General features: G+C 39.5%; 48 protein-coding genes and 3 tRNA genes (1 of these 51 cut by a window edge). 34 read left to right on the plus strand and 17 right to left on the minus strand.

Features of this window, described 5'->3' with window-relative positions; genetic code table 11:
* Positions 1–543 precede the first annotated feature (543 nt).
* Positions 544–1,386, plus strand: a complete 843-nt coding sequence (locus RT138_RS00290; protein WP_313188996.1) for a LytTR family DNA-binding domain-containing protein — start codon at positions 544–546, stop codon at positions 1,384–1,386.
* An 82-nt stretch (positions 1,387–1,468) separates the two neighbouring features.
* Complete coding sequence (locus RT138_RS00295) at positions 1,469–2,095, plus strand: intradiol ring-cleavage dioxygenase (RefSeq protein ID WP_313188997.1); 627 nt, start codon at positions 1,469–1,471, stop codon at positions 2,093–2,095.
* A 36-nt stretch (positions 2,096–2,131) separates the two neighbouring features.
* Here the strand turns inward: RT138_RS00295 and RT138_RS00300 are convergent.
* Positions 2,132–2,205: transfer RNA gene (locus RT138_RS00300), tRNA-Arg, on the minus strand.
* A gap of 286 nt (positions 2,206–2,491) precedes the next feature.
* On the opposite strand from RT138_RS00300, the gene RT138_RS00305 reads away from it, so the two are divergent.
* The 15 genes from RT138_RS00305 (at position 2,492) to RT138_RS00375 (ending at position 16,637) form a co-directional block, all read left to right on the plus strand.
* Positions 2,492–2,576: transfer RNA gene (locus RT138_RS00305), tRNA-Ser, on the plus strand.
* 786 nt (positions 2,577–3,362) lie between these two features.
* Positions 3,363–3,866 carry a DUF6922 domain-containing protein gene (locus tag RT138_RS00310; protein WP_313188998.1) on the plus strand — a complete coding sequence of 168 codons (504 nt, stop codon included), beginning with the start codon at positions 3,363–3,365 and terminating at the stop codon, positions 3,864–3,866.
* A gap of 56 nt (positions 3,867–3,922) precedes the next feature.
* Positions 3,923–4,111: a nucleotidyl transferase AbiEii/AbiGii toxin family protein gene (locus tag RT138_RS00315; protein WP_313189426.1), complete on the plus strand. Its 189-nt coding sequence runs from the start codon at positions 3,923–3,925 to the stop codon at positions 4,109–4,111.
* Positions 4,059–4,517: a nucleotidyl transferase AbiEii/AbiGii toxin family protein gene (locus tag RT138_RS00320; RefSeq protein ID WP_313188999.1), complete on the plus strand. Its 459-nt coding sequence runs from the start codon at positions 4,059–4,061 to the stop codon at positions 4,515–4,517. The genes RT138_RS00315 and RT138_RS00320 overlap by 53 nt, the downstream gene beginning before the upstream one ends.
* Positions 4,518–4,897: 380 nt before the next feature.
* On the plus strand, positions 4,898–6,796 hold the full coding sequence (locus RT138_RS00325; protein WP_313189000.1) for a P-loop NTPase fold protein: 1,899 nt from the start codon (positions 4,898–4,900) through the stop codon (positions 6,794–6,796).
* A gap of 2 nt (positions 6,797–6,798) precedes the next feature.
* Positions 6,799–7,539, plus strand: coding sequence for a hypothetical protein (locus tag RT138_RS00330; protein WP_313189001.1), 741 nt, complete (start codon positions 6,799–6,801; stop codon positions 7,537–7,539).
* A 2-nt stretch (positions 7,540–7,541) separates the two neighbouring features.
* Positions 7,542–8,900 (plus strand): Qat anti-phage system QueC-like protein QatC, encoded by a 1,359-nt coding sequence (qatC, locus tag RT138_RS00335; protein ID WP_313189002.1) that lies wholly within the window; start codon positions 7,542–7,544, stop codon positions 8,898–8,900.
* Positions 8,897–9,628 carry a Qat anti-phage system TatD family nuclease QatD gene (gene qatD / locus RT138_RS00340; protein WP_313189003.1) on the plus strand — a complete coding sequence of 244 codons (732 nt, stop codon included), beginning with the start codon at positions 8,897–8,899 and terminating at the stop codon, positions 9,626–9,628. The genes qatC and qatD overlap by 4 nt, the downstream gene beginning before the upstream one ends.
* Positions 9,629–10,001: 373 nt before the next feature.
* On the plus strand, positions 10,002–10,454 hold the full coding sequence (locus tag RT138_RS00345; protein ID WP_313189004.1) for a GNAT family N-acetyltransferase: 453 nt from the start codon (positions 10,002–10,004) through the stop codon (positions 10,452–10,454).
* An 89-nt stretch (positions 10,455–10,543) separates the two neighbouring features.
* Positions 10,544–11,482, plus strand: coding sequence for an alpha/beta hydrolase (locus tag RT138_RS00350; protein WP_313189005.1), 939 nt, complete (start codon positions 10,544–10,546; stop codon positions 11,480–11,482).
* A gap of 70 nt (positions 11,483–11,552) precedes the next feature.
* Positions 11,553–12,011 (plus strand): GyrI-like domain-containing protein, encoded by a 459-nt coding sequence (locus RT138_RS00355; RefSeq protein ID WP_313189006.1) that lies wholly within the window; start codon positions 11,553–11,555, stop codon positions 12,009–12,011.
* 191 nt (positions 12,012–12,202) lie between these two features.
* Positions 12,203–13,198 carry an NAD(P)H-dependent glycerol-3-phosphate dehydrogenase gene (locus tag RT138_RS00360; RefSeq protein ID WP_313189007.1) on the plus strand — a complete coding sequence of 332 codons (996 nt, stop codon included), beginning with the start codon at positions 12,203–12,205 and terminating at the stop codon, positions 13,196–13,198.
* Positions 13,198–14,094, plus strand: a complete 897-nt coding sequence (gene hemF, locus RT138_RS00365; protein WP_185212626.1) for an oxygen-dependent coproporphyrinogen oxidase — start codon at positions 13,198–13,200, stop codon at positions 14,092–14,094. The genes RT138_RS00360 and hemF overlap by 1 nt, the downstream gene beginning before the upstream one ends.
* A gap of 22 nt (positions 14,095–14,116) precedes the next feature.
* Positions 14,117–15,376 carry a pitrilysin family protein gene (locus RT138_RS00370; protein WP_313189008.1) on the plus strand — a complete coding sequence of 420 codons (1,260 nt, stop codon included), beginning with the start codon at positions 14,117–14,119 and terminating at the stop codon, positions 15,374–15,376.
* Complete coding sequence (locus tag RT138_RS00375) at positions 15,366–16,637, plus strand: pitrilysin family protein (protein WP_313189009.1); 1,272 nt, start codon at positions 15,366–15,368, stop codon at positions 16,635–16,637. The genes RT138_RS00370 and RT138_RS00375 overlap by 11 nt, the downstream gene beginning before the upstream one ends.
* 112 nt (positions 16,638–16,749) lie before the next feature.
* Here RT138_RS00375 and RT138_RS00380 read toward each other — a convergent pair whose 3' ends face one another.
* From RT138_RS00380 to RT138_RS00390, 3 genes are read right to left on the minus strand one after another with little or no spacing between them, the layout of a single operon-like run.
* Complete coding sequence (locus tag RT138_RS00380) at positions 16,750–17,469, minus strand: ThiF family adenylyltransferase (RefSeq protein ID WP_185212623.1); 720 nt, start codon at positions 17,467–17,469, stop codon at positions 16,750–16,752.
* 3 nt (positions 17,470–17,472) lie between these two features.
* A complete protein-coding gene (locus RT138_RS00385) occupies positions 17,473–18,123 on the minus strand; it encodes a TatD family hydrolase (protein WP_313189010.1) in 651 nt (216 codons plus the stop codon).
* Positions 18,124–18,163: 40 nt separating this feature from the next.
* Positions 18,164–18,490, minus strand: coding sequence for a hypothetical protein (locus tag RT138_RS00390; RefSeq protein ID WP_313189011.1), 327 nt, complete (start codon positions 18,488–18,490; stop codon positions 18,164–18,166).
* Between the two features lie 411 nt (positions 18,491–18,901).
* Between RT138_RS00390 and RT138_RS00395 the strand changes: the two genes are divergently transcribed.
* The 3 genes from RT138_RS00395 to RT138_RS00405 are packed head-to-tail and all read left to right on the plus strand — an operon-like array spanning position 18,902 to position 21,948.
* Positions 18,902–19,813, plus strand: a complete 912-nt coding sequence (locus RT138_RS00395; protein ID WP_313189012.1) for a histone deacetylase — start codon at positions 18,902–18,904, stop codon at positions 19,811–19,813.
* 6 nt (positions 19,814–19,819) lie between these two features.
* A complete protein-coding gene (locus tag RT138_RS00400; RefSeq protein ID WP_313189013.1) occupies positions 19,820–20,875 on the plus strand; it encodes a nucleoid-associated protein in 1,056 nt (351 codons plus the stop codon).
* 2 nt (positions 20,876–20,877) lie between these two features.
* The gene (locus RT138_RS00405) at positions 20,878–21,948 is read left to right on the plus strand and encodes a DUF3810 domain-containing protein (protein ID WP_313189014.1); all 1,071 of its coding nucleotides are present in this window, start codon (positions 20,878–20,880) and stop codon (positions 21,946–21,948) included.
* 32 nt (positions 21,949–21,980) lie between these two features.
* Here RT138_RS00405 and RT138_RS00410 read toward each other — a convergent pair whose 3' ends face one another.
* Both RT138_RS00410 and RT138_RS00415 read right to left on the minus strand, forming a co-directional pair.
* Positions 21,981–22,307 (minus strand): HesB/IscA family protein, encoded by a 327-nt coding sequence (locus RT138_RS00410; protein WP_185212618.1) that lies wholly within the window; start codon positions 22,305–22,307, stop codon positions 21,981–21,983.
* Positions 22,308–22,381: 74 nt separating this feature from the next.
* On the minus strand, positions 22,382–23,554 hold the full coding sequence (locus RT138_RS00415) for a cysteine desulfurase family protein (RefSeq protein ID WP_313189015.1): 1,173 nt from the start codon (positions 23,552–23,554) through the stop codon (positions 22,382–22,384).
* A gap of 85 nt (positions 23,555–23,639) precedes the next feature.
* Between RT138_RS00415 and RT138_RS00420 the strand changes: the two genes are divergently transcribed.
* On the plus strand, positions 23,640–24,494 hold the full coding sequence (locus tag RT138_RS00420; protein ID WP_313189016.1) for a mechanosensitive ion channel domain-containing protein: 855 nt from the start codon (positions 23,640–23,642) through the stop codon (positions 24,492–24,494).
* A gap of 149 nt (positions 24,495–24,643) precedes the next feature.
* Here RT138_RS00420 and RT138_RS00425 read toward each other — a convergent pair whose 3' ends face one another.
* From RT138_RS00425 to RT138_RS00435, 3 genes are read right to left on the minus strand one after another with little or no spacing between them, the layout of a single operon-like run.
* Entirely contained in the window at positions 24,644–25,369 is a 726-nt protein-coding gene (locus tag RT138_RS00425; protein ID WP_313189017.1) for an MIP/aquaporin family protein, read from the minus strand.
* Positions 25,370–25,415: 46 nt separating this feature from the next.
* On the minus strand, positions 25,416–26,909 hold the full coding sequence (glpK, locus tag RT138_RS00430) for a glycerol kinase GlpK (protein WP_313189018.1): 1,494 nt from the start codon (positions 26,907–26,909) through the stop codon (positions 25,416–25,418).
* A 25-nt stretch (positions 26,910–26,934) separates the two neighbouring features.
* Positions 26,935–28,503 (minus strand): glycerol-3-phosphate dehydrogenase/oxidase, encoded by a 1,569-nt coding sequence (locus tag RT138_RS00435; protein ID WP_313189019.1) that lies wholly within the window; start codon positions 28,501–28,503, stop codon positions 26,935–26,937.
* 512 nt (positions 28,504–29,015) lie between these two features.
* On the opposite strand from RT138_RS00435, the gene RT138_RS00440 reads away from it, so the two are divergent.
* The 5 genes from RT138_RS00440 (at position 29,016) to RT138_RS00460 (ending at position 37,346) form a co-directional block, all read left to right on the plus strand.
* Positions 29,016–30,284 (plus strand): Gfo/Idh/MocA family oxidoreductase, encoded by a 1,269-nt coding sequence (locus RT138_RS00440; protein ID WP_185212612.1) that lies wholly within the window; start codon positions 29,016–29,018, stop codon positions 30,282–30,284.
* Between the two features lie 11 nt (positions 30,285–30,295).
* Positions 30,296–33,694, plus strand: a complete 3,399-nt coding sequence (locus tag RT138_RS00445) for a DUF1080 domain-containing protein (RefSeq protein ID WP_313189020.1) — start codon at positions 30,296–30,298, stop codon at positions 33,692–33,694.
* A gap of 152 nt (positions 33,695–33,846) precedes the next feature.
* Positions 33,847–36,177 (plus strand): prolyl oligopeptidase family serine peptidase, encoded by a 2,331-nt coding sequence (locus tag RT138_RS00450; RefSeq protein ID WP_313189021.1) that lies wholly within the window; start codon positions 33,847–33,849, stop codon positions 36,175–36,177.
* Positions 36,178–36,725: 548 nt separating this feature from the next.
* Positions 36,726–37,031: a hypothetical protein gene (locus RT138_RS00455; protein ID WP_313189022.1), complete on the plus strand. Its 306-nt coding sequence runs from the start codon at positions 36,726–36,728 to the stop codon at positions 37,029–37,031.
* A gap of 129 nt (positions 37,032–37,160) precedes the next feature.
* Positions 37,161–37,346 (plus strand): hypothetical protein, encoded by a 186-nt coding sequence (locus RT138_RS00460; RefSeq protein WP_313189023.1) that lies wholly within the window; start codon positions 37,161–37,163, stop codon positions 37,344–37,346.
* Positions 37,347–37,567: 221 nt separating this feature from the next.
* Here the strand turns inward: RT138_RS00460 and smc are convergent, their stop codons facing one another.
* The 4 genes from smc to RT138_RS00480 form a co-directional block, all read right to left on the minus strand.
* A complete protein-coding gene (gene smc / locus RT138_RS00465; protein WP_313189024.1) occupies positions 37,568–41,113 on the minus strand; it encodes a chromosome segregation protein SMC in 3,546 nt (1,181 codons plus the stop codon).
* Positions 41,114–41,212: 99 nt separating this feature from the next.
* The gene (locus tag RT138_RS00470) at positions 41,213–41,686 is read right to left on the minus strand and encodes a DUF6882 domain-containing protein (RefSeq protein ID WP_313189025.1); all 474 of its coding nucleotides are present in this window, start codon (positions 41,684–41,686) and stop codon (positions 41,213–41,215) included.
* Between the two features lie 100 nt (positions 41,687–41,786).
* A complete protein-coding gene (locus tag RT138_RS00475; protein ID WP_313189026.1) occupies positions 41,787–42,488 on the minus strand; it encodes a DUF4397 domain-containing protein in 702 nt (233 codons plus the stop codon).
* A 145-nt stretch (positions 42,489–42,633) separates the two neighbouring features.
* Positions 42,634–43,197 carry a suppressor of fused domain protein gene (locus tag RT138_RS00480; RefSeq protein WP_313189027.1) on the minus strand — a complete coding sequence of 188 codons (564 nt, stop codon included), beginning with the start codon at positions 43,195–43,197 and terminating at the stop codon, positions 42,634–42,636.
* A gap of 146 nt (positions 43,198–43,343) precedes the next feature.
* Between RT138_RS00480 and htpG the strand changes: the two genes are divergently transcribed.
* Positions 43,344–45,233: a molecular chaperone HtpG gene (gene htpG, locus RT138_RS00485; RefSeq protein ID WP_313189028.1), complete on the plus strand. Its 1,890-nt coding sequence runs from the start codon at positions 43,344–43,346 to the stop codon at positions 45,231–45,233.
* A gap of 833 nt (positions 45,234–46,066) precedes the next feature.
* Here htpG and RT138_RS00490 read toward each other — a convergent pair.
* Together RT138_RS00490 and RT138_RS00495 are read right to left on the minus strand one after the other, a co-directional pair.
* Positions 46,067–46,684 (minus strand): hypothetical protein, encoded by a 618-nt coding sequence (locus tag RT138_RS00490; protein WP_313189029.1) that lies wholly within the window; start codon positions 46,682–46,684, stop codon positions 46,067–46,069.
* 295 nt (positions 46,685–46,979) lie between these two features.
* The gene (locus RT138_RS00495; RefSeq protein WP_185212602.1) at positions 46,980–47,228 is read right to left on the minus strand and encodes a hypothetical protein; all 249 of its coding nucleotides are present in this window, start codon (positions 47,226–47,228) and stop codon (positions 46,980–46,982) included.
* A gap of 391 nt (positions 47,229–47,619) precedes the next feature.
* On the opposite strand from RT138_RS00495, the gene RT138_RS00500 reads away from it, so the two are divergent.
* The 5 genes from RT138_RS00500 (at position 47,620) to RT138_RS00520 (ending at position 54,736) form a co-directional block, all read left to right on the plus strand.
* A complete protein-coding gene (locus RT138_RS00500) occupies positions 47,620–48,594 on the plus strand; it encodes a D-glycerate dehydrogenase (protein WP_313189030.1) in 975 nt (324 codons plus the stop codon).
* A complete protein-coding gene (locus RT138_RS00505) occupies positions 48,594–49,730 on the plus strand; it encodes a glycerate kinase (protein WP_313189031.1) in 1,137 nt (378 codons plus the stop codon). The genes RT138_RS00500 and RT138_RS00505 overlap by 1 nt, the downstream gene beginning before the upstream one ends.
* A 27-nt stretch (positions 49,731–49,757) precedes the next feature.
* Positions 49,758–52,058, plus strand: coding sequence for a GH92 family glycosyl hydrolase (locus RT138_RS00510; RefSeq protein ID WP_313189032.1), 2,301 nt, complete (start codon positions 49,758–49,760; stop codon positions 52,056–52,058).
* Between the two features lie 372 nt (positions 52,059–52,430).
* On the plus strand, positions 52,431–52,628 hold the full coding sequence (locus tag RT138_RS18835; protein WP_409529443.1) for a hypothetical protein: 198 nt from the start codon (positions 52,431–52,433) through the stop codon (positions 52,626–52,628).
* Positions 52,629–54,013: 1,385 nt separating this feature from the next.
* Positions 54,014–54,736, plus strand: coding sequence for a WbqC family protein (locus RT138_RS00520; protein WP_313189034.1), 723 nt, complete (start codon positions 54,014–54,016; stop codon positions 54,734–54,736).
* Between the two features lie 118 nt (positions 54,737–54,854).
* Here RT138_RS00520 and RT138_RS00525 read toward each other — a convergent pair.
* Both RT138_RS00525 and RT138_RS00530 read right to left on the minus strand, forming a co-directional pair.
* Positions 54,855–54,928: transfer RNA gene (locus RT138_RS00525), tRNA-His, on the minus strand.
* A gap of 157 nt (positions 54,929–55,085) precedes the next feature.
* On the minus strand, positions 55,086–56,645 hold the full coding sequence (locus tag RT138_RS00530) for a serine hydrolase (RefSeq protein ID WP_313189035.1): 1,560 nt from the start codon (positions 56,643–56,645) through the stop codon (positions 55,086–55,088).
* 410 nt (positions 56,646–57,055) lie between these two features.
* Here RT138_RS00530 and RT138_RS00535 point away from each other — a divergent pair, with 410 nt between their 5' ends.
* On the plus strand, positions 57,056–57,397 hold the full coding sequence (locus tag RT138_RS00535; RefSeq protein WP_313189036.1) for a four-helix bundle copper-binding protein: 342 nt from the start codon (positions 57,056–57,058) through the stop codon (positions 57,395–57,397).
* Between the two features lie 188 nt (positions 57,398–57,585).
* Positions 57,586–57,671: the 5' end (the start) of a hypothetical protein gene (locus tag RT138_RS00540; protein ID WP_313189037.1), read on the plus strand. The gene runs 331 nt beyond the window's last position; only the first 86 of its 417 coding nucleotides appear in the window; it begins with the start codon at positions 57,586–57,588; its stop codon lies beyond the right edge, outside the window.

A 57,671-nucleotide genomic window follows, 5' to 3' on the forward strand; every position in this document is an offset into this window, starting at 1 on the left:
CCTTCGGTAAAGGATGACAGGGTCTGGGGGAGGGAACCGTACAGATTCCTCACTGTTCGTCCAGAATCGCAAATGGGCAATGTTCTTTTCCTCTGTCAACCTGAGGCACGAAGGTTCTCGGGACCATGCAAACAATAGTTGCATTGGCGTACAGTTCCTTTACCTTCGGTAAAGGATGACAGGGTCTGGGGGAAGGTGAACCGTACAGATTCCTCACTGATCGTTCAGAATCGAAAATGGGTAAAGTTTTTTTTACTGTCAACCTTAGGCAAGAAGGTTTTCGGGACCATGCAAACAATAATTTCATTTGCGTACAGTTCCTTTACCGTCGGTAAAGGATGACAGGGTTTGGGGAAGGAGAACCGTACAGATTCCTCACTGATCGTTCAGAATCGCAAATGGGAAATGTTCCTTGATTATTTCTGTATTAAGTACAGGTTTAAGTATTTCATAATCAGTAGGATTTGTTTACATTAGCTCTGTGGATAACCATCCGTTCCCTAGGTCGTTATCTAGATTCCAATAAGATTAAATTGATAGGTTATGTTGTTCCCAATTTCAAAAGAGAGGCACTTCAGTAGGTTCCAAATGCCCAACAAGTGGTTTGTCTATCTATCCATCGGTATTATCTTCATTATGTTGTTGACGGTGTTTCAGGATTTTTTGGAGTCTAGAAGGAGTGGTTATGTGTTCATTTGGTCGGAGTCCTTATTGTTCAATTTATTTTGGGTTCTATGTATCCCAATCCTGATGGCTCTGCAGCAATATTTGAGAAGATATCCAGTTCAGCATTTAACGGTTTTGGTATTATGTGTTGCGGGAGCTATGGCTGTGCATTTAATCTTGTTGCCAATTATTGCCTCAATTATTTCTGTCTTATTCTACAATGGGCAGTATAGCTTTTATAAGTTCCTGACTTATTCCATTAGTCATGATCTATATAAATTGTTCATTATATACACCGGTTTTGTGTTGGGACATTGGTTTATTAGCAAATCCCCACAACAGCTGAATGAGGAGATTCCCTCCGAAATAAAAACAATAGGATCCATTCTTGTCCTTAACGGCAAGGAGAAGGTTTTGGTAAAGATTGAGGATATCTATGCGATAAGTTCAGCCAGTCCTTATGTTTGCCTTCATGTGGAGGACAAAGATTATCTCCATAATGCTACCCTAAAGAGCATGAGCGAAACCCTAAATGACAATCAATTTGTGCGTATCCATAAAGGCGCGCTTATCAATATTTCGAAACTGAGTTCATTTAAATCTAGGCTGAACGGAGATTATGATGTATTTATGTCTAATGGAAAATGCCTTCGTTTGAGCAGGACTTATGCGGCAAATTTTAAGAATCGCTTACACCTGCTTAATCGGGTTGAGCAATAAAGTCCTCAGCTTAGCCTATTTCATTTTAATGCGATTCCAATAGGTTCTAACTTGACGTAAAATTCACAAAACATACGCTGTTATGAACTTAAAGAACAATCTATCAATTTTATTGATGTTGCTGATGTGCACAATATACACATCATGCAAAGGGCAGAATTTACGCATGGTAGGAGGACCATGTGAAGGCTGTGAGGCAATCTATGAGTATGGAAACAAACTGTTGACTTCCGTGGATACCCTTCCCGAATTTGAGAACAATGAGCCTAAGATGAAAGTAACCGGAATTGTTTACAAGAAAGGCACAAGGACCCCAGCGGAGAACGTTATTGTCTATATCTACCATACCAATCGACAGGGAGTCTATCAGACCAAAGGCGATGAAAAGGGCTGGGCGAAAAGGCATGGCTACATCCGTGGCTGGGTTAAGACCGGTAAGGACGGAAAATATACCTTTTATTCCTTCCGCCCTGGATCGTATCCCGACCGAGGCGAACCTGAGCATATACATATTACCATCAAGGAACCAACTACCAACGAATATTATCTGGATGAGTATTTCTTTGCAGATGATCCATTGTTGAAGCAGTCATTTGTTGAAAAATTGCCTAAGCGAGGTGGATCTGGGATTGTTACACCCGTTATGGAAGGAGGGATGTTGGTAATAAAAAGAGATCTATTGTTGGGTGAAAATATTCCAGACTATTAGAAAACAGAAAAGCTCTCTAAGAAGAGAGCTTTTAAGTACGCCAATTAGGGTTCGAACCTAAGACCTACGGTTTAGAAAACCGTTGCTCTATCCAGCTGAGCTATTGGCGCCTGATTTTGTGAAGCAAAAGTAGGTATTTGCTTGATAAAAGCAAAATAAAATCGCTTTTTTTACTGGATTAATCATTAACTAATTGCCTTCCAAGTACATATTTTTAATATTTCGCCGGCCTTTCTTCGATATTATTAATGTGCAATAAAAAATACGGCATTGGATAAAATAATTTCCTGCTCTAATGGGTTAAAAATCAGCTTAATTAGGCTATAAAGGGGATTTTAAACCATATTATTTTCATTTTTTATTTGGAGATCAAGTCAGAATTTGTACTTTTGTCGCGGAGAGTTGGCAGAGTGGTCGAATGCGGCGGTCTTGAAAACCGTTAACTGTCACAGGTTCGGGGGTTCGAATCCCTCACTCTCCGCACAAAAAGCCTTCATCGAAAGATGAGGGCTTTTTTGCGTGAGTGAGGGATCGAACCTTGTGATGGCCGGGGTTCGACCCACAGGGGGTTCAGGGTTTGCGTTGGGGGCATGTGGGGCTGAACCAATCCCTCACGGGTGCTGGTCGAAAATGTTCCTGGAAAACGAAATACAAAAAGCCTTCATCGAAAAGATGAAGGCTTTTTTGCGTAGGTGAGGGATCGAACCTTGTGCCGGGCGGGGTTCGACCCGAAGGGGGTTCAGGGTTTGCGTTGGGGGTACGTGGGGCTGAACCAATCCCTCACGGATGCTGTTCGAAAATGTTCCAGGAAAACGAAATACAAAAAGCCTTCATCGAAAAGATGAAAGCTTTTTTGCGTGAGTGAGTGATCGGACCTTGTGATGGCCGGGGTTCGACCCGCAGGGGGTTCAGGGTTTGCGTTGGGGGCATGTGGGGCTGAACCAATCCCTCACGGGTGCTGGTCGAAAATGTTCCTGGAAAACGATATACAAAAAGCCTTCATCGAAAAGATGAAGGCTTTTTTGCGTGAGTGAGGGATCGAACCTTGTGATGGCCGGGGTTCGACCCGCAGGGGGTTCAGGGTTTGCGTTGGGGGCATGTGGGGCTGAACCAATCCCTCACGGGTGCTGGTCGAAAATGTTCCTGGAAAACGAAATACAAAAAGCCTTCATCGAAAAGATGAAGGCTTTTTTGCGTAGGTGAGGGATCGAACCTTACCATGGTTGATATCTGTTGTTGTGTAAACAAAAATGTTTATATTTGTTTTGTGAATGCAGATTATGAAAAATATAAGGGCATCCATCCAGGGATTGTACTTGATAGGGAATTAAAAAAACGTTCTATCAAGCAACGTCCTTTTGCATTGTCCTTAGAGGAACATCCACAAACGTTTAATGCAATTACCAAAGGTAAAAGAGGTATAAGCACCGCATTGGCATTGAAGATTGAACGAGAACTTGGGTTGGAAGAAGGTACTTTGGTGATATTGCAGGCATATTACGATATTCAAAAAATTAAAGAAAAAGAAACCCAACAAACTCCTGATCTTAATGTCCTGAGTAAGTCTTTGTTTTGGGATACAGATTTTCAAAAAATTAATTGGGAAGAGCAGTATAAAGCCGTTATTCAAAGGGTTTTTGAAAGGGGGGATGAAGAAGAAAAGAACGAAATAATACGTTTTTATGGTATTGAAAAAACTGAAAAAGCCCTGAAAGAATCCAAAATCAGAAAACCTTATACTATAAATAATTTCAAAAATAGCGCTGATTAAGTAAAATGTTTTACTCAACCATCAATGAACATTTAAGAAATGCCTTAATCACAGTTATGAATTCTACTGTGTTTAACTCTTTTCGGTTAGTTGGTGGTACTGCATTAAGTCTTCAATTAGGACATCGAGAGTCTGTAGATATTGATCTGTTCTGTGATGATTCATACGGTTCGATTGATTTTAAGAGTATTGATGAGTTTTGTAGAAAATTCATTTCCTTATCACGTTCATTTTTCAAATCTTAACCCAACTATAGGTAAATCTTACAGCGTAGGCTTAGATAAGCATGATGCTATTAAATTAGATGTGTTTTATACGGATACTTTCATTCAACCTCCATTGATTGAGGATGGAATAAGAATGGCTACTATAGAAGAAATCATTTCAATGAAGGTTGATGTTGTACAGCGAGGAGGTCGTAAAAAGGATTTCTGGGATTTACATGAATTGCTTACGCAATACAATCTTTCCGAAATGATTTCCCTTCATCTGCAACGGTATCCCTATACACATGATGAAGAACTTATTTTGAACAACTTTATCAAGTTTGATCTTGCTGACGATGATTTTGATCCAATCTGTTTGAGGGGCAAATATTGGGAGTTTATTAAAGAGGATATTGTTGATGTAGTAGATGAATATAAAAACTAATCCGTATAATCTGAAAATCATTACTTAATGAGTTATCGAATAAAGTGGTGTAGGATTTCATAATTAATTAATCTTCCTGTTAAGAGATATCTAATCATTCTTTTTGTAGCATTTTCATTTCTTCCTCAATTGAGATTTTCTTTGCTTCCTTTTTAATAATTTTTGGATTTTTAAGATAGTTCAAATTACGGTTTGCCGTAATTAAAAGAGCTTTTATTTGGTTATATTTGTGAAGAAGCGGTTGTTTTAATTAATTGTTGCCCATGTTCTTAGATCATAAAAATAAAGATTTACCAAATCATTTCAACATATTACAGATTTAGTAATAGAAGTTAACAACCATAAAATTATTAAAACAATAAAAAATAGATAGCAAAAATATGTGGGCAGATAACGAAACGTCAGAAGACCTATTGGGATTTAAAGTACACGCAGATTTGTTAATCAATATAATCAATGACGAGTCCGTTTTGCCAATTACAATAGGAGTTTTTGGCGATTGGGGGAGTGGAAAATCCAGTATCTTACAAATAGTAAAAGAAGAATTTGACAAAGAGGATGATAAAGATTCGCTTTGTATATACTTTAATGGATGGACTTTCGAGGGATATGATGATGCTAAAGCAGCATTACTAAATTCAATTCTTAATGAATTGGAGGGCAACAAAAAGATTTCGGAAGAAATAAAGGATACGATAAAAGAAAAGGTAAAGAAACTTTGGAAATCTATTGATTGGATACGTGGAGCAGGTATGGTTATGAAGAATGTTGCCTTACCCGCTGTTTCTGCATACTTTACAGGAGGTATTAGTTTACTTCCTTTTGCCGTTCAAAAGCTAACAGAATGGGGAGATAATCCAGAAAAAATAATAGAAAAACTTAAATCTAAAGAGGGTCAAGAAACATTTAAGGCTTTTATAAAAGAAAGTAATGAAGAAGATAAAAGTTCCACGAATGCAGTAGCAGAATTTAGAAAAGATTTTGCTGAACTCTTAGAAGCTACGAACTTTAAAAGATTGGTTGTAATTATTGATGATTTAGACAGATGTAGCCCCGAAAGAATTATTGAGAACCTTGAAGCAATTAAACTTTTTTTAAATGTACCCAAAACTGCATTCATTATTGGAGCAGACCCTCGAATAGTAAAATATGCCATTGAACATAAATACAAAAGCAATAAAGAAATTGAAGAAGACAACAACCGAATTGTTATTGATTACTTAGAAAAATTAATCCAGCTTCCTTATTCTTTGCCAAGACTTTCGGAATTAGAAGTTGAAACTTATATATCAATGCTCATTTGTAAAAAAGAGATTGGTGAGACCCAATTTAAAAACGTGCTTGCTGAATTTCAAAAATATAGGTTAACGAATAAATATTCTGCATTTGGATTATCAAATTTTGAAAAGATTTTGGAAGCTGAGGAATTTGGAAAAGTTAAAGACAATGTAATTACGATTCCTGCATTAGTACCGTTAATTACAAATAGTTTGTATGGAAATCCCAGACAGATTAAACGATTTTTAAATACTTATACGATTAGAAAAAGACTGGCAGAAGTTGCCTCGTTACAAAGTTTTAATGACGCTGTGCTTGCAAAAATGATGATACTTGAATATTCTGAACCCAAGTTATTTAAAAAATTATTTGAATGGCAAATTTCCCAAGATGGAATGTCAAAAGAAATAGCAGAAATAGAATCCATATGTAAGGATAAACGAATTGAGGATGTTATTTCAGAAATAAAAGATTCTGATTTCAAAGAGTGGAGTAAACCCAAAATTATAAAATGGTTTCAAATAGAACCTTTATTAGCGGGAGTTGATTTACGTGATTATTATTGGATTGCTCGTGATAAGTTAGAAAATTCTATCACTGCAACAAGTATGATTCCACCAATAGTAAGAGCATTGTTTAATGAATTATTACCCGATAATATGACGGCAACAGTTACAAAATCTTTACTTACTCAAAAGTTTCAGCCATTTAGCGATATTGAAAAAGATGCATTTTTCAATCTTCTGTCTTCAAATTTGAAGAGGAATCCTCATCAAAAACGGTTATATGATATTTTCAATGCAATGACAGAAGATAAAATAGAAAATACAGTTTATCACTATATAGAAACTCTTAAAATAGTCAGCGTATCAGATATTGAACCTGCGGTTGCGACAAGATTAGCAGATTTTAAATCAGAGACTGAATTTGGAGATTTCTTGAATGATTATTTCAAAGACGGCAAATCGAAAGCAAGTAAAGCATTTAATATAAAAAAATAGAAATGGGAACATCTAAATCATTTTCTGATGTAAAACACTCAATGGTTCCGAATTGGGGTAAGCTTAGTTCTTCGCTTACCTCAAATTGTGATTCTTCTGTTCTTCCAGCTCAGAAGCTGCAAAACATTATGGGAAATTTTGTTTCTGCATTGGGCGGAGCATCAACAGGAGGACGTGGCGGTTCAAAAGCAGGAGGAAGAAGCAGTATTAGAACTGCAAAGAAAATCGGAGGAGTCTTTTCAAAGTTTATCAGTTCGGGTTACAATATTAGACAAACGCTTGAATCCACAGGTTTAACTAATATTGATAATAAAACGCTTGGCGATGTAATTAATCATTTGATTGAGTATTGTTCTGGTAATGCAACTTCAATTGATGACAATGCGGCAAAAGAAGCTACAAGATTATTATTAGAAGAACTAATGGGACAAGCTGAATCCATTGATGAAGTACAAACTTTATTACAGGAGACTTTTACCATAAATACATTGGAAGATGTAATAGTAAAATATTTTGGATATTACATTAATGAGCTTCTATCAAAGTGGTTCTATGAAAATTTAATAAAAAACAAGAATGAAACTGAATGTAATAATCTTTTCAGTCAGATAAAAAATTTCATAGTTGAAAGAGTTGGCGATATGCACAAAAGAAATCCTTTGCAAAACATTGATTGGAGTTCTGACGAAGCTGATAGGCTTGTAAAAAATATTCAACAAGATGTATTAACCGTATTTGAATAGTTATGAGAGTAGGTATAGTTATTGATAACGCAGATTATGGAAAATTTTCAGACTTACAGCTTTGTTATGCAGATAACGGAGTGAATAGACAAGTTCCGTTATCTTTTTTAGGTTACGAAAGAGTTTTTGATTTTATAACTGATTTTACTTCTGTAAAATTTGATTTCTTTCTTGTATCTGCAATAGTTTACGGTGTGGATAATTTGCTTAGTCGGGCTATTTATTCAAATGATGGTTGGACAAGAGATATAGAAGTAGAGTTTCCAGTGAATAATTTAGATGTTTGGAGTGGTAAAGAAGAAAAATTAAAACAAATTTTAGATTTTCTAACAGGAGATAATTGGCAAATTTCTTTTAGAAAAATTGAGGAAGTTGATTTATTTCAACCACGCACAAATAGAAGGAAAATTCCAAGCTACAACAAAGATTCCATCAAATCTGTAAGTTTGTTTTCGGGTGGTTTAGATTCTTTAATAGGAGTTATAGATGAATTAGAAAAACTTAACAATGATGAAAGAATACTTTTGGTATCTCATTTTGATTCAAAATCCCCAGGTCCGAATGGAGACCAAAGAACATTATTGAGGCGTTTAACGATTCAATATCCCAATAAAATATATTGGGTACAATCAAAATTAGCACTATCAAGAAAAGATACTGATGGAAATAGAGTAACTATAGAAAACAATTACCGTAGTCGATCTCTATTTTTCATTGGCTTAGGTTGCTATCTATCTCCAATTGATGAATTAATAATACCTGAAAATGGTACAATTTCAATCAATTATCCCCTTACACCGTCAAGAGTAAGTTCTTTAAGTACACGAACCACTCATCCTTATGTTTTAAAAAACACTCAGGAACTACTTGCAGATTTAGGGTTGTCAACAAGAATACATAATCCTTATACATTTAAAACTAAAGGAGAAATGTTTGTTGAATGTACAAATCAACCATTTCTGAGGAATATTTATCAAGATTCTGTTTCCTGCGGAAAAAGAGGGAGAAGACAGTTTCATTTTGACAACTCTAATGAGAAACATAATTGTGGAAGATGTATGCCTTGTATTTACAGACGAGCAGCACTGAATAAGGCAGGTTTGGATAATGAAAATCATTATGGAAACTTCATAACAAAAGTATCTTCTTTAGGTAATAATGATTTGCCTGCATTATTCAGCTACTTGAAAAGAAATATTCCTTTGGAAAAAATGAAAAGAGATTTACTTGTGAATGGCAACATTGATATTAACAATCTTACAGATTATGCCGAAATGGTATTAAGAAGTAAAGCAGAAGTTCTAAAATTATTTAGCGACAAAGGAAATAGATTTGTAAAATCCGAGCTGGGTATAAGATGATTATTGATACACATTGCCATATAGATTTATATCAAAATCCAAAAAAGGTTTTGCAAGATTGTGTAAACGCTGATATGACAGTATTAGCAATGACCAACCTGCCAAGCCATTTTGAAATGGGATATATTCATTTTATATCATTGAAAAAAATAAGATTGGCTTTAGGGATGCATCCCTTAATGGCGGATTTCCATAAAAAAGAGTTTGATTTATTTCTAAAGAACTTTAGTAAAACATCATACATAGGAGAAGTCGGATTGGACTTTTCCAAAGAAGGTATCTCTACAAAAGATATTCAGATAGACACTTTTTCTAAAATACTTACAATTATTTCAGGACAGAAAAAAATATTGAGTATTCATTCCCGAAAAGCAGAGAAAGAAGTTTTAGACCTCTTATTAAAAAACAATATACAATCTGCAATTTTTCATTGGTATTCAGGAGGATTAAATTTGATTGATTCCATTGTAGAAGCAGGATATTATTTTTCTGTTAATCCAGCAATGGTGAAATCTATGTCAGGTAGAAAGATAATTTCTAAAATACCAAGACATCTTATTTTGACTGAAACGGATGGTCCTTTCATTGATGAAAAAAATCATCCAATTAAACCAGGACAAATACAGGCTGTCATTACTTTTTTAGCCAATGAATGGCACTTGTCGACTTGGGAAGTTGAAAGAGTCATTTCATTTAACTTTCTGAAATTAATAAATAATTTAAAATAGGAATACATATATCGAGGTTTTCGTCCTTAATTTACTTTATACCATTCAAAAACGTCAAAAACGGTATCAAGTGTTCGACTGTAATCCCTGTCAGCCCGCAAAAAAGCCTTCATCGAAAAGATGAAGGTTTTTTTACGTAGGTGAGGGATCGAACCTTGTGATGGCCGGGGTTTGCCTTGAGGATATCTAATTTTCAGTTTCATTTTTGAAAATACCGTGAAAATGGTGTTGGAGTTTTCCATGGTTCAATTAGAAATTGCATTTGGCTCTCAGGTTTCACAACGTTTTTTGATCCTTTCCTAAAGCGATCTTATCATTAAATACAGTTGATATTTTATTTAATTTTGCAACAGCAATCAATAAATAAATTAGCATGATGCCTTCTGAGAGCTTTGAAATTATTAAATATACCGATACACATAAACAACAAGTTTTGACTGTTTGGGAAAATTCAGTTCTTGCGACACACGATTTCTTGACCTCAAATGATTTTAAAGAAATTAAGGAATTAGTCAATACAACTAATTTCAATGATTTTGAGGTTTTTTGTTTAGTAAATGGAAAAGTAATTTTAGGTTTTATTGGAGTTGCAGAAAAGAAAGTTGAAATGCTCTTTTTAGACCCTAAATATTTCGGACAAGGGCTGGGACAGAAATTATTAAATTTCGCAGTCAAAAAACTAAATGCAGACAAAGTAGATGTAAATGAGCAGAACTCAAAAGCACTGAAATTTTATCAAAAATTTGGATTTGAAATATTTGAAAGAACTGATAAAGATGACCAAGGAAGAAACTACCCTTTGTTGAGACTGAAGTTGGTTGATTAACAAGTTAATACCCATTAAATCAACAGGCAATCTGGTTAAATTATAACCTTCCCATTTCCTTTCCTCTCTCCAAATCTTTAACTTTATACATGGCTATTAAAAAATCCGGAACTCATTCCATTTCTTTTGAAGGCACACAGCTCGACGTCTTCTACAACTCATACCTTCCAAGCTCCGACAAAATATACGGCAGCATCATTGTCCTGCACGGTATGCAGGAACACAGCGGTCGATATGATGAATTTGCTACCTTTCTTTCGAAAAACGGATTTGCAGTCCTATCCTATGACCATCCTGGGCATGGACAAACTGCTAAGGATAAAAAAGACTTAGGTTTCTTCCATGAAAGCAAACCTGGGGAATTTTTGATTCAGGTAGCTATTGGCATGTCGCAGTTTTTGAATTCGCAGTACAAAGATCAGCCTCATTTCATCATAGGACATTCATTAGGTTCCTTTATATCGAGGAATGTCATTCAGGAGATAGGAGAAGAATTTCGGGGAGCTGTCCTGATCGGTTCGGGACATGCGATGAAGGGTAGCTCCCTGGGTACAAAGTTTTTGGGGGTTCTTAACCGAGTAGCTCCAAATTCCAGGTCCAGTTTTATGAACGATAAGTTTGCCCAGATCAATAACAGGAAGTTTAAGGATGAGCCCAACCATGAGGATCTAAATTGGTTGAGCCTAAACTTGGAGAATCGTGATAATTACCTGTCGGATGAGTACTGTGGTATAGACTTTACGGATAATGCTTTTTATGGAGCGGCGCAGGTGACTTTATGGGGCAGTGGGAACGGATGGGGCAAAAAGATTCCAAAAGAGCTATCAGTTCTGTTTTTAAGTGGCGAGGACGATCCGATTGGCGACTTTGGGAAAGGGGTGAAAAAATCTGCTGAGGAGTTGGTCGAACATGGGAACAAGGATGTCAAGTATCAGCTTTATCCAAAAATGAGGCATGAACTGCTGAATGAGGATGTAAAGAAGGAAGTTTATCAGAAAATATTGGACTGGTTATTAATCAAGATTTGATTTTGGGTATGTTGTTGACAGGCTGTTGTCAAGACAATAGTTTTCTTTGTCCTAAATAAATACGAAAAAGATGAGTAGAGAACATATTGAAAGATTTTATGTGATAGGCATTGCTGTCACAACCTGTAATACCGATGGGTCGGCGGCACAGGATATTCCTGCACTTTGGGCAAAATTTGCAGGGGAACGATTGGATTCTAAGATTCCTAATCGAATCGATGACACTGTTTATTGTATCTACACAGATTATGAGAGCGACTATCAACATCCCTATCTAACCTTATTGGGTTGCCGGGTGAGCTCCTTAGATGAAGTTCCTGAGGATATGGTCGGGAAGGAGATTCCGGCCTCGAATTATGAAAAGACCGTTGTGGAAGGTGATATTTCAGGACCTGCCATTTATGGAGCTTGGGAAAAAATTTGGGCTTCTGATCTGGACAGAGCATATAGAGCGGACTTTGAAGTCTATTCAGCTGAAACTTGCCAAGCGGAGGTGCCATCCCTTGAAATCTTTGTTTCGGTGCGTTAATTGTAGATTAGTTAAAGAAATTCTTAATAGGAAAGCTGCCATTGGTGGCTTTTTTTGATTTCTGCTTCATTTTATTTCAGGGTTGATTGTCCTGCCCTTAGGGGATAAGCGGTAAAATCAAGCTTTATTTTACATTAGCAACGGGCTTTTATTGGTATCTTTGTTTTTCATACAAATAAAGGAGGGAACTTTTGGCAAAAATTGGAGTTATAGGTAGTGGAAGTTGGGCTACTGCAATGATCAAAATGTTGACAGATAACCAGCAGACTAAACATATCAATTGGTGGGTTCGCAAGCAGGAAGATATTGATTATATAGAGCAATACCATCATAATCCATCTTACTTAAGTGCTGTTGAAGTTAAATTGGACCATATCAGTCTGTTTTCTGATCCAAAGGAAGTATTCCAAAATTCGGATATCACTATTCTGAATACTCCGGCAGCTTATCTGGAAGACGCCTTGCAGGATCTTCAACCTGATGATTTCAAGGATAAACTTCTGGTATCCGCCATCAAAGGTATTGTGCCATCCATCAAAATGATCGTCGGCGAGTTTTTGAATAAGAAATTCGAGGTGCCATTGGAGGATACGGTTGTCGTAGGTGGTCCATGCCATGCGGAGGAGGTATCGCTTGAAAAACTATCTTACCTGACCTTTGCTTCTAAGAACACTGCAAATGCTGCTGTTGTTGCTCAATTTTTTCAGAACCATTATATAAAAACAGTGGTGTCCAATGATATGTTGGGCGTAGAATATGGCGCTGTCCTTAAAAATATATATGCATTGGCCTGTGGTATCTGCCATGGTCTGGGTTATGGCGATAACTTTCAGGCGGTATTGATATCCAATGCTATCCGCGAAATGGAGTATTTTGTCAATGCCATCGATCCACAGAAACGGGAGATCAATCAATCGGCCTATTTAGGGGATCTATTGGTGACAGCCTATTCGCAATTCAGCCGCAACAGGACCTTCGGGACCATGATCGGCAAGGGCTACAGTGTGAAATCTGCACAGATGGAAATGAATATGGTGGCTGAGGGATATTTTGCTTCTGATTGTATCCAAGATATTATCTTGAACCATCAATTGGATATGCCAATCTGCAACACTGTTTACAATATTTTATATAAAAATCAACCAGCTACATTAGCTGTGAAAGCATTATCGGATAAACTGACGTAATGATTAATAAAGATCAAATCGCTGAAAAATATAAAGAGATCCAAGACGAGATCACCCAAGCGCTAGAGGCATTGGATGGAAAGGCTCGTTTTGAGGAAGAACTGTGGGAACGTGAAGGTGGAGGTGGTGGAAGGACCCGTATCATCCAACATGGAAATATATTGGAAAAAGGTGGGGTAAACTTCTCTGCAGTCCATGGAAAACTTCCTGAGCAGATCAAGAAAGCATTTGGCGTAGATGAAGATGAATTCTTTGCAACAGGTGTTTCCATCGTGATCCACCCCAATAATCCGTGGGTACCGATTATCCATATGAACATTCGGTATTTCGAATTGAATGAAAATATACGTTGGTTTGGTGGTGGTATTGACCTGACTCCGCATTATGTGGATGAAACGGATGCTACTTATTTTCATCAGGAACTGAAGAAAGTCTGTGATCAGTATTCTTCGGAATTCTATCCTAAGTTCAAGGATTGGGCTGACCAGTATTTCTTTATCAAGCATAGGGATGAAACCAGAGGGATCGGTGGTATATTCTACGATAAATTGACTCCTGAAAAGGCGGGCATCTCGGATCAAGAGATCTTTGACTTTTCATGTGATCTTGGCCATCTTTTCCCGAAAGTATACAGTGAATTAGTAAACAGAAGCCGAAATAAACAATTTACAGAAGCTGAAAAGAACTGGCAGTTACTGAGAAGAGGCCGTTATGTGGAATTTAACTTGGTATATGATGCGGGTACTAAATTTGGCTTAGAGACCAATGGAAGGATTGAATCCATATTGATGAGCTTGCCAGAACAAGCGAATTGGTTCTATAATTTCCAAACCGAACAAGATTCTAAAGAAGAAAAAACTTTATCCCTATTGAAAAAGGGGATTAACTGGGTTTAGTGTTTATTGAAATTCAGATTCAATGATAAAATTTGAAAGATTCATTCTTGAGAATGGATTGAAAGTGCTTGTCCATGAGGACCCTCATAGTCCGATGGCTTGCATGAACATTTTGTATAATGTAGGGGCACGGGATGAGCAGGAAGACAAAACTGGCTTCGCCCATCTGTTTGAGCACCTTATGTTCAGTGGTTCGGTAAACATTCCGAACTACGATCAACCTTTACAGAGAGTTGGCGGTGAAAATAATGCGTTTACCTCAAACGATATCACTAATTACTATATCACCTTACCCGCAAACAATATTGAAACTGCCTTTTGGTTGGAATCGGACCGTATGATGGGCTTGGCTTTTAACGAGCAGGGCTTGGAGGTTCAGCGCAATGTGGTGATCGAAGAGTTCAAGCAGCGTTATCTGAATCAACCTTATGGTGATGTTTGGCTGAAGCTGAGGGATTTGGCCTATAAGGTGCACCCTTATAAATGGGCTACCATCGGTAAGGAAGTCAAGCATATCGAGGATGCCAAAATGGAGGATGTAAAGGCTTTCTTTAAGAATTTCTACACCCCTAATAATGCCATAGTAGCCATTACCGGTAACGTAAAGTTAGAGGACATCAAGGCATTGGCTAAAAAATGGTTCGCTGATATTCCGGTTGGGGAAACCAATGACAGAAACCTTCCGCAAGAGCCTAAACAAACTGCAGCCCGTGTGGAAGAGGTGACCGCGGATGTACCGGTGAGCAGTATTTACATTGCTTTCCATTCGGTAGATCGGTTGAATCCAGACTATCAGGTTGTTGACCTGATCACGGATGTGCTGGCAAGGGGAAGCTCCTCGAGACTCTACAGGAGATTGGTAAAGGACCGTAAATTATTCAGCGAGATCAATGCTTATGTGCTCGGAAGCTTGGATAACAACCTTATCGTTGTAGAAGGCAAGCCGGTTGAAGAAGTCTCCCTTCAAGATGCTGAGAAAGCAATCTGGGAGGAGTTGGACAAGCTGAAAACGGAATTGGTTTCTGTGGAGGAACTGACCAAAGTAAAGAACAAGATTGAATCAACCATGGTCTTTGCTGAGCTATCGATCTTAGATAAGGCGATGAACCTGGCATATTATGAATTGCTAGGGGACGCCGAACTATATAATCAAGAAGTAGAAAAATATTTGAACATAACTGCCGAAGATATCATGCGAGTATCTCAGGAGACCTTTCAGCGAGATAACTCATCTACATTAATGTACAATGCAAGAAGTAAGGAGGCTGAACATGCTGAATAGAATACATGCACCATCGATTAATGGAATTGGCGATATCAACCTTGAGCGACCTGAGGAGATCAATTTTTCTAATGGGCTGAAGGTTTTTGTGTTCCATGCGCCTGAACAGGAGTTGGTAAAGGCCGAGTTTGTTTTCAATAATCTCTTTGAAGGTTTTGAAAACCCGGTTAGGAACACCGCACTGAGCTCTATGTTGAAAGAAGGGACGAGTTCGTTGAACAGTGCCCAAATTGCGGAGAAGATTGATTTTTATGGGGCTTACCTGGTTCCTGAATTCAGTTTTGACTATAATGCCCTGACGCTTTATTCATTGGGTAAGCATATTGATGCGGTCCTTCCGATCGTCAATGATATCCTGAATAATTCCATCATTCCTGAACAGGAATTGCAAACCTATGTGAGGAATAACAGTCAAAGTCTGCAGATTTCATTGGAGAAAACTGATTTTATCGCTCGACGTCGTTTTTATGATAGCTTGTTCGGTTCTACTCGTTATGGACAATCGGTAACGGATGAATTGTTAAAGGGATTGGATAGGGAAGATATTGCACGATTATACAGACAGCAGATTCAACCTAAAAACGCGACCTTGTTCCTTTCCGGAAATATTACTCCGGAGGTCTTGTTCAGTTTTCGGAATTATTTTGAAGATCAATGGCAAGGAGATGTTCAGATCAATTATACGCCATTTATCCAAAAGGCTGAACATAATATGGAATTGCTTAAGGTCGATAAACCTGGAGCCTTGCAATCGTCCATCCGGCTAGGAAAGATTGGAATCAAGCGTTCGCATGCGGATTATCCGGCATTACAGTTTGTAAACACTTTGTTTGGTGGTTTCTTTGGTTCCAGATTGATGAGCAATATCCGTGAGGATAAAGGTTATACTTACAGTATTGGTTCGTTGGTGGCAAACTTAAGCCATGCTGGTTTTATTTCCATCGTCACTGATGTTGGTTCTGCATACACGGAAGATACCTTGAAGCAGATCGAGTTGGAGTCCAGGAGACTGCAAGATGAAAAGGTGAGCGAAGAAGAATTGGAACTGGTGCGGAACTATATGCTCGGAGCAATGCTAGGTAGTTTGGAATCTATATTTTCGCATGTCGATAAATTCAAGTCTGTCTACTTTTCAGGATTAGACCTGGATTATTATACCTATTACAGCAATATCGTACGTAATATCAACGCCGACCAAGTTCAAGATATAGCCCAGAATTATTTGGGGGTAGATGATATGGTGAAGGTGGTTGTGGGATAAGTAGTATTTAGTAGTTAGACAAGTGCCTTAGCGCTATATGGTTTTTGTTGCATTTAGTATTTAGACAGTTGAAAGGGTCTAAATACTAAATACTTGATACTAAATACTAGTTTCATGCCATTAAATCCCTGATTGCTACGGAGGCTAAAGTGCCACCGAATGCTGCTGGGAGATAGGACATGGTACCGTAGGCGGATTTTTTGAAATTGCTGCCATCGGTGTACAATAAAGATTCTTTATCTGGGAGTTCAGTTGAGAAAACAACTTTGACTCCTTTTTTTATGCCGTGTTTTTTGAGTTTTTTGCGGATATGCTGTGCAAGCTTACAGTTGAAGGTACTGCCGATATCGGCTACTCGGATTTTAGTAGGGTCGACCTTGCCACCAGCACCCATGGAACTTACAAAAGGTACCTGGGCATCCAATGCTAAACGGATGAAAAACAATTTGGGGGTGATGCTGTCAATAGCTTCTACGCAGTAATCGGGTTTTAGGTCCAATAGACCGGGGATGCTCTGTGGCAGAATAAACTCTTGCACCACATTAAGTTCCAATTCAGGATTGATAGCCAGTAGCCTTTCTTTCATGATCTCAGCCTTTGCTTGGCCATGATTGGTTGCCAAGGCTGGTAACTGCCTGTTTCTATTGCTGGGATCGACGGTGTCACCATCGATAATGGTCATCTTTCCAACACCAGAACGTGCAATAAATTCAGCGGCAAAGGAACCTACACCGCCAAGACCAAGTACCATGACATGGGAGTTAGCCAATTTCTCCAGAGCTTCTCTACCGACAAGTGCTTCGGTACGAGAAAGCCATGATATATCCATCATTCTTTATATACTATAATTAAAAACCTTCTTGAAATTCAGCAAGATCTGCTGCTCCAGTTCCTGCAAAGGCAGTTTTCTGGCGCGGCAAAAATAAGCATAAATTTCAGAGATTTTTGCATTCTTATCGTCACATTCTAAGAAAACACGATCGAGCGGGATATTGCGGATTACCTCCAGCATTCCACCCTGTAGGATGTGTGGACCCAAGGATAGGTAATAACCATTTTTTAGGAGGGTTTCTGCCAAGGCCCAGTTTTTTGCATAGCCATGCATCATGACAGGAACCTGGTTGTGTTTTGCGGTCAAGACGCTGAATACTTCCGAATAGGCTCGGACACAATGGATAATGAGGGGTTTGTTGATTTTATTGGCTAATTCGATCTGTTTTTCAAAAGCCATAACCTGCTTTTCCCATGGAGTAGAGGCCAATTTATCTAAGCCACATTCTCCAACGGCGATTACTCCGTCTTGAGCCTGATAGCGTAGCAAGGTTTCAAACTGCAGATCAAAATTCTCATCTATGTACCAAGGGTGGATGCCTGCGCTGCAGGGTTTTCTGTAGATAGACTCTTTAGAAACAATGACATTGGGCAACGTGAGGACTCCTGGATCAGGTTCTGCATGTTTATGGGTATGGATATCGATCAGCAACATATAGATTTTGATTCTAAACTAATGATATTTTTGGCAAAAACTACTCCATTATTTCTACCCGTTCAAATTCTAGGATGATAATTCCCGAAGTGGTATCTATTTTAAAACGTTTGCGATTGTGGTCATTGACGAAATTCTTTTCGATTTCAGGAACAGTCTCGGAAATCTCGAGGATTACTGGATATCCTTCGTGTGCAATTTCAGAGCGAGAGTAGTGGGTAACCTGATCAAATTTCATTTTTCGCTCATGGCCATGATGGCCGGCATCATCATCCAGCAGTAGGGTTACGAATAGTGTCTGCGACTTGGAGTCTTCTTCTGTTTTTATGATTTCTGCTCCTAATAGAGAATTAATATCTATTACCATAATGCTACATTGTCTAGGTATCTACCTGTATAACAGAAATCGCGTTATTTCGTTTTTATAATGGGTTAATTATTACTAAAAACAAAATTATTGTGCCTAAGGTCCTCCATAATCAACTTCATGATATCCTTCTTTCTTTCAGCTATCAGTTTAGCCTTCAGATTTTTTATAAAAGGATGCTTCCCAGACGACTGGGACTCATTTTTTGAGGAGTTGTTTTTCTTGTTGAACATATTACCTCCTGATGATAAATTGTTTATAATGGTCAAACATTCTAGTAACCAAATGAGATTCAGCTTACTAAGTGTTGTATTAAAGTTAAGGTAATGTGTTGATAATAACAATAGTTGGGAAGATTTTTAAGCAGGGATTTAATTTTGCTAAAGGATTGCATATCTTCGTTTCAAAATCTTGGAATTGCTAAAAATCGCCCATCATACTGCTTATATACAACCTTTGCCGGAAGGACATCGCTTTCCGATGATGAAATATGAGCTGATTCCCGAGCAATTGATTTATGAAGGTTTGGTGGGAAAAGAGTCCTTCTTTGAACCTGAATTGGTTGATAAAGAAATCATCTACCTAGCCCATGACAAGCAATATACTGACGATTTATTGAACCTGACCTTAGATCCGAAAATGGTCCGTCGGATAGGTTTTCCTATGACGGAATCGCTTGTTGCCCGAGAAAGGTACCTGATTGATGGAACCATTAAGGCTTCAATGGAAGCCATGAAAAATGCTGTATCATTTAATACTGCTGGAGGTACGCACCATGCCGGAAGGGATTTCGGCGAAGGATTCTGCCTGCTCAATGACCAGGCTGTAGCTGCGTCCTATCTGTATCATGAAGGGCTAGCAAAGAAGATATTAATTGTCGACCTAGATGTTCATCAAGGCAACGGAACTGCCCATATCTTTGAAAACCATCCCGATATCATTACCTTTTCAATCCACGGTGAGAAGAACTTTCCTTTCAAAAAAGAGAAATCTCATTATGATATCGCATTGCACGATGCTGTCGAAGATGAAGAATATCTTTCCATATTAGCAGAGAGTATTCCCGAGTTATTTAATAAAGTTGAGCCTGATTTTGTGTATTTTCAATCTGGTGTCGATGTATTATCGACCGACAAGCTTGGGAAATTTAACCTGAGCATGGAAGGTTGCCGCCAGAGAGATGCGATTGTCTTTCAAAATTGCAAGAAATTTAAAGTCCCTGTTGAAGTGAGTATGGGTGGCGGATATTCTGTTCACATCAAGGATATCGTCAATGCTCATGTCAACACCTATAGGACTGCCATAGATATTTACGATTTATAAAAAATTATGTTTTTTCACCAAGATGCTAGTTTCCTTAACCTGATAATCCATCATGTAGGAAATAAAAGCCAAGACGAGTATTTTACCTTATCTGAGGAAGAAGTTGATGTTAAATCTGATGAGATATTAGCAGACCTGTTGATGCAATATTTTATGAAGCCATTTGCAAAGGCGAATGAGGTCTATCGATTCTACCATCCTAATGATACCTTGGATCTAAATGAGGTTTTTTACTTTTCCAGACAGTATTTCAAAGGAGAATTGGGATTTGTGGAGTTTTCAAAATCCATTGCTAAGTTCCTGTATGAAGTAACCGAACATCCGAAGATCAAATCTGGAGAGCTGTATGTTGTAGCCCTGGATAATGTGCAATTGGAAGGAGAGGAGCATAAGGCTATCGGGATCTTTAAATCGGAAAATAAGGAGGCTTATTTGAAAGTTTATACCGAGGCTTCAGGCTTAGGGGTGAATTACGAAGAAAAAGCAATCAACATCAATAAACTTGATAAAGGGGTGGTCATCGTGAATGTTGAAGAGGAGGAAGGCTATAAAGTGCTCTGTGTGGATCAGACCAATGGTTCTGAAGCGGTTTACTGGAAGGATGATTTCTTAAAACTGAAGACCAGAAATGATAACTACCAACAGACTGGAAACCTGATGAAAGTCTACAAGAACTTTGTCAATGACAAGATAGATGAGGTTTTTGATATGGACAAAGCGGATAAAATTGACCTGATGAACCGTTCCATGAACTATTTCAAGACAAAGGAAACCTTTGTGGAGGATGAGTTCAATGAGGAAGTGATCGGTAACCCGGATGCAATTTCTTTATTCAAGGATTATAAGAGCAATTTTGAGGATGAATTTGAAACTCCTTTCCAATCGAACTTCGATATTGCCGCACCTGCAGTGAAGAAAATGGCAAGCAGCTATAAATCCGTCCTTAAACTGGATAAAAACTTCCATATCTACGTGCATGGCAAGCGAGAGCTCCTTGAAAAGGGTTATGATGAGGATAAGGGAATGAATTATTATAAACTGTATTTCGAAAACGAAGATTAGTCATGGCAAGACCTAAGTCAAATAAACAGTATTACAAATGGATAGGCATCTGTATTTTGCTGATATTGGGCTTGCAGATCTTTCAATCAAACTCGAATTGGGTAGAAACTGCTTATAGCCGTGGTTTCTACCCCATTTACGCTTATATCCCCAAGTTTCTTTTTGGCTGGTTACCCATTAGTATCGGAGACCTGATCTATGCTTTTATCTTTATCCTTCTTGCATGGACACTCATTAAAGCCATTGTTTTGCTCTTCAAAAAGCAATATGCTCAGTCAGGAAAACGATTTTTAAAGTTTATTGGCCTGCTCTTGACTTTCTATATTTTCTTCTATGCTGCTTGGGCATTGAACTATTATAGGATCCCCATGAGTAAGCAATTGGATATCAAAGTCGATACCATTAAGTTAGAAGACCATCTATCCGTATTGGAGGCACATATTGCCAAGGCAAATGCCCTTCGGGAACAGATAAATATTACAGATCAGGGTAGGGATAAGGCCGATGGGCAGATTCAGGAATTGATGTTAGCTGATCAAACATTTCCTATGCTCAGTAAGTCGCAGGTCAAGATTAAGACCCCATTTATTGGCCCTATGGCTTCATACTTTGGAGTGTCGGGATATTTCAATCCTTTCAGCAATGAGGCACATGTGAATGCAGAGATGCCAAAAACGAGCTATCCTTTCACGGTAGCCCATGAACTCTCTCATCAGATGGGGATTGGATTTGAAGACGAATGTAATTTTATCGCTTTTGTTAAGCTGAAGGACCATGCAGATCCTTGGTTTCAATATGCAGCCTATTATGAAAGTGTGACCTACTTGCTGAGGACCTTGTATTTGGTCGATAAAGCTAAGTTTGAGGTGTATAAGGAGCAGCTTTCCCCAATAGTTAAAGCCGATATCAAGGAAGACCAAGATTATTGGCTGCGCTATTCCGGTTGGATATCGGATGTTTCAGGCTTGTTTTACAACCAATATTTGAAACATAACAATCAGATTGAAGGGATGGCAAGATATGGGATGGTCAGTAGGTTGATCATTGCCTGGGAAATAAAAAAGGCTAACTGAAACAGCTAGCCTTATATCGATTTTATCTTTTCTTATACAGAGAAACTTTCTCCGCATGCACAAGTTCTAGAAGCGTTAGGGTTATGGAATTCAAAACCTTTACCTGTCAGACCATCTGAGTAATCCAATTCTGTTCCGGCTAAATAAAGGTAAGATTTGATATCTAAACAAATCTTTACTCCATTGTCTTCGAAGAACTGATCTCCTTTTTTCTCTTCATTGTCGAAGTTCAATTTGTAAGATAGTCCAGAGCAACCACCGCTTTCCACAGCAACACGTACGAAATAAGTGTTATCGTAGTTCTCTTCCTTAATAATTGCGCTTATACGTTCTTTTGCTTTATCAGTAACGGTAACCATGCTTTCTCCTTTAAATAATTCTACAAAAATACATAAAACAAATATGAAATATGATTTCAATCATCTTTCTTCTGTCAAATTAATCCTTCCTTGTACATCTCCCAAATTGGTGAATCCTTCCTAATGCTTTCACAGGCTGCTTTTATGAGTGGAATCGCATAGTCTATTTCTTCCTTGCTATTGTATTTGCTAAAGCTGAAGCGAAGGCTGCAATAGGCTTCGTCATCGGTATAGCCCATGGCCTTTAATACGTGAGAAGGATCTCGGTCTCCTGAGACACAGGCCGACCCAGAGGAAATAGCTATAGTTGGAAGCTTGGTCATTAATTCTGTTGCCTTTACATGTTTGATATGTATATTGCTGCTGTTGGGTAATCTATTGCTTCCCAGTGTTTTGATTTCACTCTCCTCAATCTCTTCAAGAAGCCTTTTTTCAAAATAATCTCTTACCTCTTCCACTTGATCCTCATCGAAATCAACCTGTTTTGCAGCTTCTCCCAAACCTACAATTTGATGGACAGCATAGGTGCCGCCACGAAATCCGGACTCCTGTTTACCTCCTACAATCAGGGCTGGAATCTGTGTAGGTTTGGTCTTCCTGCGGATAAATAATGCGCCAATTCCATTCGGTCCATGGATCTTGTGGGCACTCATACAAATAATATCGATAGGGATCTTGCTGAGGTCCAATGGCAGCTTTCCGATCCATTGGGTGGCATCACAGAAAAAAAGAACATCTTTTTCTAAACAGATCTTGGCAATCTCTTCAATAGGCTGAAGAACTCCGGTCTCATTATTGGCCGCCATAATGCTTATCAAGACCGTTTTGTCAGTGATTGTGTTCTTTAATTCTTCCAAATCGATAACACCGAATTTGTTTACCTTCAGGTAGCTAACCTGCATACCTTCTTTCTCTACAGCTTGGCAACTGCTCAATACAGCTTTATGCTCCGCAATGGAAGTGATGATATGATTGCCTTTGGATTGATAGGCTTTGCTGATTCCCTTGATGACGGTGTTAATGGATTCTGTAGCTCCAGAACTGAAATAAATTTCCTTAGGGTTTACATTCAATAATTCTGCGACCTGCAAACGTGCTTTTTCTACAGCATGATTGGCTTGTCTTCCTAATTTATGCTGTATGCTGGAGGCATTTCCATAAGAGTCCCTTAGATAGGGCAGCATGGCCTCAAAGACCTGATTGTCTATCTTCGTTGTGGCATTATTATCAAAATAGCAGTAGTCCATATGTTAAAGTTATTTAAAATATTAAGCCATCTACTGAATAAAAGACTATTTTTTTATTTTTGGGCTAAATTATCACAGCAAGAAAATGAACTTTGCAAATTTAGAATCAAGCCTAGAGAAGTTGTTCGACGTAATCCTTCTTAAAATCCCGAGTATAGCCGTTGGTTTTTTCATCTTAATTGTTGGCCGTTACATCATAAAATTCGTCCTGAAATTTATCGATAAGCGCTTTGTCAAAAAAGATGTTGACATTTCGATCCGCTCCTTTATCAAGAGCCTCTTAAAATTTGCGATGTATGCCTTATTGATCCTGACGGTAGCTAATACCATGGGGATTGAAACCACCTCCTTTATCGCAGCATTATCTGCCTTCGGTCTAGCGGTTGGTATGGCCTTGCAGGGTAGCTTGTCAAACTTTGCGGGCGGGGTGTTGATCTTGGTGTTCAGACCATTTGACGTAGGCGATTATATATCGAGTGCCAATGGTTCTTCTGGCTCTGTGGAAAGGATTGATCTATTGTATACCACCATTATTGATGATGATGGTATCCGCGTATTTAGTCCTAACGGTACCTTAGCGAATTCGGTCATTAAGAACTACACGAAGATCACGGCGCGAAGAATGCAGTTCACTTTCATTGTTTCCTATGATACGAACATAAAAGTGGCCCGTGAGGCAATCCTTTCAGTCTTAAATACTGATGAACGTATTTTGGATGCACCAAAGAAAGAGGTAATCGTGGGTGATTTAAAGGAATCGGGAATCAGTTTAGTGGTAAGGGCATGGGCGAACCGCGAAGTCTTCTGGGCAACGAAAAACCAGATCAGCGAGGAAATCAAGAATGTTTTGGATGGAAAGAATGTAATATTCCCTTCCAATATAGTGAAGATCATAGATGAAACTCCAGGCGATGAAGAAAAGGACAAGGCCGTTTCCTAATCCATTGAGTTTATCAAAACATAATATCGGTAAGCTACAACAGCCTGTTGTAGCTTACTTAGTTTAGAAGGGTCCTCCTTACTATACTTTGGAAGTACTTTCTGGTTGATTTTGTTCAAAATCCTAAAGAATCCCTTTTTCATATCTTTTTAGTGAATCAATATATTCAAACCTACTGCTAATAATGCTCCAATAATTGGACCAAGAACAGGCACCCAAGCATAACCAGCATCAAATCCAGCTTTATTTCTTATCGGAAGGATGGCATGTATGATCCTTGGGCCTAAATCCCTGGCAGGGTTAATCGCATAACCCGTAGTTCCACCAAGGGACAGCCCGATTACCCACACCAAAAAGGCAACAGGAATTGCCCCTATAGAACCCAAACCTACCACAGAATCATCCGAAAGCTTGGCATCCGTAAAATGAAGGATAGTAAAGATCAAGACAAAGGTTCCCACAGCCTCCGAGATCAGATTGATGGGCAGGTTCCTGATGGCAGGTTCCGTACAGAATACAGCTTGCTTTGCACCAGGGTCTTCCGTAGCATCAAAATGACTCTTATAGACTAACCATACCACGGTCGCTCCGATCATGGCTCCCAAAAACTGAGCAGCAATGTAAGATAGGGAAGTAGCAAGGTCCAATTTGCCCAATGCCAGGTTCGCAATGGTAACAGCACAGTTCAAGTGGGCTCCTGAATAGGGAGCAGCAATGCTGACCCCTACAAATACAGCCAATGCCCAGGCGGTTGTGATCACGATCCATCCCGAATCATTTCCTTTAGTTTTATTCAATACAACATTGGCCACAACTCCGCCTCCTAGGAGAATCATAACGGCGGTGCCAACAAGTTCAGCTATAAATGGTGTCATTTTTAGGTTTTATAGTAATATGTTTTCAATTAGGTGTTAGTGGTTATTATGCGTTATCTGACCAATAGATCACCGCATTTACCGCGCGTTTCCATTGTTCCAGATTCTTGTCCAGCTTTGCGGACTTATTGTTTTCAATGCGTTTATCTTCTTGCCATAGCTCTTGTAGTTCCGAAAGGTCTTTCCAGAATCCAACAGCTAGACCCGCTAGAAAGGCCGCTCCCATAGCAGTAGTTTCTGTGATCTTAGGTTTTACCACCGTAGACTTTAATATATCAGCCTGGAACTGTAAAAGGAATTGGTTTTGAGTCGCACCGCCATCCACGCGCAATTCTTTGATCTTCGTCTTAGAATCCGCTTCCATAGCTTTCAGGATATCATGGGTTTGGTAAGCGATACTCTCGATGGCTGCCCTAGCAATATGGGCATCGGTAGTTCCTCTTGAGATTCCAAAGATGGTTCCTCTGGCGTTTGGGTTCCAGTGTGGAGCACCCAATCCCGCAAAGGCAGGGACTAAATAAACCCCATCGGTGGTATCAACGCTGGTTGCCAAGGCTTCTATATCGCTTGATTTTTTGATGATCTTTAACTCATCCCTTAGCCATTGTACAACAGCTCCACCAATAAAAATACTTCCTTCCAAAGCGTAGACTACCTCTTTTCCGATTTTCCAGCCAATGGTGGTTACCAATTTGTTTTCCGATTTGACAGGTTTGTTTCCAATGTTCATCAATAAGAAACAGCCGGTGCCATAGGTGTTCTTGGCCATTCCCTTTTTCAAGCACATCTGCCCAAAAAGAGCTGCTTGTTGATCACCGGCAATACCGGCGATAGGAATAGGTCGGCTGCCCAGTTCAGTGGAAGTTTCACCATAAACCTCAGAAGAGCTCTTCACTTCAGGTAACAGGGACTCCGGAATGTCAAATAATTCCAATAGTTCTTTATCCCATTCCAGATCATTGATATTATAGAGCATGGTTCGTGATGCGTTGGTCACATCCGTAACATGTTTTTCTCCATTTGTCAAGTTCCAGATCAACCAGGAGTCAATGGTTCCAAAAGCAAGTTCCTTGCGTTCAGCCAGCTTTCTAGCACCTTTCACATTGTCCAAGATCCATTTGATTTTGGTGGCAGAGAAGTAAGAATCGATCAATAGACCAGTTTTCTCCTGTACCATGTCCAAGTGACCATCTTTGATCAGCTTGGCACAATAGTCAGCAGTCCTGCGGTCTTGCCATACGATTGCATTATAGATAGGTTCGCCAGTTCTACGGTTCCATACGACGGTGGTCTCTCTTTGGTTGGTAATACCGATACCTTTGATGGATTCCAATTTAGTCTTGGACTTCGCCAAAGCTTCCGTGAATACGGCCATCTGGCTAGACCAGATTTCCTGCGGATCATGTTCCACCCATCCCGATTTGGGATAGATCTGCTGAAATTCCTTTTGGGCTATGTTGACGATATCACCCTTTTTGTTAAATAAAATTGCTCTTGAGCTTGTCGTTCCTTGATCTAATGCAACAATATATTCTTTCATTCTCTACGGTTTATATAGTCTTGAATTATAGTGTGTAGCGTTTCGCTAATTCAATGTATTGCTTAACTTCTTCTTGTGCCCAACCTTCAGGTTTTCCCAATTCCTTGGCCATAATCTCGGCCACTTTAGGAGCGGCTTTCATCGACGCCTCGGCATCTAAAAGCAGGAGGCGACAACGTCTGGCAAGGAAGTCTTCAACCTTGCGGACCATCTCGTAACGGCATGCCCAAACCACTTCAGCGGCATTATATTCATAGCCATCCACCAGCAGGTCGCGTAAGGATTCATCCTCTTGGATCAATTGCTGTATCGCTTGATAATCCTTACCATACAGGTTCCAATGTGCATGATAGACATCCGGTGTAGAACCGTGGATTGCTAGGTTTTTGGTCCTACATGGTACATCTTTCAATTTCCCGATCTCAATGGCCATATTGACGGTGTCTTCTGCCATTTTTCGGTAGGTGGTCCATTTGCCTCCCGTAATCGTGATCAAGTCAGATTCCGAATGAATAAGCTTATGGTCCCTTGAAATTTCCTTGGTGCTTTCATCATCGTCTTTTGGAGCGGCCAAAGGCCTTAATCCAGCATAAATAGCTAGAATATCTTCACGCTTTGGTGCAGGATTCAAATAGCTATCTGCGGTTTCCAAAATAAAATTGATTTCATCCTCCATTGGTCGTGGCTCGATCATATGGTCCTTGATAGGGATATCGGTTGTGCCGAGCAGGACTTTCCCATGCCAAGGCACACCAAAGAGGACACGCCCATCACTCGTCTCGGGAATCATCAATGCATCGATCCCGTCGAGGAACTTCTGGTCAATCACGATATGCGATCCTTGACTAGGACGCACTAAATTCTTATGGGAAGGGGAGTCCATCTTCAGGATATCGTCCACAAACACGCCGGTAGCATTGATAACCGTCTTAGCTTGAATGCGATATGATTCGTTGGTTTCAGTATCCCTTACGGTAATTCCATTGACTTTTCCTTGCTCATTCTTATGGATTTCCATGGCTTCCATATAGTTCAGAACCGTTGCGCCATGTTCAAAAGCCGTCTGACCTAAGTTCACAGCAAGTCTGGCATCGTCGAATTGACCATCATAGTACAAAATCCCACCTTTCAGGCTTTTTGTCTTGATATGAGGGAGTTTCTGTACCACCTCTTCTTTGGAGAGGCCTTCCGAATTTCCGATGCGTAGGCTGCCTGCAAGCCAATCATAGAGTTTCAGGCCAATTAAGTATTTTAATTTGCTAAAAGTCGAATAGACAGGGATAACAAAGGATTGTACGGATGAAACGTGTGGGGCATTCTTAAATATCAGGCCTCTTTCTCTCAAGGCACCCATTACTAATTTGATATCACCATTGGCCAAGTAACGGACACCACCATGTACCAATTTGGTACTCTTACTGGATGTTCCTTTGGCGAAGTCATATTTTTCGATCAATAGGACTTTAAACCCTCTACTGGCAGCATCTACTGCCGTTCCTAGGCCGGTAGCACCGCCTCCGATGACTACCATATCCCAAATGGTTGATTCTTTTAGTTTATTGAGTTGATCTGATCTGTTGATTCCAGCGAGCATGTAAATGTGTTTTATGCTAAATGTAAGAATTTTTAAGAAGAAATTAAATCCATGAAGAGGACTTTACATAAAATTAACGCCTTTAATATTCCCTAAAAAAAGGCGTATCTCCTTCTTTTTTAAAGGAATTTTATTCTTATTTTTGATGTTAAGCCAATATAAATAAATCTTGAATATTATAAAAACCATGATTTATTTATCTTAAATTACCTTTAATAATGTTTTAAAGTAATAGCCGCATCTATAGATATGATACTTAGTAATAATTCATTTACGCAAACGTTTGACTAATTCCTACTGACCAGAAATAAAAGTATATGACTTAAATTAATAAAGTTATGACTGAATGTGATAAACGAAAACTGAAAAGTTTTCCTACACTTGTGAAACTAAATCTATTTATACAATTTTTATGATACAATAATCTTCTTTTTTGCTGAATCAATTTCCGAGGATGGAAGCTGTTCGTGGCAAGGAAAGAGTTTGTTATATCCAGTTGAATCATAAATTTTATGAAAGAAAACAATAATACTTCTAGGCGCGATTTTATCAAGAAATCGTTGATTGGGGCAGCAGCATTTACTATTGTGCCTCGTTTTGTACTTGGAAAAGGCTATCTAGCACCCAGCGATCACTTGACAAAAGGGGTAATCGGTGTCGGCTCCATGGGCCGTGGACACTTTGAATACGCCGGTACCAAGACAGTAGCTATCTGTGACGTGGATACCCGCCACTTGGCAATAGCACAAAAAGCATTGGGTGGAGGTGTCAAAGAACACCATGACTTCCGTGATTTGATCTCAAATCCTGAAGTAGATATTGTACACATCGCCACGCCACCACACTGGCACGGATTGATGGCGGTCGAGGCTGCCCGTTCTGGAAAAGATATCTGGTGTGAGAAACCAATGACAAGAACCATCGGTGAAGGTAAAAGAGTGAAAGAAGCTGTTAAACAGCATGGTAATATTTTCCGTTTAAATACATGGTTCCGTTTTGATGCCAATTTCTATGGCATGAATGTACCGGTTAAGAAAATCAAGAAATTAGTTGATACAGGTATGCTGGGATGGCCGTTGAAAGTGACCATCAGCAAGCATACTGGATTTGACTGGAAATTCTACTGGGTAGGAAAAACCAACCTTCCGGTGGAGCAGGTTCCAAAAGAACTAGACTATGATATGTGGTTAGGTCCAGCGCCATACAAACCATACAGTACCCACCGTACACACTTGACCTTTAGAGGTTATTGGGATTATGATGGGGGTGGCCTAGGGGATATGGGACAACATTATATGGACCCAGTTCAATATTTCTTAGGAAAGGACAATGAATCACCGGTTAAGATTGAGGTGGATGCTCCGCAACAGCATTCAGATGCGGTAGGAACTTGGAGAAAGATTACCTATACCTACGCAGATGGTTGTCAAATTATCTTGGACGGTGAAGGAACGGAAGAAGGAAAAGCGTATATAGAAGGGCCTAATGGAAAACTATATAGAGGATTTGTGTCAGATATTCCAGACTTGGAACGCAAGCTGGCTCAATATCCAGACCCAGCCCCTCAAGTTACAGACTTCGTAGAGGCGGTTCGTACGCGTCAGAAATTTGCATTGAATGAAGAGAATGGTTATTACTCCTGTACCTTGATCAACTTAGGCCTTGCAGCCCTTAGATTGAACAGGACTTTACATTATGATTCCGCGAAACAGGAATTTGTCAATGATGAAGCAGCTAACAGATTAATTCACCAGCCGATGAGAGGACCTTGGTCTTTCTAAACCAACGAAACATGAAAAAAGTATTTAACACCATAGCCGCATTATTATTTTTACAAGTTGCCGCTTACGCACAGCAACCAACGGGACGCACCACTGCGACCAAGATTGCCGATGTATTGGCTCAACAACCTGCAGAAGAACAAGCAAAGTTCCTGATGGCGATGAAAGAATTGGAAGGGTTTACTTCCGAGGATGTTTCAGCGCTATTGCTAGGATTGAAACCTCAAGGGGGAAATAATGCACCAATCGAATATGCCACAAACTCATATGCGTTTTTTGTGATGCAACCCAACATGGAGGGCCAACGTGCAACCTATGTGAAGGGCTTATTAGAGGCATTGGATAAATTGACCGATAAAAACAACAAAGGATACGTATTTGAACTGCTTAAATTCTGTGCTAAAAACGATGCTATTGAAAAGGTAGCTCCGTACTTGGCAGATGAAGACTTAGCTGAAAAAGCAGCTCGCGTTTTGAATGCTATCCATACTCCTGAAGCTGCTAGCGCATTAAATGCTGCTTTAAACAGCTCAGCCACTGAAAAAACGGCTACTGCAATCGTAACGGCTCTTGGTGAGCTGGAATCTACCGAAGCGGAAGCGAAGATTATCGAGCTGATCGGGAAATATTCTTCAGATAATTTCCAAGTTGCAGGTTTAACGGCATTGAGTAAAATTGCTGGCCCTAATTCCGCAGAACTTTTCTTAAAGAAAGCAGAAGAAAAAAGCTATCAGTACGATAAGACCAATGCGGCAAGTTTAGCGGTTGACTATGCGGAAGGTTTAGCTAAAAAAGACAAGGATGCGGAAGCAACCAGATTTGCTACCACCTTATACAAGAATGCTACGGCTTTCAAAGCGCCAACCATCCAAGCTGGAGCTATTTCGGTATTGACAGCCATCAACCCAGCCAAGCAGAAGAAACAATTGATCAAATTGGCTTCTAATGAAGATAAACTACTTCGTAATGTAGCTTTAGGCCTATTGGCTGATGAAGCGAAAGCAAGCGACTTGGTAAAACTAGCTGGTTCATTGAGAAAGTTTGATGGCGATGCCCAAGAGAGCTTATTAAATTTCTTGGCCACCGAAGATGCAACGGGTTCAGTAAAGGCTATTGAAAAAAGCTTTCCTGCATTGAAGGATGAGGAAGCTAAAATCGCCGCTTTAAATGCACTTTCTGTATTGACCAAAGGAGCAAATTCAGATTTCTTGATCAAGCAGATACCAAATGCCTCAGAAAAGGAATTGGCCGTTATCAAAACATTGCTTTTATCCTCAAAAGATAAAGGAACAATGGATGTTGTGAATGGAGCTTTAGCCAATGCGGATGCAAAAACCCAAGTGGCTTTATTGGATGTTCTATCACATAGAACCAATCCATCATCATCTGCTGCGGTATTGCCCTTAACGGCTTCAACGGATGCTGCAGTGAAATTGGCGGCTTTCAAGGCCTTGTCCAACACTGTAAATCCAGATAACCTTGAAGCTGTCATCCAATTGATGGACAATGCTTCGGGAGAAGAATTAAAATATGCACAGCAAGCAGCAATTGATGCAATTAATGCCAGCCCAGATAAGGATGCTAAAATCCAACGTTTGGCAGCCAATATTTCACGTTCTGCGGCTCCTTCCGCAGCGAAATATTTTCCAATATTCGCAGGTGTTGGTGGTGCAGATGCTTTAAAAGCTGTTGAAAACTATGTGGGGAGCAATGGACCGTTGAAAGCTGAATCTATCCAAGCTTTGGCAAACTGGTCAAACTCGGAATCTCTCCCAGTCTTGATCCGTCTTTCCAAAACGGAAAAGGATCCTGCGCTATTCAATACCATTTTCAATGGCCTTATCAAACAGCTGAATGCAAGTACTGTCAATGCTGATCAGAAAACCTTATTGCTGAAAGATGCTTTTGAACTTGCTCAAGATAGCAAGCAAAAAAGAGCCGCTTTAGCAAACCTTCAGTCTACTGGTACTTACCAAGCCTTGATGTTTGCTGCACATTATATGAATGACAAAGATTTAGGTGGCACAGCAACAAACGTAGCCATGAATATCGCTATGGACCATAAGGACTATATTGGTGCTGATGTTCGCAAGATCCTAAACGATGCAGCAACTAGACTATCAGGAAGCGAAAGTTCTTACCTGAAAGAAGCTATCGTCCGTCATCTAGCAGAAATGCCAAGTGGTGAAGGCTTTGTTTCCATGTTCAATGGTAAAGATTTGACAGGATGGCAAGGATTGGTGGAAAATCCAATCAAACGCGCCAATATGTCGAAAGCTGAATTAGCGAAGAAACAAGTGGAAGCTGACAAAAAGATGCGCGAAAGCTGGACTGCAGAGAATGGTGATCTTGTTTTCAGCGGTCATGGAGACAATATCGCTACGATCAAGAAATATGGCGATTTTGAAATGTTGGTGGATTGGAAATTAGATCCTAATGGTAAAGAACCAGATGCTGGTATTTACTTGAGAGGAACTCCACAAGTTCAGATTTGGGATATCTCTCGTACCGAGGTAGGGGCTCAAGTAGGTTCTGGGGGTCTATACAACAATGCTAAAAATGCCAAAGATCCTATTAAAGTTGCAGATAATGCCTTAGGTGAATGGAATACCTTCAAGATCAAAATGGTAGGTGAGGATGTATCCGTTTGGTTGAATGGCGAATTGGTCGTTGATAATGTTCCATTGGAAAACTATTGGGACCGTAATCAATCGATCTTCCCAACGGAGCAGATCGAACTTCAAGCTCATGGATCAAGAGTATGGTACCGCGATATCTTTATCAAGGAAATTCCTCGTAAGGAAATCTCTACTTTGAGCAATCAAGAGAAACAAGAAGGTTTTGAATTGCTTTTTGATGGTACTAACCTTGATAAATGGACGAGTACTTCAGCTTATGAGATCACTCCGGAAGGCTATATTCGTTCAAACCCAGATGCTAAATTTGGAAAGAACCTTTATACCAAGGATCAATATGGCGATTTCGTATACAGATTTGAGTTTAAATTGACGCCAGGAGCAAACAACGGTGTGGGTATCCGTACCCCATTGGAAGGCGATGCAGCATACCAAGGTATGGAAATCCAAATCTTGGATGATGGGGCTGATGTGTACAAAGACCTTAAACCTTACCAATATCACGGTTCGGTCTATGGAATTATCGCTGCTAAACGCGGAGCCTTAAACCCAGTTGGTGAATGGAATACAGAAGAGATCCGTATCCAAGGTGATAAGATCAAGATAACCGTTAATGGTAAAGTTATTGTAGACGGTGATTTGAAACAGGCGACCAAAAACGGTCCAGCTGATGGAAAAAGTCACCCAGGTCTAAGCAATAGCACTGGCCATATCGGTTTCTTGGGCCATGGTACCGAAGTTTTCCTTCGTAACATCCGAGTGAAAAAATTGTAAATAGATTTTAATAGAATGAAAGAGGGGCTGTCCAAATTAGGATAGTCCCTTTTTTTATCCCGAGTTTTTTATCGTAAAATAAAGCTGACAGTTCCGCATATTCCTCCCGAATCTCGTATACTTGCCATAGTAAAAACAACAATCAATTATTCATGCATAAGATTAACCTCATCATCTCTTGTTTGGTCCTTGGAGCTGTTTCTAGCAGCTTTGCCCAGCTATCTCCTTTAACGGTTGAAAAGATCATGCGAGATCCAAAATGGATGGGTACTTCACCCTCAAATTATCGCTGGTCTGACAACAGTAAATTTCTGTATTTCGATTGGAATCCAGAAGGCAAGGATAAGGCCCAAGTTTACCGCTTGGATATTGCCTCCAAGAAATATGTGTTAAGTTCGGATAGCATTGCAAATCTGGATGAAGCTCCACAATATATTTTTAATAAGGACAAGAGCATTGCCGTATTCGAAAGGGAAGGAGACCTCTATGTCAAGAACAAGGATAAGGTCACGCGTCTTACCGAAACCATAGAAAGGGAAAATCCATTATCCTTTTTGTTGAATGATGAATTGGTATTCCAAAGGAATGAAAATGTCTATACCCTAGACCTGAACAATAATACAGTTCGTCAATTGACTAACTTTCAACGCGGTGCTGCTCCAAAATCCGACCAAAAGCTTTCCGAGCAGGACGAATGGTTGAAGAAAGATCAAGAACAGCTGTTTGAAGTCTTTAAGGAAGAGGATCGATTAAAAGATAAACAGAAAAGGAAGGAGAATAAAAAAGCATTATATCTTGGTGACGCTTTTTTGGGAGGTTTGTCGGTTAGTCCTGATGGCCAATATATCACTTACCGTCTGATCTATCCTGCCAAAGGAAATAGAAATACCATTGTTCCTGACTTCATTACCCGTTCGGGATATGTGGAAGACCTCAATATGCGTACTAAAGTGGGAAATGCACTCACACAGTTTAAGGCCTACGTTTATAAAGTGAAACAAGATACTGCTTTAGAGGTTAAGGCTGCCAATATTCCGGGAATCAAAGACCTGCCAGCTTATTTATCTGACTATCCAGAACGTCTTGCAGAGCTACAAAAAGCTAATAAAGATCGTCAAATCACCTGGGGTGTAGCTTCATGGTCACCTAATGCAAAATATGTGGTTATGACGGCAAAAGCGCAGGACAACAAGGATTTCTGGATCCTGAAAGTAAACCCTGAAGATGCGAGTGTGACCCAATTGGATAGGCAGCATGATGATGCTTGGATATCAGGACCTGGAATCGGAAGGGATGTCAAATGGTTGAATGAACATACTTTTTATTTTAATAGTGAAGCCTCTGGGTATTCTCACCTGTATAGTTATGACCTCAATAGCAACAGTAAAAAGCAATTGACCGAAGGGAATTGGGAGGTGCAATCCGTGCAGTTGTCAAAAGATGGAAAGAATTTCTATATCTCAGGCAACAAAGAGCATCCAGGTATTACCCATTTTTATAGCTTACCTGTTCAAGGAGGAAATTTATCGCAGATTACTTCAATGAAGGGTGGGAATGAAGTCACGCTTTCACCGGATGAAAAATACTTGGCGATCAGCCATTCTACCATGAACAAGCCTTGGGAACTGTTCTTGCAGAATAACAAAGCCCAGGCGAATGCCAGCCAAATTACCAAATCGACCAGCGCAGAATTTGACAGCTATGCTTGGCGCGAGCCGGATATGGTTAAATTCCAAAACCGCTATGGCGATGATGTGTATGCTCGCGTTTATCCAGCCAAGAATCCGCATCCAAATAAACCGGCTGTGGTATTTGTCCATGGAGCTGGTTATCTGCAGAATGTACATTATTGGTGGAGCCAATATTTCAGGGAATATATGTTCAATAATATGTTGGCCGACAATGGCTATACCGTAATTGATATTGATTATACGGCAAGCTCAGGTTATGGGCGAAATCACCGTACAGGCATTTACAGGCATATGGGCGGGAAGGATCTTACCGATCAGGTCGATGGTGTAAAGTATTTGGTAGACCATTATGGAGTTAACCCTGCCAATGTAGGCCTATATGGAGGCTCATACGGAGGTTTCATTACTTTGATGGGCCTATTTACCGAACCAAAGGTATTCAAGTCTGGTGCGGCGCTAAGGTCTGTTACGGATTGGGCACATTATAACCATGGCTATACTGCCAATATATTGAATACGCCAGTAGAGGATCCGATCGCCTTCAAGAGAAGTTCACCAATCTATTTTGCAGATAAATTAGAAGGCAATCTATTGATGTTGCATGGTATGGTAGATGTCAATGTACAATTTCAGGATATCGTCAGGCTTAACCAACGATTGATAGAATTAGGAAAAGAAAATTGGGATTTAGCGGTTTATCCAGTTGAAGATCATGGATTCGTACAGCCAAGCAGTTGGACCGATGAATATAAGAGGATATTTAAGTTGTTTGAAAACACCTTGAAGAAATAAAAAGCAGTTTGATAAAAACCAAGGAGGGGGCAAGAGTAATTTGCCCCTCCTTGGTTTTTTACCGGTGTCAGGCTGAGGAACGAAGGTTTTCGGAACCATACAAAGGGTGGGGTATTGGTGTCCAGTAACTTAACCTTCGGTTTCCCCCAACCTTTCATCCTGACGCAGAAAGGATCTCGGTACCATACAAACCATAATTGGATTGGCGTACAGGTCCTTAATCGAAGATTGACGATGACAAGCAGTTTGTGAGGAAAACCGTACAGATTCCTCACTGCTCGTTCAGAATCAACATGCGCTCAAGAGGGATTCAGAGTGCAGCGAAGAATCTATTTTTAATTTCATTGTGAAGGGTTTGTCATTACTAATCGTAAGATGAGAAAACCATTTCAAGTGAAGTATGGATAGTTCCGAGACCCTTCGGCGGTGCCCTCAGGGTGACACAGAAAAGGTATAGAAAAATATTTCACCCACGCTGTGGGTTGGCCATTTCCAAAAATCTAATTTCTACAAAGATGCCACCCCCGCTGGTTTTTTTACAAACACTTATGCTTCCGAAGGAAGCCCTTTATCCCCGGCTCATTTCCAATGGCGGAAAAATGGAAAGAATGCCGGTGCCCTGTGGGATGGGAATGGCCTTGGATGCTTTCAAGAAATTCTCCCATCGAAGGGGAGAATTTAGAAGAACGGCATCCTCGACATCCAGGCATTCTTTTCATGTGCGGATGATTGTGCGAAAAGCCATCTTAAATGAGCCGAAGGTTTTTGGTTACTTTTGGGCTCCAAAAGTAACAATAGAATTGGGGTCCGTGAGCTCCTTTGTCAGTTTGGTTACTGTTGGGCTCCAAAAGTAACGAAGAATCTAAATTTTGGTTTTTTCTTAATTTAATGACATTGCCCATTGGGGGTTATTCAGCTGTTTACCATTTCTTCAATTTTTCTTCTTATCTTCAAGGAGTTACTAACCAATTAACCAATTTGTTATGAATTATAATCGACTTCTGTTGCTGATTATATCATTAACGGCAGCGGCGACCATGTTCTTCTTCTTATTTGGGCCAAATAAGGAAAATAAATCACTTGGCTATTTCGCTTTGATCATACTGATCGGAACCAATGCCATCTACTTCTTGTTTTCCAAGGATTGGATCAATCGTAAACCCAGGTAATTCCTATCTTATTCGAGACATATTCCGAATTTTGGCAAAATGTTCAATATTTTAAGGAAGGTGTTCCCGAAGCCTTCCCGAAGATGCCTCGAACAAGGGTAAAAGGAAAGGGCTAATAAAATATGCTTGCTCTGGAACTTGATTAAAAAAATAAAGGATAAAAAAATCCACCTAAGATTCAGTTCATAGGTGGATTCCATCTTTATTTGGGTATTAATTTTTTAAGCAACATCTCTTAAATCTACCGCCACAACTCGTGATACACCTTGTTCTACCATGGTTACACCGTAGATAATATCGGTGCTGGCAATCGTACGTTTATTATGGGATACCACAATAAATTGGGATTGGTTGGAGAATTCACGGATGATGTTATTGAACTTATCAATATTGGTGTCATCCAATGGAGCATCGACCTCATCGAAAATACAGAACGGTGCTGGTTTCAATAGGTATAAAGAGAACAATAGGGCAGTGGAGGTCAATGTTTTCTCACCACCTGAAAGCTGGTTGATAGATAAAGGACGTTTCCCTTTAGGACGTGCAACAATATCGATATCAGATTCCAAAGGATTGTTTGGGTCACTTAATACGATATCACAGGAGTCTTCTTCATTGAACAGGGATCGGAATACCTTGATGAAGTTTTCACGAACGGTGGTAAAGGCGTACATGAATTTATCATTGGCAGACTGATCAATCTCTTGGATAGTGCTTAACAAAGACGCTTTGGCTTCCATTAGGTCTGTTTTTTCCTTTTGTATAAAACCATGGCGTTCATCCATTTCATCGTATGCTTCCTTGGCCATTGGATTGATGCTTCCATAGTCATCCAATTGCTTTTTAAGCTTTCTGCAAGCAGTCTCTAGATCGGCCATTGCCAATCTTTCCTCTGGGATTTCAGCTTCCAATAAATCTTGTAACTCGATATTGAATTCAACTGAAAGCCTTTCCTTCAGCGCATTCAAGTCAATCTGTAAAGCTGTTTTCTTATCCTTCAACTCAGAGATCAAAGCGTCAGAAATATCCTTGGATTTGCGAAGTTGATTGATTTCATCTTCTAGGTCGTTGATCACCTTTCTGGATTTAAAAAAATTCTCCTCAACTTCCTGCAATCCCTTTTCAAGCAATTCCTTTTGTTCATACATCGAACCTAAGTCTGTATCGTTGTTGTCTACAAAACTCAAGGCTTCTTTCAGGTCATTTTTTACCGTTTCGAACTCTTGTGTGAATTTTTCAATCCTTTCTTCTAGGTTCTCACGTTGTGTTTCCCTGTATTCTACATCCCTTTGCAGGGTGTTCACTTTGTTCTGCTGTTGGTGGAACTTGATGTTTTCCTGATTATAGACGGTTGATTTCTCGTTCAGGATCTCGGTCAGTTCATGGTAGGAGTCCTCCAGACGGCTTAATACCGATTGGTTTTCGGTAGCCGTTTCTTTGAAAGTAGCCAATTCAGGCTCAGATTTCTCTAATTGAGCGACGATATTGGCAACCTTGGTCTCAATATCCTGTTTTCTGTTCTGGCTGCTATTGATGAAAGTTTGATATTGCTCCTGTTTTGTCTTTACGGTAGTCAGTTCATTGTTCAGGCGATTCAATTGCATTCGCTGTTCGTCGATAAATTCCTTTTGGGAACTGCCTTTCAATCCGATCAGTTGACCATTCAATGCCTCTTGGGTTTCTTGTATGATATCAATCTGTTCGTTCAAATCCTTGATTTCCTTTTCCAGGATTTCTAAGTTCTTTGCTCTACCAATACGTTTGCCTTCAAATAAACCTACAGAGCCACCAGAGATTCCCAATTTATTTTTAGCGTATTTTCCCTCTTTTTGAAGAAGGACCATATTATCGCCTGGTAGGTTGGCATCGATGTCAATTTCAGCTTCCGAGTCAATTAAATACACATCCTGTAATAGGATATTACAAAGGTTTCGGTATTTTTCGTCAACCTTAATGATATCCATGGCCGGAATAAGAGCCTTATTGTTTTCCTTTGCGGGGCTATTGGGTTTTTGTTCGTTAATTGCTTCTAAAACAAAGAAGTTAGCTCTTCCTCTTGAAGAATCACTTAACAATTTTATGGCCTGTACAGCATCCTCTTTGGTCTCTACCACATAATGGTTCATGATAGGCTCCAAGAAGTTCTCAACAGCCACACGGTAATCTTCCTTACAGAATAGGATATCAGAAAACAAAGGTGGGTTTTTCTTCCAGCCAGCATGTTTTCTAAGGAACTTAATGGACTCTGGAAAACCTTCCAGGTTATCCACCAAAGATTTTGTAAGGTTGTATTCGTTCTGTTTGGAATCTACGGACCGTGCTTTTCTGCTCAGGTCATCTGCTGATTCTTTGAGCTTGGTTTCACAGTGGGCAATCTGTCTTTGGATTTCCTCTTCTGTCCGTAATGCTTCATCAAATTGATCCTGTTGGATCGCTACACGTTCTTCCAATTCGGCAACTGCATGATTGAACTGTTGAAGTTCCAGTTCTTTTGATTCCGAATCATGACTGGTTCGCAAGGATTCTTGTTCCAAAGCTTCCTTTTGTATGCCTAAAACTGCCAATTCCTTTTCCAAAGCATAGATTTGGCTTTGTAGAGCCTGGCTATTTTTGGAGAATTCGTCCAGCTTCGTTTTCGCTGAGGATTGTTGTGCTCGCAGTTCTTCAACCTCGATTTTATTCGTATCTAGGTCCTGCTTTAAGACATCTAAGCTGTTCTGTTCTTCAAAAAGCTCTTCGTTCAATCGCTTTATTTGATATTGCACATGGTTCAATTGCTGTTTGTCGTTCTGCAGGTCATTGTTAAGACGAGTTTCCTTTTCCTGCAGATGTTGCAATTGCGCATTTTTGATTTTCTTTTCAGATTCATAAGACCTGATCTTATTGATATATTCCTGGGTAGCCTTTTGTTGGGCAGACAGGTTCTGTTCTTTGGCAAGGATATCCGTTTTGGACTCTTGCAAGGTTTTTTCCTTGCTTTCCATTTTGGAAAGCACATTGCTCAGTTTTTCCTGTTGCTCGGCTTCCTGATCGGTAATCCTTTCAAGATCCGTTTGAAAACCCTCAAGTTTATAGTAAGCTAAACCAATGCTTGCTTCTTTATATTCATCCTTGAGTTTGAAGTATTTCTCGGCCTTTTTTGCTTGGTTTTCAAGTGATTTTAAGTTCTTGTTGATTTCAAACAAAAGGTCATCAACCCTGGAAAGATCGGATTCGGTATCTTTTAGTTTCGATAGGGTCTGTTTTTTGCGGACTTTGTATTTCGAGATCCCTGATGCTTCCTCAAAGAGGTTTCTTCTGGAATTGTCTTTATTGGCGATGATTTCATCGATCATCTTTAATTCTATGATCGAATAGGTATCAGAACCAATTCCCGTATCCAGGAAAAGATCCGTAATATCCTTTAATCTACATTTTACATCGTTAAGTCTATATTCACTTTCACCGGTTCGGAACAATTTTCTGGTGATTGTAACAGTTGCAAACTCGGTTGGTAATATGTTTTTGGTATTGTCAAAGGTCAATGAAACTTCAGCCAGATTAGCAGCTTTACGGTTTTTGGTACCGTTAAAGATGATATTCTCCATTTTGTCCGAGCGCAGGTTCTTGGTGCTCTGTTCACCTAGTACCCAGCGCATTGCATCAACAACATTAGACTTGCCACAACCATTCGGTCCAACGATGGCTGTTACCCCTTCATTGAAGTTGATTGTTACTTTGTCACCAAAACTTTTAAACCCTCTAATCTCTAATTTTGTTAATTGCATTAGCTCTTATAAGTAAAAAATGTGTGCGAAATTAAGGAATTTCAACAATGAATGAAATACCCTAATAATGGTCAGGGTACTCCTATATATTTTAAGGTGTTAGGCTAACACTTCCTTAAAGTATACAAAATGGGCTTCAGTGTCTTTTTGAATCCTGAAGATTCCTTTGGAAATGCGGAGGTAACCGGAAATTGCGGTCAAAGCCCAAGCGATAGGGGTGTCGATTTCCAGTTTTGGGTTGCTGAGGTATCCAAAATCATAGAATTCACCATAATTTTTGATGATATCCAATTCTTCTTTTTCAGCCTCAGAGATTTCAGTATTATCCCATCTCCAGGTCCAAATCGATTTCTCAGGATCAAGACTACCCACAATCTGAAACGCTAGATTTAAGTTTGAATTGTCCTCATTTGAAAAGCTGATGATATTATTTTCCCAATCTACGGTATAGCTGGAGAATTGGCCAAAGGCATGCTGTTCTTCAAGAAGTTCTTGTTGATCCGTAATGTATTCATGCGCTTTAGCGTGAAGTACACGAAAAGATTCGTCTATTTTGGGTTTCTCAAGGCTCATAGGCCATAAATATAGCAAAACCTTAAAAATAAGAAAAGCCCAAATCATTGGGCCTTTCCGTTTTTATGGATGTATTGTAAAGCTGCCTTGTTGTAAGTCGTTAATCTGTAATGTTATAAAAGCTGTATACAAGCTCTAAAGGAAATTCACTGTTGTCCTTACTTCCGATTAACATGAAGTTATAATGTTTATTGTTCTCCAAATTGATTTCATCAATTTTGGCGATTACCTTTCCTTGTTCATTCGTCACGGTAACAGCGGTTTTTCCCGTAGTAGACTCTCTGAAGATTTGTGTCTGGGCTACAGTGTTAGGGTTTTCCTTCACACGGTTGGTCGATCCGACGATATCCTGACTGCCTACCTTGAAATTTACTTTGCCTACTTGATTGGCCAAATGGAAGAACCTAACCCCAGTCTTAGTCCCTGCATTTTTCAACTCTACATCTGGAACCCTGATAAATTCAGGTTTTTCTTCCGTTCCATAGACCATACAACTGTATACTACTGAATCGGCAAAGGTGAAAGTCGTATCAATGATAGGTTGATTATTTAAACGATCGACAACCTGTATCTTTTTGTTTCCCGGAATAGCGAAGAACATAGAGATACCTTTGTATCGCGGATCTATCTGATTTAAAAGGTTTCCATTGACTGCGTATAGTATTCCCGAACTTTTTGGATAGAAGTTAAATAGGGAAACAGCAGGGTAGTTTAAATCTGGATAATCATCATTATCCTTTAGACAACTACTTAATGTTAATATACTTAGTACAATGACTAATAGAAGACTATGTTTTTTCATCTGTTCAGTAAATTCTTTTTAGGATTCAATTTTTGAACGTTCAATAAAAAAACGGTAATGTTTACAGATATGCTACAGTGTTAGGGAAAAAATCTTTTTTTGTTGGATTCAAGCTTGTTAAGGCGGATTTAAATGAAGGAAGACCTTATAGTGGTTTTCGTTTAGGGTCTGTTTTGGATTTGCCGAGTTGCTTGATGAAATTATCCAATCCTAATTTTTGGATATTATATACTTCCTGTTCATAAATAGGAAGCAATTCAAGCAATTGAACGGTTGATTTCCGCCCATCCTTCACTTTTTGGGGAATATCATGTTGAACAGGAATCACCACGAAAGCGTTTAGATCGGAGTCTTGGCTGACCTTTTGTCCAAGCCGGATTATTTCGCCACTATTGAAAGGGCAATCCCCACGGAGCTGATTGGTTAAGTATCCAACGACATGTGCCCAGGTCATATCTTCAGAATCCATCTGCAGGCATAATTCAACCCTATTGTGTTGATCAGGATGACTAGCGAATGAAAGACCATAGGAGAAGGTTATCATGGGGCTGTCTTCATTTCTGTGAAAAACCAATGTATAGACGAATGGAAGTTTTTTCTTTACGCTTTTCTCCCGAAAAATAGCTGCTTTTGCCTGAAGGGAATCTTCCAATTGGCTGCGATAATGTTCCAAAGGAGACTTAAGGAAATCTGGTTTTTTAAATATCATCTGAAGAATTAACCTGTTTTTTCAGTCAAAAATAGCCAATTGTGTAAAAATTTCAGCACAAGCTGTCAATTTGACTTAAAAATAACATTGGAATATAAGTTGATTACGGAAATATATAAATCTTAAAAAAATAAATTAACAAACATATGCAAGAAGAGAAAGGTACTATTTCAATTCATACCGAGAATATATTTCCGGTGATTAAGAAGTTCTTATACTCAGATAACGAAATATTTTTACGCGAGCTTGTTTCCAATGCGGTCGATGCCTCGCAAAAGATCAAAAGATTAGCTTCATTAGGCCAATATAATGGTGAAGTGGGCGATCTAACGGTACAAGTGAAAGTTGATGAAGATGCAAAGACCATTACCATTTCGGATAATGGAATCGGTATGACTGCTGAGGAGATCAAGAAATACATCAACCAGATTGCCTTTTCAGGAGCTACAGAATTCATGGAGAAATTTAAAGAAGCTAACGATGCCAATGAGATCATTGGTCGATTTGGTCTTGGTTTCTACTCGGCATTCATGGTGGCTGATCAGGTTGAAATTGACTCTTTGTCTTACCAAGAAGGGGCAGAGGCAGCCCATTGGGTATGTGATGGATCTACCTCCTATGAGATTTCTGCAGGTACCAGAACTACCCGTGGTACCGATGTAATCTTACATATCAATGAAGAGTCTTTGGAATTCCTTCAAAAACAAAGAATTCAACAAATCCTTAATAAATATTGTAAGTTCTTGCCGGTTCCTATTCAGTTTGGAATGAAATCAGAGTCTGAGCCAGATGGTGAAGATGAAGAAGGTAAGCCGAAATACAAGACCGTAGAGGTTCCAAATATTATCAACAATACGCATCCAGCTTGGACAAAATCGCCATCAGAATTGACTGATGAGGATTATTTGAAGTTCTACCATGAACTTTATCCACATTCCATGGATGAGCCTTTGTTCTGGATTCACTTAAACGTGGATTATCCTTTTAATCTGACCGGAATCCTGTATTTCCCGAAAATCAAGAATGAATTGGAAATCCAACGCAATAAGATCCAATTGTATTCTAGACAGGTATTCATTACCGATGAGGTAAAAGATATCGTTCCAGAATTCCTGATGTTATTGCAAGGGGTGATCGATTCCCCAGATATTCCTCTGAACGTTTCAAGATCTTTCTTACAGGCGGATAGCAATGTGAAGAAGATCAATAACTATATCACCAAAAAGGTAGCGGACAAATTGAACGAGATCTTTAAATCAGACCGTAAAGGTTTTGAGGAAAAATGGTCTGATATCAGTTTGTTCATTAAATACGGTATGTTGAGCGATGAGAAATTTGCTGAAAAAGCAAATGATTTCTGCTTGCTTCAGAATGTGAACAATGAATATTATACGTTCAAGGAGTACTACGAAAAGGTTAAGGATATCCAGGTAGACAAAGATGGCAACATCATTTACCTGTATACCCAAGATAAAGCCCAGCAAGATGGCTACATTGCAGCAGCCTTGGCAAAAGGATATGATGTCCTGAATTTCAATGGTCCTTTGGATACGCATTTTGCAGGCTATGTGGAGCAACATGCTGGCGAGAAAGTTCAGTTGAAACGTGTTGACTCGGATGTAATCGATAAATTGATCCCTAAAGACGAGAAAATCGAACAGACCCTGACTGAAGATGAGAGCAAGAAAGCAACTGGAATTTTTGAGAAAGCGATCTCTCGTCCAGATATGAAAGTTGAAGTGGATGCCTTGAATGCCAATAATCTCCCAGTTGCGGTAACTATCGATGAGTTTATGCGTCGTATGAAAGATATGGCTAAAACTGGTGGTGGTATGGGATTCTATGGTACCTTGCCTGATAACTATAAGGTAACGGTTAATGGAAACCATCCATTAGTGAAACGCATCGTTGAATCTTCCGAAGAAGAAGGTGAAAAACTAGCCAAACAAGCCTTTGATCTTGCGCTATTGTCAAGAGGTCTATTGACAGGTGCTGAATTGACAGCTTTTGTAAAAAGAAGCGTGGATTTGATTTAGAGTAGATAGGAGATGTGAGATTTGAGATTTTGCTGATGTTTCAAGAGGAATATTTCATGTTTCAGGAAATATATACGTAGATAAAAAAGCAACCCCAAAAGGGGTTGTTTTTTTTTGAAATGGGATTGGGGTTCACAGGCTCAGCCACCGGATGCACCAGGATCATCATCCATGTTAGGGGCGAATTGAATTCGCCTGCTGGTTTTGAACCAGGATTGGGGTTCGGCTCCGCTCACCCTCCGAGGATGAGAGGATGGACCAAGATCAGGGAATGAACTATCTTTTCGCTAAAAAGGTAGCAGGTGTTGTAGGGGCGAATTGAATTCGCCCGCCGCATGCAATCTTAACATCCATATTACCCTTTAGGGTGATTATCTCTTAAATTCATTTAGATCAGCTAATAAAAACCCCTAGCGGGGGTGGAATCTTTTTCCATACCCTTTTTTTTGTCACCCTGAGGGTTTCCCCGAAGGGTCTCGGAACTAACCATAATCCTTTGAAATAGGTTCCTCATCTTACGATTTCGGAATGACTAACACTACTAAATAAAAACAAAATAGATTCTTCGTTTCACTCTGAATCCCTCTTAGCGCATTTTGATTCTGAACGGGTAGTGAAGAATCTGTACGGTTCTCCACCAAAAGATCATGTCATCCTTTACCGAAGGTAAAGGAACTGTACGCCAGTCAAAAAAGATGATGGTCTGTCATGTTCCGAGATACTTCGGATGAACCTCAGTATGACATAAAAAACCAATAATCACTGTCATTGTCTGCTATGTTTAAAATGAATACATATCACTGCGGAAAGATACGCTCAAAAAAAAATGGGACTTAATTAAGTCCCAAGTTTTTATCATCCATGTATTTTAACATCTTTTTGAGTTCTGGATCGTTGAAATAGGCTAAGCTTTCGCTGGCGATCTTTCTGGCAATCCTGAATTCTTTCTTTTCAAGTTGGTCCGTTGCTAGGCTAACGGCAAATGAAATTAGATCTTTATTGTCTTTCAATCCTAGGTCCTGATTTTTTGATAATTCTTCAATTACCAGATCATGGTAGGCTAGGGATTTTTCGATATTCTTTTCCTGGAAGCTAAGGAATGCTAATTGATTAGCATTGATCGTATATAGCTTACGGACTTGTTTGTCATTTTGTAGGAAAGGAAACTTGGCAGTCCATGAATCAATGCTATCCAAAGAACCTTGTAAGTTGTTCTGGTCAGATGCAATACTGATCAATGATGCAGAGATCATGGTTTGTACCTCTTTATCTTCCATGTTCTCTTGGTAACATGAAGTGAGAAGGGGCAATGCAGCATTGATGTTTTTGTTGACAGCAAATTTGATTGCCTTTTCTTTGTTCTCTTTATATACTACTGAATCTGAATCTTGTGCTAATGCATTTCCTGAAATGCTTAATCCTAATATAACGGCTGATAATTTTAAATACATATGTTTAATCATGGAAGCAAATCTATAAGAATTGCAAGCAAATTTTAAAGTCTTAACTTTTCTTAACAAGTGAATCTGTATTGAGATTCAATAAAGGGCGATTTTTTGTTTTTGATTGTAACAATATTTAAACATTTCGTTACAATAGCAGTGGAATCCTGCTCTAAATAGCATTGGGAGGTCATTGAAAAAGAAGGTCAAGTTGAGATTGACCTTCTTTTAATTAAAAAACAATACTAAATTATTATTACGTATCGGCTCGAAATCAATTTATTATAGCTTTAGCAAATCATATCTAAACCATGGTTTTTCTGATCTGAAATTCTTCTTTTATTTCGTTGATTGCTTTCACGTTCAAAATCAGGATAGGGAAGGAAATGATGCTGAAGAGCCAGACATACATATGTTCGACGACTATGCCTAATGCAAGTGAAGAAACCCAATAAAGACCTAGTGCAATAACATGAATTGAGGTTAAGGTCTTCAATCTGCTCAACCGTCTCAGTAATTCGGCTTCGCTTAATTCTTGAATCTTATGTGTCATGATATTTATCTATCTATCTGATTACTAGTATAAATCTAGCAATAGATTTGCTTCATTTTATCATGGTTCAGAAAGTTAATATAAACTTAATAATTGGGCAATATGCTGATAGATTATCGAATTGAAAGTGCACAGCATATTATGAGGTACGATAAGCAAAAATTGTAGTTATTGCAGACTTTTCCCACTTTAAAAAAAATTTGTTTTGCTGAATTGTTCTTTTTCAATTTCTACTCACAACAACCGCTGTTTTTTGGTGTTAACCATATGGTAATATCTCTTTGCTTATCATAATCAATAGAACTGATGGTAAGATGGAAGTAATGCCTGTCTTCCTAAAAACGATACATTTTTAGTATATTAAACTTATTGCATAAAAAACCTATTCAACATGAAGATCTTCATAAATAAGCTTATCCCTGAAGGCGGTATGAAAATGCTGGCTAGACCTGATATCGATCTAATAATGCCTGAAAATCCAGAAATATCCTATGATGAGTGGATTTCCTATTGTCAACAATGTGATGCGATCCTCAATATTGGAGCCTATAAGATAGATGCAAAGTTCTTTGACCTTTGCCCTTCGGTAAAGGCCGTGTCGCTATTCTCTGTTGGCTATGATCAAGTAGATTTAGAAGAAGCTACCCGGAGAGGGATACCGGTTTCCAATACCCCAGATGTTCTGAGTAAAGCAACCTCGGATATTTCCTTTATGTTGATGTTAATGGTTTCTCGATTGGCGTCATTCCATAGTAATCAAGTACGTGTAGGGGTTCGGTTTAAGTATTTCAATCCAATTGCAAACTTGGGCCAAGAACTTTATGGTAAGACCTTGGGTGTATTTGGATTGGGAAGGATAGGTTATGAGATGGCCTTAAAATGCAAAGCAGCTTATGGGATGCCGGTCATATACCATAACAGGAATAGAAATGAAGAATTGGAAGAAAAGTTAGGCGCAAAGTATGTCAGTTTTGAAGAGCTCTTGGCGCAATCTGATGTATTATCTATACATGCCAATTATGCTCCGGAATATAGAGGATTGTTCAATAAGGAAGTATTTGAGCAGATGAAGGATACTTCGATTATTGTAAATACGGCCAGAGGAGGCTTTATCAATGAAAAGGATTTGGATGAAGCGCTAAATGGGGGCAAAGTTTGGGGTGCAGGTTTGGATGTGACAGATCCTGAACCGATGTTGCCTGATAATCCGCTTTTAAAACATGAACGGGTCTGCGTATTACCGCATATAGGTTCAGCAACCATTGAGGCTAGAGGAGGGATGGCAAGGATTGCGGCAGAGAATATTGTTGCCTTTGTGGAAGGAGAAAAATTGAAAACTTGTTTGAATCCAGAAGTCTATTCTTAATGCTCAACATATTAATATCACCCAATAGTTTCAAAAATAGCCTAAAGGCTGATAAAGTCGCCGATGCGATTGAAAAAGGTTTGAAAGCCAGTGGGATCCAGGCTAATATTTCCAAATTCCCTATTGGAGATGGCGGTGACTATAGCTCCTTTCTCATCAGTAAACAATTGAACGGAGAAATTAAGAGCATGGAGGTTGCCGGTGCCTATCTCAGGAAAACAAAAGCTAGTTATGGTCTGATTGACTCTGGCAAATGTGCGGTTATTGAGGTGGCAGAAACCTCAGGGTTTAAATCTATCCAGAACAAACTGAAAAGTCCATTGAAATCAAGTAGTAAAGGGTTAGGACAATTGATTTCAGCATTGATTGATTCAGGTATCAAGGATTTTGTTATCTGTTTGGGAGGTTCAGTTACCGTTGATGCTGGAATAGGTATGCTGCAAGCTCTGGGTTTAGAATTTCGGGATAAAAGAGGGGAGGTGATTGAGTCCTTAGCACATAATTTTGAAAAGGTGGATTCTATGGACATTTCGAAATTCAAGGAAAGAACCTTAGGTTGTCAGTTTACGGTTCTTTGCGATGTGGAGAATAAATTGTTGGGAATAAATGGGGCGGCAAGGGTTTTTGGTCCGCAAAAGGGAGCAAGTGAAGAGGATATCGAAAAATTGGAGGAGTTTTTGAAAAGCTTTGACCGGTTGACTAAAAAAACGGTTCAAAAATCACTGAACAGTATGAAAGGTGGGGGCGCTGCTGGAGGACTTGGAGCTGCATTTTCCATATTCTTGAATGCTGAACTAAAAAAAGGAGCGTCCTATTTCTGTGAGATAACTGGTTTTGATGCAGCTTTGGCGCAGGTAGATTTACTGGTCACTGGGGAAGGGAGCATAGATAGTCAATCATTAGAAGGGAAAGCGCCAGTCGTAGTCGCTGCCAAAGCAAAGGATAGGCAAATTCCTTGTATTGGATTGGCCGGAAAAGTCCCCCTAAAGATTCCAAAAGAACTGCAGGATTATTTCCTGATGTTGCTGCCTATTGGAAATCAACCGGAGGAATTAGAGTTGTCCATCAAGCATACTAAAAAGAACCTTGTTCGAACAGCCCTGCAATTGGGCAAGATGCTTGGACAGGTAAAATAACAATAGAATTATTATTAAGATAAATCCATGTTTTTAAAAACCATAGTTTCCGTAATTTTTGTAAGCTTGGCCATCACTGTTGAAGCGCAATCTCCAGTTGGCGTTTCAAGATATGTGAATCCATTTATTGGGGCGAGTACCAATACGGCGAGTTCTTACCATGGACTTGGGAAAACTTTTCCAGGTGCTGCCACTCCATTTGGTATGACTCAGGTCAGTCCCAATACCGTTACGGGCGGTGACAATGGTTCTGGATATAGCTATGAGCATAAAACCATTGAAGGTTTTGCCTTTACACAGATGAGTGGTGTGGGATGGTATGGAGATTTGGGAAATTTTTTGGTAATGCCCAGTACGGGACCATTACATGTTATTGCAGGAAAAGAAGGTTCAGATGAGCTCCAAGGTTATAGATCTACATATGATAAGAGCTCAGAAACGGCTACGGCTGGTTATTATTCTGTGTTCTTAGATCGCTATCAGATCAAGGCGGAGGCTACAGCATCGCCTTATGGCGGTATGCTTCGGTTTACATTTCCTGAAAATGATTCCTCAAGGATTCAAATAGATTTGGCGAGGAGGGTCGGTGGAACCTCTACCCGGCAGTCAGTGGAAGTTGTAGATGGAAATACCATCAAAGGTTGGATTAAATGTGACTCAACTGGAGGAGGTTGGGGGGATGGGGATGGGCATCCCGATTATACGGTTTACTTTTATGCGGAATTTAGCAAACCCTTGTTAAATTATGGGTTCTGGGCACAGGATGTGCCCGATGGACAGGACCGCAAAAATAAGGATGTAGCGAGCCTTGATTATCAGCGTATGCTGGAGAGGGCAAAGATCATTCCCGGAGCTTCTGCTGTTGAGGCCGACCATGTTGGGTTTTATCTGGAGTTTCCTACGAGAGATCAAGAACAGGTATTGCTGAAGGTTGGGATTTCTTTCACAGATATGGAAGGTGCTGAAAACAATTTCTTTGCCGATGTGAAAGGGAAGAACTTTAGGACCATGCAGGAGTTGGCTCAAAAGGCTTGGGATGATGCCTTAGGTAAAATAGATGTCAAAGGGGCTACAGATGACGAAAAATCTGTATTCTATACGGCACTTTACCATACCATGATTGATCCAAGGAACATTACGGATGTCGATGGGCGATATCCAAGACCAAATGGAAAGGTGCATGCATCGGAAGGTTTTACCAAAAGGACCATTTTTAGTGGTTGGGATGTTTTCAGGAGTCAATTTCCATTGCAGACGATTATCAATCCAAAGATGGTCAATGAAGAAATCAACTCCTTGATTAGCCTAGCTCAGCAAAGCAATAAGAATTATTTAGAGCGTTGGGAGTTTTTCAATGCTTATAGTGGTTGTATGATCGGAAATCCGGCTCTATCGGTGATTGCGGATGCCTATGCAAAGGGTATCCGTGGATTTAACCAAGAGGAAGCCTTGGACCTGATGATCAAAACCTCGGAAAAGTTTGGGAATTCTGACCTAGGATATGTTCCGGTGGAAACAGGATTTAGTATTTCTGAAACCTTGGAATATGCCTATACGGATTGGTGTATTGCCCAAATGGCCAAAAGCATGGGCAAGAAGGATATTTATGAGAAATACATGAAACGTGGGCAGTTCTACAGGAATATATTTGATTCTCGAAAGAATTGGTTTAGACCCAAACATAAGGATGGTTCTTGGGAGAAATGGCCGGAGGAAGGACGCTTGAAGGAATGGTACGGCAGTATTGAAGCGAATGCATATCAGCAAGGTTGGTTTGTACCGCATGATGTCGAAGGAATGGTTGAGTTAATGGGGGGCAGGGAAAAAGTATTGGCGGACCTGACGGCATTCTTTGAAAATACGCCAAAGGATTTCTTGTGGAATAAGTATTATAACCATGCCAATGAACCCGTGCATCATGTACCCTTTCTGTTCAATAGGTTAGGGGCGCCGGAGCTGACCCAAAAATGGACCCGGTACATCTGTGAGCATGCCTATAAAAATGAGGTGGAGGGCTTGACAGGTAACGAGGATGTGGGTCAAATGTCGGCTTGGTATGTCCTTGCGGCTTCAGGTATTCATCCTATTGCGCCAGGTGATCCGGTCTATGAGATCACAAGTCCGGTTTTTGAGGAAATAACTTTCAAGCTTGACAATGGGAAACAGTTCAATATTGTGGCGAGCGGAAATTCTAAAGAAAATATCTATATACAATCTGCAAGCTTAAATGGAAAACCTTTGGAAGCAATGCAGATCAGCCATGCGGACCTCTTGAAAGGAGGTACATTGAAACTTGAAATGGGGGCAATGCCGAAGCTGAAGAATTAAGGGCTCATCCTTATTTCCTCGTATCCATGGTAGAGATATAATGCTCCATAGGTCCAGTTTGGACCTTTCAGATCAGGGTAATTAAATCGGTCCATCATCAAGGCGATATATTTTGTTGGATATCCCTCAGGAAGTTCAATAACATTTGGCCAAACCCTACTGTTGCTGGTTTCGTCCCAAGGTGGAAGGTCGATGTTTAAGTGGCCCAATTCTTTAAGGTCAGGATAGGAATAGATAAAGATTTCCTTTTCGGAGCTGCCTGAAAAGCAGTAAAGTTTACCGTTGATTCTTTGAATGGAGGTTCCGGTAGAATTATGCTTTACAGGACCTGCAATTTTTTTATAGCCCTTGTCCCAATCATCGGATTCCAGTATGATGGCTTTATATCCATCGCTATTTTCACAGGTCAATATTCGCCATTTATTGGCGTCTTTGTCAAATATTATGTGCGGATCTTCAATATCTCCGACCTGGCCCATTGGTTTAGCTTTCATAATGGAGAAACCAAATCTTGGGTCTTGTCTTGACTCTACCGCTAGTAATTGTTTCTTCTCGTTTTTGTTGGCATAAGCACTGAACCCCGTCGTGATCCCTCTCCAAATGGAGTCCCTGCGGTCAAAGATGATATGGGAGGCGACCTCATTTCGCCATAAACCATCCCCTCGATCAAATACCACAATGCCCTCAAACTTGATGTCAAATACTGAAGGGTCCATGCTAAAGATCCCTTGGAGATGATGCGGTAATGCCCTTCCGCGCACGCTCATGCTAAACCATAGACGACCTTGATCCATAATGGGTTCGCCAGTTTCGTAGGTCAGAGCGCGGATATCTGCAAGACCCATTCCGGCATTTAATTGGATGTCCACTGATTTTATAGCTATGATCCCTTTTTGCTGCTGAGCATATAATGAGGTCTGGTATTTGCGGATTTTTTCAACTTCCCGTAGGTCTGTGTGTTCCGCAAAATCCATTTGGGCAATGACAGTAGGTAGGCCCTCATTTTGAAGGTAAAGGGTCAATCCACTGCCAAGCATCTGTAAGATGAGCTTGCCTTTTAAAGGAATATCTTTTTTCTCTGGAATATAAATAGATTGATTGAAATTAATGTGCTCTGCTGGTTTTTGATGGTCAAATTCAATGTTAGCAATAAGTCCTGCTGCATAAGAAATGGAGAGTCGGACAATTTCCTTCTTTTTCGGATCGGCAAATTGAAAGCCCAGTTTCCCTTCTCCAGTGATATCGCCCAGGTCCATGATATAGGTGGCAAAAGGATTAAATCCTGCCAACCAAATCGTTGATTCAGATGCCGATTCTGCAGTAATGTTTAATAGTCCATTTTCAATACTGATCCTTGCTGAGTCTTTTCCATATTGTTGGCTAGGATGCATAAGATGTAATCCTATAATTTTTTCAGGCTTCAGGCTTGCCAATGGGATAGATTGGTCCTGGTCAAAGATAATGCGCTTTACTCCTTGACGGACAAATTGTATTGCTGTTGGAGCAGTCTGGGAATAAGCTGCTAACGTAAAGAATAGGGTTACAAAGAATGTACTGCTTAGTTTTATCATGATAGGTTTAGCGATGATACAATTTACAAAATTCTTGGAAGTTAATTAGCATCCTAAAAAAGCCTTCTTTAAATATTATTGGTATCTAATTATGGTAACCCGTAAGAATGAGCCATTTGTTCGTTTTAACTTTGAATTAGTTAGTGATTTAGAAGTCTCAATCGATCAGATTTTGAGGGCTCTGTAATCAATTTTGATAGATTTAAAAATGCTGCTGAAGGAGTAATAGGCTGTTTTTACTATTCAGGCTGAAGTGCTATGAACTGAATCTATCCGGATGCAATGCCGATAATAATATTTTCTATACCTAAATGATGAACCCTTTCCAAAGGGCTACATATGGGGATAGCTATGCACTAAAACCAAACTAATTATTAAATAAAAATGCTTAGGAAAAAGATCGGAATAATTCAGCCTTATTTCTTTCCGTATTTAGGGTATATCAGCCTATTGAAACATACGGATCGATTTATTTTATTGGATACCGTGCAATACATTCAACGAGGTTGGATCGAACGGAACCGTATTTTGAAACAGGATGATGGATGGTTATATATACAGGTCCCTGTGAAAAAACCAAACGGAAGAGCTTCCTTGATCAAGGAATGTGTTTTGGACAACAGTCAGCCCTGGAAGGATAAAATATTTTCACAAATGGCCATCTATAAAAAGATTGCTCCTTATTATAAACCGACCCTAGATTTTGTGAAAGGAACTTTGTCCAAGGACTTTGATGATATAACTTCCCTGAACAGGCATGTGCTGACTGAAATCTGTAATTATCTGGATATGCCAAGGGAGATAGTTGCCTTTTCAGAGATGGAATTGATAATCGAGCAACCGAAGGATTCTGATGAGTGGGCATTAAATATCTGTAAGTCGATAGGGCAGAAAGTTACTTATGTTAATCCAATCGGCGGAATGAGTTTTTATAATCGGGAAAAATATACTCAGTCGGATATTGATATTTTCTTTCATGAAATAAAGCTTCGGGATTATCAGCAAGGAGGTCGGGTGTTTGAGCCAGGCCTATCTATTCTAGATGCTTTGATGTTCAATAGCAAGGAGGAGGTACATGAGATGTTAGATCAGTATAAATTGAATTAGGAGAGTAAAACGGGTTGATAGATTTCAATCCGTTTTTTTGTTTAGGATTTTTGGATAAGGATAATGTTGGAGTGTTTATTACACAAAAAAAGGAGGTCATTTTGACCTCCTTTAACCGGGTAAGTAATGGGGCTCGAACCCACGACCCCTAGAACCACAATCTAGTGCTCTAACCAACTGAGCTATACCTACCGTGTTTTTGTGATACAAAAGTAGGATTAATCTATATATACTCCAAATGTTTTTACGCTAATCATTGCTTTAAACAGTGAAAAAGCTCATTTCTAATGAGATATTTTTATTTGCTGGAGGAAAATCTCCTTTTGCTGCATTAATTATGCTTCGAAAATCAATCTATTCTTTTTAAATCTAAGTCATGGAAGTCAAAAGAAAAGTCTGTTAATGGGGAAACGGCTTTCATTTTTATGCTTTCAGCCTTGGCATTTTCATCCAGGTTGAACATAACATACGAGTCTGCATTCATGCTGCGGTCATTCCATGCTGCAACGAAGGTGTTGCCTTGGTAATAGTACATTTTGCCCTGCAGCTGTGGAGATCTTGCTGATGTAAAATATAGTTGACCATTTCGGTTACTGATTTCGATTTCTCCGAACCATGCATCTTTATATTTACCAACGAAAGGAGAGAAGTCTATTTTTTGGTCTTGGGACTTGATCTTGGCCCAGACCTCATTGGTAACTTTGTCGCCTTCGCTTTCGTTTTTGGATTCCCTAGCTTTAAGTTCTGTCAGGCGGTCGGTTCCTTTGATACCGAAATAGGAATCTTTGATCTGATTGGTAATCGTGGTAAAAGCATAGCCGGACTGTTGGTTGGTCAGCACGATAATTCCGAGTTTCAGTTCAGGAATCAAAGTCATTTGAGTAACCATGCCACCTAAGCCACCGGTATGTTCGGCAACAAAGTATCCATTCTGATCACTGAGAAAGAAGCCCAAACCATATCCTGTAAAGTGTGCATTATAAGGTCCTGAACCTCCGATAACAGTCTGTAGGGTTAGGATCTGCGCAAGCCTTCTTTCGGAAATGAGTTGCTTTTCCAGGTTGTTCCCGTATTTTCCTTTGTTCAAAAGCATGGTTGCCCATTTGCTCATATCTTCTATACTGCTATTTATTCCGCCCGCTGCATTGGTTGTTTCGCTTAGGTATCGGGCAATGGTTATCAATTTGCCATCTACAGGGACATGGGCATCGATTACATTGTTTTTGGACTTCATCCGGCTCAGTGAGGCAGCACTATTCGTCATGCCAAGAGGAGCCATGATCCTTTTCTCTATAAAGTCTTCCCAGCTCATTCCCGACGCTCTTTTCAAGACCTCGCCAGCAACGATATAAAGTAGGTTGTCATAATCGAATTTTGTTCTAAAGCTGGATACCGGTTTAAGGTACCTCAGGTTATGGATCACTTCTTCGGTATTGAAATTTGCAGAATCAGGCCAAAACATGAGGTCACCAGCACCGAGACCTAATCCTGAGCGGTGGGTCAATAGATCCCTAACAGTAAATTCTGAAGTGACATAAGGGTCATGCATCTTGAATTCTGGAATAAACTCGGTGACTTTGCTATCCCAAGTTAGTTTTCCCTCGTCCATGAGCATGCCCAAGGCAAATGCCGTAAAGGCCTTGCTATTTGATGCGATTGCAAAGGCAGTTTGATTGTCAACGGGTTTTTTACTGTTTATTGATCTTTCCCCATATCCTTTTAGGTGGATGGTTTTTCCATCTTTTATGATCCCTAAAGCTATTCCCGGCACATTGAAGCTCTTCATGGTTTTTTCTACAAGTTGGTCCAGGTCTTTTTCAGGAAGTCCCTGAGCAACGGACTTGAAGGAAAAGGATAATAGAAAAAGTATTGCCAATAAGTGACTGAAAGAAGATTTGTAATTGTTCATGATTTCCAAATTAGGTTTCAATTGCAAAACGTTCAACTTTTCTGATGAAAATTGCGATTTCTCGATAAATGTAGCTTGTATTTTTAGGAATATAAAATCCGGTTCTATTTATTTTAAAATACTGGAGTAGAGGGTTTTCTACAAAATTAAAAATACTGCATTTCCACCTTTTGGCTAAAATTAATCGTTGATAAAATGAATGATGAGGTTTCAGAAAAAAGTTTCCATGGATTCATTTTTCAGAAGAAAAAGATTATCTGTCATTGTAATTTATTTAATACAAATCAAAAATTAACTTATAAAAATGAATTTAATTTGAACGAATTAATTGAGAAAGTGTTAACTTGATGGGTATCAATGCTAAAGCTATTGAGCTCAGTTTTATTATTAGCAATAAAAAGGATAAGCAAATGGAACAAGATCAATTGATAAAGAATTGTATAGATGCGTGTCAGCAATGTGTAGTTGCTTGTTTAAAATGTGCACAAGCATGTTTGAAAGAGGAGAAGCTGGAGATGATGCGTAAGTGCATTCAAACAGATTTGGAATGTGCAGAAATCTGTGAGTCTACCTATAAACTGTTGATTATGGACAGTAAGCCTAAGTTGGAGATCGTCAAGATTTGTTTGGACTTATGTGAGGCCTGTGCGGAAGAATGTGAAAAACATGCTGCCCACGGAATGGAACACTGTCGTGAATGTGCCGAAGCCTGTAGGTCTTGTGCTGAAGCTTGTAGGAAATTGGTAGCATAATCTGCTGACAATTAAGTATTGATAAAAAGCATTAAGAGTTAGATTTTCAAAGAATTAATAATAAGATAATCTAAATCTCCACTGCTATTGCCTTGAAAAAGAGTAAATTAACCAATAAATGGATAATTAAGGGTTTTCCTGATAGATCTTTAATCATCTCTTATCACTAACACATAAATTATGAAGCTATGGTTACTAAAAACATACTGGTAGATTCGGCATTGATAGGCACTATCCACTTTTATGCTTATGTATTCAACACTGATAATGGTGT

The organism is Sphingobacterium sp., from assembly GCF_032065005.1.
Lineage (GTDB): Bacteria > Bacteroidota > Bacteroidia > Sphingobacteriales > Sphingobacteriaceae > Sphingobacterium.

Coding starts and splice junctions, on each gene's coding strand:
- hemF (WP_185212626.1), top strand. CDS start 13,198: ATGATTAATAAAGATCAAATCGCTGAAAAATATAAAGAGATCCAAGAC.
- htpG (WP_313189028.1), top strand. CDS start 43,344: ATGCAAGAAGAGAAAGGTACTATTTCAATTCATACCGAGAATATATTT.
- RT138_RS00400 (WP_313189013.1), top strand. CDS start 19,820: ATGTTTTTTCACCAAGATGCTAGTTTCCTTAACCTGATAATCCATCAT.
- RT138_RS00420 (WP_313189016.1), top strand. CDS start 23,640: ATGAACTTTGCAAATTTAGAATCAAGCCTAGAGAAGTTGTTCGACGTA.
- RT138_RS00440 (WP_185212612.1), top strand. CDS start 29,016: ATGAAAGAAAACAATAATACTTCTAGGCGCGATTTTATCAAGAAATCG.
- RT138_RS00385 (WP_313189010.1), bottom strand. CDS start 18,123: ATGTTGCTGATCGATATCCATACCCATAAACATGCAGAACCTGATCCA.
- RT138_RS00315 (WP_313189426.1), top strand. CDS start 3,923: ATGAATTCTACTGTGTTTAACTCTTTTCGGTTAGTTGGTGGTACTGCA.
- RT138_RS00380 (WP_185212623.1), bottom strand. CDS start 17,469: ATGATGGATATATCATGGCTTTCTCGTACCGAAGCACTTGTCGGTAGA.
- RT138_RS00460 (WP_313189023.1), top strand. CDS start 37,161: ATGAATTATAATCGACTTCTGTTGCTGATTATATCATTAACGGCAGCG.
- RT138_RS00405 (WP_313189014.1), top strand. CDS start 20,878: ATGGCAAGACCTAAGTCAAATAAACAGTATTACAAATGGATAGGCATC.
- RT138_RS00415 (WP_313189015.1), bottom strand. CDS start 23,554: ATGGACTACTGCTATTTTGATAATAATGCCACAACGAAGATAGACAAT.
- RT138_RS00520 (WP_313189034.1), top strand. CDS start 54,014: ATGCTTAGGAAAAAGATCGGAATAATTCAGCCTTATTTCTTTCCGTAT.
- RT138_RS00470 (WP_313189025.1), bottom strand. CDS start 41,686: ATGAGCCTTGAGAAACCCAAAATAGACGAATCTTTTCGTGTACTTCAC.
- RT138_RS00345 (WP_313189004.1), top strand. CDS start 10,002: ATGATGCCTTCTGAGAGCTTTGAAATTATTAAATATACCGATACACAT.
- RT138_RS00510 (WP_313189032.1), top strand. CDS start 49,758: ATGTTTTTAAAAACCATAGTTTCCGTAATTTTTGTAAGCTTGGCCATC.
- RT138_RS00480 (WP_313189027.1), bottom strand. CDS start 43,197: ATGATATTTAAAAAACCAGATTTCCTTAAGTCTCCTTTGGAACATTAT.
- glpK (WP_313189018.1), bottom strand. CDS start 26,909: ATGAAAGAATATATTGTTGCATTAGATCAAGGAACGACAAGCTCAAGA.
- RT138_RS00445 (WP_313189020.1), top strand. CDS start 30,296: ATGAAAAAAGTATTTAACACCATAGCCGCATTATTATTTTTACAAGTT.
- RT138_RS00295 (WP_313188997.1), top strand. CDS start 1,469: ATGAACTTAAAGAACAATCTATCAATTTTATTGATGTTGCTGATGTGC.
- RT138_RS00455 (WP_313189022.1), top strand. CDS start 36,726: ATGCTTCCGAAGGAAGCCCTTTATCCCCGGCTCATTTCCAATGGCGGA.
- RT138_RS00320 (WP_313188999.1), top strand. CDS start 4,059: ATGAGTTTTGTAGAAAATTCATTTCCTTATCACGTTCATTTTTCAAAT.
- RT138_RS00505 (WP_313189031.1), top strand. CDS start 48,594: ATGCTCAACATATTAATATCACCCAATAGTTTCAAAAATAGCCTAAAG.
- RT138_RS00450 (WP_313189021.1), top strand. CDS start 33,847: ATGCATAAGATTAACCTCATCATCTCTTGTTTGGTCCTTGGAGCTGTT.
- RT138_RS00500 (WP_313189030.1), top strand. CDS start 47,620: ATGAAGATCTTCATAAATAAGCTTATCCCTGAAGGCGGTATGAAAATG.
- RT138_RS00490 (WP_313189029.1), bottom strand. CDS start 46,684: ATGTATTTAAAATTATCAGCCGTTATATTAGGATTAAGCATTTCAGGA.
- RT138_RS00410 (WP_185212618.1), bottom strand. CDS start 22,307: ATGGTTACCGTTACTGATAAAGCAAAAGAACGTATAAGCGCAATTATT.
- RT138_RS00290 (WP_313188996.1), top strand. CDS start 544: ATGTTGTTCCCAATTTCAAAAGAGAGGCACTTCAGTAGGTTCCAAATG.
- RT138_RS00325 (WP_313189000.1), top strand. CDS start 4,898: ATGTGGGCAGATAACGAAACGTCAGAAGACCTATTGGGATTTAAAGTA.
- RT138_RS00425 (WP_313189017.1), bottom strand. CDS start 25,369: ATGACACCATTTATAGCTGAACTTGTTGGCACCGCCGTTATGATTCTC.
- RT138_RS00495 (WP_185212602.1), bottom strand. CDS start 47,228: ATGACACATAAGATTCAAGAATTAAGCGAAGCCGAATTACTGAGACGG.
- RT138_RS00370 (WP_313189008.1), top strand. CDS start 14,117: ATGATAAAATTTGAAAGATTCATTCTTGAGAATGGATTGAAAGTGCTT.
- RT138_RS00475 (WP_313189026.1), bottom strand. CDS start 42,488: ATGAAAAAACATAGTCTTCTATTAGTCATTGTACTAAGTATATTAACA.
- RT138_RS00355 (WP_313189006.1), top strand. CDS start 11,553: ATGAGTAGAGAACATATTGAAAGATTTTATGTGATAGGCATTGCTGTC.
- RT138_RS00435 (WP_313189019.1), bottom strand. CDS start 28,503: ATGCTCGCTGGAATCAACAGATCAGATCAACTCAATAAACTAAAAGAA.
- RT138_RS00350 (WP_313189005.1), top strand. CDS start 10,544: ATGGCTATTAAAAAATCCGGAACTCATTCCATTTCTTTTGAAGGCACA.
- qatD (WP_313189003.1), top strand. CDS start 8,897: ATGATTATTGATACACATTGCCATATAGATTTATATCAAAATCCAAAA.
- RT138_RS00390 (WP_313189011.1), bottom strand. CDS start 18,490: ATGGTAATAGATATTAATTCTCTATTAGGAGCAGAAATCATAAAAACA.
- RT138_RS00535 (WP_313189036.1), top strand. CDS start 57,056: ATGGAACAAGATCAATTGATAAAGAATTGTATAGATGCGTGTCAGCAA.
- RT138_RS00375 (WP_313189009.1), top strand. CDS start 15,366: ATGCTGAATAGAATACATGCACCATCGATTAATGGAATTGGCGATATC.
- qatC (WP_313189002.1), top strand. CDS start 7,542: ATGAGAGTAGGTATAGTTATTGATAACGCAGATTATGGAAAATTTTCA.
- RT138_RS00530 (WP_313189035.1), bottom strand. CDS start 56,645: ATGAACAATTACAAATCTTCTTTCAGTCACTTATTGGCAATACTTTTT.
- RT138_RS18835 (WP_409529443.1), top strand. CDS start 52,431: ATGATGGCTTTATATCCATCGCTATTTTCACAGGTCAATATTCGCCAT.
- RT138_RS00330 (WP_313189001.1), top strand. CDS start 6,799: ATGGGAACATCTAAATCATTTTCTGATGTAAAACACTCAATGGTTCCG.
- smc (WP_313189024.1), bottom strand. CDS start 41,113: ATGCAATTAACAAAATTAGAGATTAGAGGGTTTAAAAGTTTTGGTGAC.